The sequence below is a fragment of the Pseudomonas delhiensis genome, from assembly GCF_900187975.1.
GTDB classification, from domain to species: Bacteria; Pseudomonadota; Gammaproteobacteria; order Pseudomonadales; family Pseudomonadaceae; genus Pseudomonas; species Pseudomonas delhiensis.
Genome location: NZ_FZPC01000036.1, coordinates 1 through 57,671, shown reverse-complemented (window position 1 = coordinate 57,671; position 57,671 = coordinate 1). Strand labels below are relative to the sequence as shown.

At 63.4% G+C, this 57,671-nt stretch carries 37 protein-coding genes and 1 pseudogene (1 of these 38 running past the window's edge); 16 read left to right on the top strand and 22 right to left on the bottom strand.

All coding sequences use genetic code 11. The features are described 5' to 3' along the window. From CHC02_RS25945 to CHC02_RS25865, 17 genes are all read right to left on the bottom strand, one after another. Positions 1 to 723 carry the start of a DEAD/DEAH box helicase family protein gene (locus CHC02_RS25945; RefSeq protein ID WP_089394270.1) on the bottom strand. The gene continues 2,610 nt to the left of window position 1, outside the view, so the window shows 723 of its 3,333 coding nt (coding positions 1-723); it begins with the start codon at positions 721 to 723; its stop codon lies beyond the left edge, outside the window. Then, positions 723 to 3,686 carry a DNA methyltransferase gene (locus CHC02_RS25940; protein WP_089394269.1) on the bottom strand — a complete coding sequence of 988 codons (2,964 nt, stop codon included), beginning with the start codon at positions 3,684 to 3,686 and terminating at the stop codon, positions 723 to 725. Before CHC02_RS25940 ends, CHC02_RS25945 begins: the two co-directional genes overlap by 1 nt. 428 nt (positions 3,687 to 4,114) lie before the next feature. Then, the gene (gene tssA / locus CHC02_RS25935; protein WP_089394268.1) at positions 4,115 to 5,188 is read right to left on the bottom strand and encodes a type VI secretion system protein TssA; all 1,074 of its coding nucleotides are present in this window, start codon (positions 5,186 to 5,188) and stop codon (positions 4,115 to 4,117) included. A gap of 145 nt (positions 5,189 to 5,333) precedes the next feature. Beyond that, positions 5,334 to 5,840 carry an Hcp family type VI secretion system effector gene (locus tag CHC02_RS25930; protein WP_089394267.1) on the bottom strand — a complete coding sequence of 169 codons (507 nt, stop codon included), beginning with the start codon at positions 5,838 to 5,840 and terminating at the stop codon, positions 5,334 to 5,336. A 161-nt stretch (positions 5,841 to 6,001) separates the two neighbouring features. Next, complete coding sequence (tssM, locus tag CHC02_RS25925; RefSeq protein WP_089394266.1) at positions 6,002 to 8,476, bottom strand: type VI secretion system membrane subunit TssM; 2,475 nt, start codon at positions 8,474 to 8,476, stop codon at positions 6,002 to 6,004. Then, positions 8,473 to 9,396, bottom strand: a complete 924-nt coding sequence (gene tagF / locus CHC02_RS25920; RefSeq protein WP_089394265.1) for a type VI secretion system-associated protein TagF — start codon at positions 9,394 to 9,396, stop codon at positions 8,473 to 8,475. The genes tssM and tagF overlap by 4 nt, the downstream gene beginning before the upstream one ends. A gap of 34 nt (positions 9,397 to 9,430) precedes the next feature. Then, positions 9,431 to 13,324, bottom strand: a complete 3,894-nt coding sequence (locus CHC02_RS25915; RefSeq protein ID WP_089394264.1) for a type VI secretion protein IcmF/TssM N-terminal domain-containing protein — start codon at positions 13,322 to 13,324, stop codon at positions 9,431 to 9,433. 31 nt (positions 13,325 to 13,355) lie between these two features. After that, positions 13,356 to 14,069: a type IVB secretion system protein IcmH/DotU gene (gene icmH / locus CHC02_RS25910; RefSeq protein ID WP_425262423.1), complete on the bottom strand. Its 714-nt coding sequence runs from the start codon at positions 14,067 to 14,069 to the stop codon at positions 13,356 to 13,358. Further along, a complete protein-coding gene (tssK, locus tag CHC02_RS25905; protein ID WP_089394263.1) occupies positions 14,066 to 15,409 on the bottom strand; it encodes a type VI secretion system baseplate subunit TssK in 1,344 nt (447 codons plus the stop codon). Before tssK ends, icmH begins: the two co-directional genes overlap by 4 nt. Beyond that, positions 15,406 to 16,140 (bottom strand): type VI secretion system lipoprotein TssJ, encoded by a 735-nt coding sequence (gene tssJ, locus CHC02_RS25900; RefSeq protein WP_089394262.1) that lies wholly within the window; start codon positions 16,138 to 16,140, stop codon positions 15,406 to 15,408. Before tssJ ends, tssK begins: the two co-directional genes overlap by 4 nt. 11 nt (positions 16,141 to 16,151) lie before the next feature. Continuing rightward, positions 16,152 to 18,764, bottom strand: a complete 2,613-nt coding sequence (gene tssH / locus CHC02_RS25895) for a type VI secretion system ATPase TssH (protein WP_089394261.1) — start codon at positions 18,762 to 18,764, stop codon at positions 16,152 to 16,154. Next, positions 18,761 to 19,828 carry a type VI secretion system baseplate subunit TssG gene (gene tssG / locus CHC02_RS25890; protein WP_089394260.1) on the bottom strand — a complete coding sequence of 356 codons (1,068 nt, stop codon included), beginning with the start codon at positions 19,826 to 19,828 and terminating at the stop codon, positions 18,761 to 18,763. Before tssG ends, tssH begins: the two co-directional genes overlap by 4 nt. Then, the gene (tssF, locus tag CHC02_RS25885; RefSeq protein ID WP_089394259.1) at positions 19,792 to 21,624 is read right to left on the bottom strand and encodes a type VI secretion system baseplate subunit TssF; all 1,833 of its coding nucleotides are present in this window, start codon (positions 21,622 to 21,624) and stop codon (positions 19,792 to 19,794) included. The genes tssG and tssF overlap by 37 nt, the downstream gene beginning before the upstream one ends. Then, positions 21,624 to 22,106, bottom strand: coding sequence for a type VI secretion system baseplate subunit TssE (tssE, locus tag CHC02_RS25880; RefSeq protein WP_089394258.1), 483 nt, complete (start codon positions 22,104 to 22,106; stop codon positions 21,624 to 21,626). Before tssE ends, tssF begins: the two co-directional genes overlap by 1 nt. Before the next feature lie 28 nt (positions 22,107 to 22,134). Further along, positions 22,135 to 23,637 (bottom strand): type VI secretion system contractile sheath large subunit, encoded by a 1,503-nt coding sequence (tssC, locus tag CHC02_RS25875; protein WP_089394257.1) that lies wholly within the window; start codon positions 23,635 to 23,637, stop codon positions 22,135 to 22,137. Positions 23,638 to 23,651: 14 nt separating this feature from the next. Next, on the bottom strand, positions 23,652 to 24,188 hold the full coding sequence (gene tssB, locus CHC02_RS25870) for a type VI secretion system contractile sheath small subunit (protein ID WP_089394256.1): 537 nt from the start codon (positions 24,186 to 24,188) through the stop codon (positions 23,652 to 23,654). A 65-nt stretch (positions 24,189 to 24,253) separates the two neighbouring features. Continuing rightward, the gene (locus CHC02_RS25865; protein ID WP_089394255.1) at positions 24,254 to 24,997 is read right to left on the bottom strand and encodes a hypothetical protein; all 744 of its coding nucleotides are present in this window, start codon (positions 24,995 to 24,997) and stop codon (positions 24,254 to 24,256) included. Between the two features lie 751 nt (positions 24,998 to 25,748). Here CHC02_RS25865 and CHC02_RS25860 point away from each other — a divergent pair. The 13 genes from CHC02_RS25860 (at position 25,749) to CHC02_RS25810 (ending at position 39,475) form a co-directional block, all read left to right on the top strand. Then, complete coding sequence (locus CHC02_RS25860) at positions 25,749 to 26,765, top strand: hypothetical protein (RefSeq protein WP_244161024.1); 1,017 nt, start codon at positions 25,749 to 25,751, stop codon at positions 26,763 to 26,765. Then, positions 26,766 to 27,497, top strand: coding sequence for a hypothetical protein (locus CHC02_RS25855; protein WP_089394253.1), 732 nt, complete (start codon positions 26,766 to 26,768; stop codon positions 27,495 to 27,497). It begins immediately after the preceding gene. 317 nt (positions 27,498 to 27,814) lie between these two features. After that, on the top strand, positions 27,815 to 28,681 hold the full coding sequence (locus tag CHC02_RS25850; protein WP_139210261.1) for a hypothetical protein: 867 nt from the start codon (positions 27,815 to 27,817) through the stop codon (positions 28,679 to 28,681). Beyond that, entirely contained in the window at positions 28,682 to 29,386 is a 705-nt protein-coding gene (locus CHC02_RS25845; RefSeq protein ID WP_089394251.1) for a hypothetical protein, read from the top strand. Between the two features lie 55 nt (positions 29,387 to 29,441). After that, on the top strand, positions 29,442 to 31,295 hold the full coding sequence (locus CHC02_RS25840; RefSeq protein WP_089394250.1) for a type VI secretion system Vgr family protein: 1,854 nt from the start codon (positions 29,442 to 29,444) through the stop codon (positions 31,293 to 31,295). Positions 31,296 to 31,305: 10 nt separating this feature from the next. Then, positions 31,306 to 31,875, top strand: a complete 570-nt coding sequence (locus CHC02_RS25835; protein ID WP_089394249.1) for a DcrB-related protein — start codon at positions 31,306 to 31,308, stop codon at positions 31,873 to 31,875. A 31-nt stretch (positions 31,876 to 31,906) separates the two neighbouring features. After that, positions 31,907 to 32,374 (top strand): DcrB-related protein, encoded by a 468-nt coding sequence (locus tag CHC02_RS25830; protein ID WP_089394248.1) that lies wholly within the window; start codon positions 31,907 to 31,909, stop codon positions 32,372 to 32,374. Positions 32,375 to 32,380: 6 nt separating this feature from the next. Beyond that, positions 32,381 to 36,613 (top strand): RHS repeat-associated core domain-containing protein, encoded by a 4,233-nt coding sequence (locus CHC02_RS25825; RefSeq protein ID WP_089394247.1) that lies wholly within the window; start codon positions 32,381 to 32,383, stop codon positions 36,611 to 36,613. Continuing rightward, positions 36,610 to 37,239, top strand: a complete 630-nt coding sequence (locus CHC02_RS30075) for an Imm43 family immunity protein (protein WP_139210284.1) — start codon at positions 36,610 to 36,612, stop codon at positions 37,237 to 37,239. The genes CHC02_RS25825 and CHC02_RS30075 overlap by 4 nt, the downstream gene beginning before the upstream one ends. Before the next feature lie 47 nt (positions 37,240 to 37,286). After that, positions 37,287 to 37,556 (top strand): hypothetical protein, encoded by a 270-nt coding sequence (locus CHC02_RS30070; RefSeq protein ID WP_141137700.1) that lies wholly within the window; start codon positions 37,287 to 37,289, stop codon positions 37,554 to 37,556. A gap of 39 nt (positions 37,557 to 37,595) precedes the next feature. Then, positions 37,596 to 38,027, top strand: coding sequence for a DUF2628 domain-containing protein (locus CHC02_RS25815; RefSeq protein ID WP_089394245.1), 432 nt, complete (start codon positions 37,596 to 37,598; stop codon positions 38,025 to 38,027). Between the two features lie 174 nt (positions 38,028 to 38,201). Then, complete coding sequence (locus CHC02_RS30065; protein WP_139210271.1) at positions 38,202 to 38,663, top strand: YrhA family protein; 462 nt, start codon at positions 38,202 to 38,204, stop codon at positions 38,661 to 38,663. A gap of 71 nt (positions 38,664 to 38,734) precedes the next feature. Further along, positions 38,735 to 39,475: a hypothetical protein gene (locus tag CHC02_RS25810; RefSeq protein ID WP_089394244.1), complete on the top strand. Its 741-nt coding sequence runs from the start codon at positions 38,735 to 38,737 to the stop codon at positions 39,473 to 39,475. Positions 39,476 to 39,532: 57 nt separating this feature from the next. On the opposite strand, the gene CHC02_RS25805 is transcribed toward CHC02_RS25810, so the two are convergent. After that, positions 39,533 to 40,075: a flavin reductase family protein gene (locus tag CHC02_RS25805; protein WP_089394243.1), complete on the bottom strand. Its 543-nt coding sequence runs from the start codon at positions 40,073 to 40,075 to the stop codon at positions 39,533 to 39,535. A gap of 177 nt (positions 40,076 to 40,252) precedes the next feature. Between CHC02_RS25805 and CHC02_RS25800 the strand changes: the two genes are divergently transcribed. Next, the gene (locus CHC02_RS25800) at positions 40,253 to 41,584 is read left to right on the top strand and encodes an NAD(P)/FAD-dependent oxidoreductase (RefSeq protein WP_244161040.1); all 1,332 of its coding nucleotides are present in this window, start codon (positions 40,253 to 40,255) and stop codon (positions 41,582 to 41,584) included. A gap of 328 nt (positions 41,585 to 41,912) precedes the next feature. Here the strand turns inward: CHC02_RS25800 and ltrA are convergent, their stop codons facing one another. Beyond that, entirely contained in the window at positions 41,913 to 43,160 is a 1,248-nt protein-coding gene (gene ltrA, locus CHC02_RS25795) for a group II intron reverse transcriptase/maturase (protein ID WP_089394242.1), read from the bottom strand. Positions 43,161 to 44,501: 1,341 nt separating this feature from the next. Here ltrA and CHC02_RS25790 point away from each other — a divergent pair. Continuing rightward, a complete protein-coding gene (locus CHC02_RS25790) occupies positions 44,502 to 45,905 on the top strand; it encodes a tyrosine-type recombinase/integrase (RefSeq protein ID WP_089394241.1) in 1,404 nt (467 codons plus the stop codon). A gap of 102 nt (positions 45,906 to 46,007) precedes the next feature. Here CHC02_RS25790 and CHC02_RS25785 read toward each other — a convergent pair whose 3' ends face one another. Continuing rightward, complete coding sequence (locus CHC02_RS25785) at positions 46,008 to 49,601, bottom strand: AAA domain-containing protein (protein WP_089394240.1); 3,594 nt, start codon at positions 49,599 to 49,601, stop codon at positions 46,008 to 46,010. Between the two features lie 226 nt (positions 49,602 to 49,827). Between CHC02_RS25785 and CHC02_RS30060 the strand changes: the two genes are divergently transcribed. After that, complete coding sequence (locus tag CHC02_RS30060; RefSeq protein WP_139210270.1) at positions 49,828 to 53,619, top strand: hypothetical protein; 3,792 nt, start codon at positions 49,828 to 49,830, stop codon at positions 53,617 to 53,619. A 552-nt stretch (positions 53,620 to 54,171) separates the two neighbouring features. On the opposite strand, the gene CHC02_RS30055 is transcribed toward CHC02_RS30060, so the two are convergent. Both CHC02_RS30055 and CHC02_RS25770 read right to left on the bottom strand, forming a co-directional pair. Beyond that, positions 54,172 to 55,800, bottom strand: a complete 1,629-nt coding sequence (locus CHC02_RS30055) for a hypothetical protein (protein WP_139210269.1) — start codon at positions 55,798 to 55,800, stop codon at positions 54,172 to 54,174. Between the two features lie 611 nt (positions 55,801 to 56,411). Further along, positions 56,412 to 57,587 (bottom strand): annotated as a pseudogene (locus CHC02_RS25770) (IS1182 family transposase); the annotation flags it as partial. Positions 57,588 to 57,671: the final 84 nt, after the last annotated feature.

The window sequence follows — 57,671 nt, the reverse complement described above, 5'->3', positions numbered from 1 at the left end:
GTTGATGTCGATGATCTCGATGGTGCCGCGCGGCGGCGTCTGGCTCTTGTTGAAGTACTGGGCGAAGCCGAAGCCGGACAGGTGCAGCTCTTCCAGGTGCTGGCGCGACAGGCCCTCGTTGGGCGTGAGCAGGATGACCTTGCTCGGGTAGCGGTCGGCGTTGCCGGCCTGGAAGTAATGCAGGTACTGCAGGATGTTGACGTGCAGCAGCAGGGTCTTGCCGCTGCCGGTGGCGTTCCAGAAGGCGATCTTGTTCAGGTCGTCGGCGTCGAAGTCGCGGAACGGATCGGCGCCGGCCTCCCCGCGGTAGGCCGCCAGGGTCTGGTTCAGGCCATCGAGCAGCGCCTCGCGGCGGTTGAAGTACCAGTCCAGGTAGATCTCGGTGAACAGCAGCGACAGGTACTGGAAGTACTTCATCTGCAGTTCGTGGCCTTCGCGCTTGTTGCGCTGGGCGGTGATGCGCTGCCAGTGTGCGACTATGTTCAGGTCGTAGCGGCGCAGCTCCGCCTCGCCGATGCGCTGCGGCTCGAAGAGGTTGCCGGCGAGCTCGTGGAAGAACAGCGTCTGGCCGTCGTCGTCGATGCCCTCGTGGCGGTCGTCGCCCAGGCGCAGCTTCAGCGCCCCCAGGCTGCCGCCCTTGAAGAAGCCCAGCATCCAGCGGTTGAGCACCAGCTCCTGGTGGAAGCTGCGCTTGCCGGCCGCGCCCCGTGGTGCACGCGCCATCAGAGCGCCTCCACGGCGAACATGCGTTCGAGGAATTCCGGTTCGATCTGGCGCAGCCTGAGCTCGCGGGTGGCGCCGCCCTCCGCAGCGGTCTGGGTGAGCACCGCGGGGATGTTGTGGTCGCCGTTGAGGTAGATGACGTCGAAGCGGCTGTCCGCCGGGTCGATCGCCAATTCCTCGCAGAGCCGGCTGACGCCTTCGTAGTCCAGGACCTCGCAGTCACGCCAGAGCACCAGGCAGCGCTCCCCGCCCGGCAGCGTGCCGGTGACCTTGACGAAGCCGCGCTCCAGCTGCGCATCGACCTGGCCGACGCGCAGGCCGAGTAGGTAGTTGAAGGTCTCGACCAGGTCCACCGGGCGCCGCTCGAAGGCGCCGGCGGAGTCCACCGCGATGTCCATGGCGTAGTCGAACGGCTTGCGGAAGTCGCCGATCGACAGCAACGAGGCGCGGCTCTCGACGTTCAGCATGTAGCGCAGCAGGTAGTCGTCCCGCGCGTGGTCCGGGAGGAAGCCGAACAGGTCGCCCACCGCCGGCGGCCGGGCGAGCTGGATGTTGTTCAGGGCGTCCTCGTAGCTCTCCAGCTTGAGCACCTTGAAGCAGCCGGACAGCCCGGTCTGCGGCGCCGTGGGCTCGCCGTCCTTCCATTGCGCGGAATAGATGGCCTTGATCGCCCGCGGCTTGGTCACGCTTTCGAAGTACTCGCCCTGCTCCACCAGAATGAAGCCGAGCCTGGGCTCCAGGCCGGCGGCCCGGGCCTCGCGCCGCAGCTCGATCACTGCGTGGGCGGTGGTGCCGCTGCCGCCGAAGTAGTCGAGCACCAGGGCCTGCTCGTCGGCCTGGACCGCCAGGGAGATGCACTTCTTCACCAGGTGGATCGACTTCGGGAAATCGAAGCGCTTCTCGCCGAGCATGTCGATGAGCAGGCTGTTGCCGTACTTGCCGGCATCGAATTCGCCGCCGCTCCAGACGGTCTTGGGCACGGTCTGCTCGTGGGTGACGAACAGGTCCCAGTCGTCGCCGACCTTGCGCGCGGCGATGCGCTCGAGGTTCTGGCGGATGGAGTCGAGGCCGAAGTTCCAGCGCCGCTCGACGCCGTCCTGGTCGATCGGCCACACCTCGACGCGCCCGTCCGCCAGCAGGACGTTCCTGCCGGCCGGGTGGAAGTCGTCGTCCGGCACCGTGCCGACGTCGACGACGCGGCCGTCCAGGACGTAGATCGGGTAGAACGACGGCCGCCGGTCGATGCGCCGGGAGTTCTCGCCCCAGCGCCGCATCTTGCGCGGGGTGTCGTTCTCTTCCAGGGTCCTGGCGATGCTCGACAGCCCGTCGCGGGTGAGGAACAGGGCGTACTCGTGGGTGCGGTTGAAGTTGCGGGTGATCGAGCCCTTGGGGTTGTGCACCACGGTGACGCGGGACAGCGTGTGCTCCGGCGCCACCTGCTCCATCACCTTGGACAGGTTGACCATCTCGGAGTCGTCGATCGCCACCGTCTTCACGCCGTCGTAGCGCAGCAGGCCCATGCCCTTGACCAGGCGGTCCTGCATCAGGCTCATCCAGGACGAGTGCTTGTACTCGTTCTTGTAGAGGATGGGCGTGGAGTTGGTGTTGTAGGGCGGGTCTATATAGATGTACTTGACCTGCTCGCGGTAGCGCTCCTGCAGGAAGCTCAGGGCCTGGAAGTTGTCGCTGTGGACGAAGATGCCGTCGACGCTGCCGTCCAGGTCGGAAAGGGAAGCCAGCAGCCGCGCCTTGAAGGCGGCGTCGTAGAGACTGGTGTCGAGCATCCGGAAGGGGGCGTTGCGCAGGTCCTGCTCGGTGCCGTTCGCCGCGCCCGTCCAGAGCCCCAGCTGGCGCCACTGCTCCCACTGCCGGGGGTTGGCGGCTATCGCCGGGTACAGCGCTTCCGGCACCCGGTCCAGGGTGATGCAGTAGTGGCTGGAGACCACGAACTTCTTCTTCAGCCACAGTTTCTTCTGGAATTCCTCCAGCTGTGCCAGGAAGTCGATCAGCTCCTGGGCGATGGCCCGAAGGCACTGCGTCATGCGCAGGCTCTTCTCGATGTCGGCGATGGCGGTGGCGTTCTGCAGGTCGTCCAGGTGCAGGACTTCGTTCTTGATGTAGAAGTCCAGCTCGCCGCGCAGGAAGCGGGCCAGGTCCTTGTGAATGAAATAGTCGGCGGTGTTCTTGCTGGTGTAGTCGGTGAGGTTCTTCTCCAGCAGCGTGCGCTGCGGGTTCTTCTCGGTCGGCTCGCGCCTGGCCAGCTCGGCCCAGCGCGCCTGGACCGCCGCGTCGCCCAGCACGGTCTCCACGGCCTTGCCGATCAGCGTCTCCTGCCTGGTGCCCTTGGCCACCGGCCGGTACTCGAAGCGCAGCGTCAGCAGCGGCTGGCCGTCGGCCCCGTCGCTTTCCTCGATGGGGCGCAGCGCTTCGTCGTACTCATGGCCATGCTCGTCGGTGCGGCTCACCGTCATGGGCTCGATCAACGCGAAGCGGCGCTCCTTGTCGTTGTCCTTGCGATTGTCCTTGGCGGTGTCGGCGGCCACCAGGCGGAAATGCACGGTACGGCCGTCTTCCAGGCGGAAGCTGTAGTTGGCGAAGTTCTCGCCGCTCTTGGTGTAGTACTGGTCCTTGTTGGCCCAGTGCAGCATGACTTCCTCGCCGGCGTAGGGGATGGCGTAGGTGTCCCCCTTGTAGCGGCGCTGGCTGACGAAGTCGCCGTTGTTGTAGTAGCGGCCGAAGAAGGTCAGCAGGTGGCTGAAGACGGCGTTCTCGTGCTCGCCGTCCCCCGCCAGGTGTTCCCGGATCTTCCGCGGCAGGCGCCTGTCCAGGTAATCGTTGATCTCGCCGGCACGGGCATTGAGGATGCGGTAGACGCCGAAGTCCAGCTCCGGGCGGTCGATCTGGAAGATCTCGCGCAGCTTGGCGACCAGGGCCTGGTGCTTGGGGTTACGGATGTCGCTCATGACTTGGCCTTTTTCAATACCGCTGTATCTGTCCGGGTTCACCGCCGGGGCAATGCACACCACGCCCGCTGCCGGGTTCGGCAGTGCGGGCGCTGACTATGCTCGGGAGGCACGCACCCGCAGGCCCGCGCCGCGGTGGCGAGGCATTTCGGCGGCATGACGACCGGGGTGGCAGGCGGAAATCGGGATTCAGCTCCCTCTGCGATCCGGCAGGCAGTGAATCTCAACTGACTTGCGATTGGCAACCTGGGCAGCGCCCTGCCAATCCAAACCGTTGATCTTACAAGAGAAGCGCAGCGTTCGCGACCGCTGGCGGGCGGCTGCCGCAGCGGGTACGGGCGCGGGCCCCGCCGTACCGGCATTGCGCCGGCCATGCCGGCGGACGAGCGGTCGGGGCGCCCGCCGGCCTGGCCATGCGGGGCCGAGGTTCAGGACTCCTGGGTACCCAGGGTGTCGCGGATGCTGTCGATCACGCCGCCGTCCTTGATCACGTCGCACAGCCAGGCGTCCAGGGGCATGCCGCCCCACTTGATGGCGCGCTCCACCAGGTAGGGGATCGGGCTGTGCGGCTCGTGCTGGCGGAAGTACTGGGCGACGTTGCCCAGCAGCGCCAGGGCCTCCTCGCGGCTGCGCGGCATGCCGTTGACGGCAGGGGCGGCGGCCGGCGTTTCGGCGGATGCGGGCCGGGCGGCCGGCGCGGCTTCGGGCTCGGCAGCCGGGGCGGGATTGGCGCTGATGTCCACGTTGCGCTCCTTGAGCAAGCGCTCCAGCAGTTGCTGGCAGCGGTGCAGCACGTCGTCGAGGTTGCGGAAGGAAGGCGCTTCCTGGCCGAACAGGCTGTCGGCCCTGGCGCCGAGGCCCTGCAAGGCGACGAGGCAGGCGCCGATCCGGGCATGCTGGGCCTGCAGGTGCGCGGTGTCGGTCAGCACCACGGCGCGCTGGAAGATCTCTGCATTGATCTTGCCGTCGGCCAGCGCGGCGCTGGCGGCATCGGCGTTCTGCCGGGCCAGGTTCTCCACCTGGCGCGACTCCTCGTAGGCCAGCAGGCTGTACGCCTGGCCCTGGGTCAGCGGCAGCTGGCTGGCCACCTCGGCCAGGGTGCTGTCGAGCCAGCCCAGGCGCGTGGCACGCTGCTCGATGCCCTCTTCCAGCTCGGGGAAGAGGCTGTCCCAGTACGTCTCCAGCAGCCGCGTGGCCAGCGCCAGGCCGTGCTCCACGCCGGCGAAGCCATGGCGCCGGGCCAGGCCCTCGGCCAGCCAGGCGACCAGCATCAGGTCCTTGCTGCGGCGGGCGATGCCCTCCCCGGCCAGTTCGATGACCTGCTCCCAGTCCGCCTGCTTGAGGTCGGTCTGCCAGTCGCCCTGGGACAGGTACTGCGGGTCGGCGCGGCGCGCTTCCTTGATCTGGTCGAACAGCTCGGAAAAGCTCAGGTCCTCGCCGGCGCCACCGTCGATGGGGGCGGCCAGGACGTCGAGGGACAATGAGGGAGGTAGCTGCATCATGGGCCTCGGTATCTCGATGCGATGAGGCTCGCCGCCGGCCGGGGCACGGCTTCAGGCCGGAAGGCCATGGCGACCCCGGCGGCGGCGCGAATAAAGACCTCCCGGCGGCCGAAACCGCCGGGAGGCACATTGCAGGCCTGTCCTATCAGGAATAGACCTTGTTCATCGAGCGGTCCCAGCCGCCGGCGACGTTGCCGCCGCCCGCGCCGTCGGCGCGCTTCTGCTGGGTGTAGGTGGTCTTGATGCGAGCGAAGTTGAAGGTCACCACTTCGGTCGGCAGGTCGCCGGACTCGGCGTCGTTGGCGGCGCCGGTGTGGTTGATCGAGGACACCACCACTTCTTCCAGGGTGATCTGGTAGTAGGTGACCTTGTCACCGCCGGCGCGGTTGACGTTCAGCACCACCTGCTTGAGGTGCTGGCCCTTGCAGCAGGCTTCGAAGAGCTTGGCCGAGGCCTTGTCGACGAACTTGCGCACGGTGAAGTCGCTCAGGTTGACGCGCTCGGAGGAGGCGCCGCCGGCGGAGCTGGCGGTGGCCGAGGTGGCCTGGGTGGCGCCGTAGTTGTAGCCGAGCACCTCGATCCAGTCCTTGTGCTTGTCGTCCAGGGCCTCGCCCGGAATGCCGTCGATCTTCAGGAAAGCATCAAATGCCATGTCGCATATCTCCATATCTAAGTGAATCGGGCTTCCATCGAACTGCTCAGATCGTCGCCCTACGTTGAAACCCCTATCCGTAGAGAGGCTCCGTCGGCACCGCGGCCATGCCCCGGGGCACGGCCATCGGCATTTCTTCCCGCCCGCCGTGGCGGCCCGGCTCAGTTGAGCGCACGGACCTCGATCTCCACGCGGCGGTTGGGTTCAAGACACTCGATCAGCCGCGCCCGCGGCATCTGCATGTCGCACTTCACCAGCGGCTTGGCGCTGCCCTCGCCCACCGCTTCCATGAGTTCCCCGGGCACGCCCTTGCCGGCCAGGTAGGTCTTGATGGTCTGGGCGCGCTGCAGCGAGACCTTCTGGTTGGAGTCCGGGTCGCCCAGCTGGTCGGCATGCCCGGCGATCACGATCTTGCCCACGCAGGGCGTGCTCAGGAGCTTGCCGGCGATGGCGTTGAGCTGCCGCTGGCCGCCGGCCTTGAGGCTCTGGAAGTCGGCGCGGGCGAAGGCGAACAGGGTGTCGGACTCCAGGGTGATGGTCTCGATGGCGCGCAGCGACTGCGAGCGCAGGCTGTTGATGTAGTTGCGCGAGCTGGACACCAGGAAGGCGTTGTCGAGGATCCGCGGCACGTCCGGCTGGCGGATCTGCTCGGCGTAGAAGTCGATCTGCCGGCTGGCGTACTGGTAGTCGGGCGCCTCGCGGTCGCTGCCGCCGACCTGCGCGGCGATGGCCGGGTACCAGTAGTCCGGCAGGTGCGCCTTGAGGAAGGCCGGCTCGGCCTTCTCGCGCTGGGAGCGCGAGAGCATCACGTAGGTGTCCAGCGCGGCCTCGCCGAAGTCGGCGATGGACTGGGCGCGGTTGTCCGCCGGCAGCGCGCGCGGCTCGACGCTGTCGACGCCGCTGACCGGCGCCAGCTCGCGGGCGTTGCGCTGGTAGACCTTGATGCCGGTGAGCAGGTACAGGGTGCGCGTCAGGTTCTGCGCGGTGGGCTCGAGCATCACGCTTTCCAGGCGGGCGAAGTAGCGCTCGCGCAGCAGCGGCTCCACGGCATGGCCCTGGTACAGTCCCAGGCGCATGGACAGCGGCACGCCGTCGTCGTGGTGCCGGTTGAAGTAGTGCGCGGTCCACTGGCGCAGGCCGTCCAGGCTGTGCCACTGGGTGAAGCGCCCGGCGTCGTTGCGGTCGGCCTCGGCGGCGCTGGCCAGCTCGCTGCCGATGGCGCGCAGCTGGGCGTGGTTGTTCCAGTACGACCAGCCCCAGGCGCCGCACAGCAATGCCGCCAGCGAGGCGGCCACGCCGACGCCGATGGCCTTGCGCCGGCGCTCGCGGCGGTTGCTGGTGTACAGCGCCACCAGGTGCTGGTCGGGAATGATCACCTTCTGGAACAGGCTCGGGATGAACAACGCCTGCGGCCGCGCCGTGGCGCCGCCGGGCTCGCCGTCGGCCTGCAGGGCGAAGCGCGCGGTGACCGCGCCGGCATGCACGCCATGGCGCAGCTCGCGGCTGTCCAGCGCCGAGGTGAAGTAGAAGCCGCGCAGCAGCTCGGCGCTCTGGTAGGGGTTGGCGCGCAGCAGGGTGGCGACGAAGGCCTGCAGGCGCGGGCGCAGCGCTTCCAGTTCCAGCGGCAGGCGGTACACCGACGGGTCCTCGCGGGTGAGGCGGATGTCCTGCTCCACCAGTTGCTGGTGCGCCACCTGCTTCCAGTACTGCACCAGGGTCGCCATGGCGTCGTCGAAGCGCCGGCCCCAGTCGGACTGCTCGAAACCCTGGTGGGCGAAGGTCTTGCCCATCACTTCCTCGCGCCGCGCCGGGTCCAGGCGCTGGTGGAACTCGCTGAAGCCCGGCAGCAGGTCGCACTTGGTGAACACCAGGTAGATCGGCAGGCGCGCCTCCAGCAGCTGGTGCGCTTCCTGGATGCGTTCGCGCAGGCGCTTGGCCAGTTGCTCGCGGTCGTCGTCGCCGCCCTGCAGCAGGTCCTCGATGCTCACGGTCACGATCAGGCCGTTCAGCGGCCGGCGCTGGCGGTACTTGCGCAGCAGGGCCAGGAAGCCGCGCCACTTGCCGGCCTCCTCGGGGTTGTGCATGTAGCGCCCGGCGGTATCCAGCAGCACCGCCTCGGAGGCGAAGAACCAGTCGCAGTTGCGCGTGCCGCCCAGGCCGGCGACGCGCACGCCCTCGCGGTCGGCATAGGGGAAGTTCAGCCCGGACTGCGCCAGCATGCTGCTCTTGCCCGCCGCCGGCTGGCCGATCACCAGGTACCAGGGCAGCGCGTAGAGCGCGTCGCGGCTGCGCCGGCCGCGGCCCTTGGCGCCGAGGCGCTCCAGGCTCTGCAGCAGGCGCTCGCGCAGCAGGCCGATCTCCTCGCGGTCCTGCGGGCTGGCCGCCAGCACGGCCTGGTCGGCGTCGTCGCGCAGCAAGGCCTCCAGGTCATGGGACGGCGCCGCCGCGCCGCGGTACAGCAGCAGCACGTAGAGCGCCGAGAGCACCAGGAACAGGGCAATGCCGGCGAGCAGGCTGGGCAGCGAGGCGAAGCCCAGCAGCAGGCCCAGGCGCCAGACCAGGAAGATGGCCAGGAAGAAGGCCACGCCAAGGACATAGGGTTGGTACTTGAGGAAGTAGTAGCGGATCTTGTTCATACCGGTTGCGCCTCCTCGGCCGGGGCGAAGCGCGCCAGGTAGTCGCGCAGCGCCAGGCCTTCGTCGGGCAGCTCCAGGGCTCGGTGGTGTTCGTTGAAGTCGGCGAAGCTCTCGAGCAGGTCGTAGCGCTCTTCGCGCCCGGCCACGCCGGTGAGCAGGCGGTACAGGGCGTCTTCGCCGCGGCCGGTGAAACACAGCAGCTCCGGGCGCATGAAGTCGTCGACCAGCAGGCTGGCCACGGGGATGGCGCCGCCGGCGAAGCGCGCCAGCCAGGTGCACCAGAGGTCGGCCACCGGGCGCTTGAGCCAGCGTTCGGCCGGCAGCGGCAGGCGCAGCACCAGCGCCCGGCCCTCGGCCAGGGGTGCGCGCAGGGCATGCAGGCGGTGCAGCAGCGCGCTGGCGACGAATTCCGGGTAGGTGTTGGCCAGCGCGGCGGCGATGTCGCGCAGGTTGAAGTCGGCGAGGAATTTCTCGTGCACCCGGCGGTACAGCGCCAGGTCCTGCTCGCCCCAGGGCCGCAGCGCCTCGATGCGGGCGAACAGCTGCTGCGCCTCCACGCCCTGGCGCGCCTGGTTGAGAAGGGGCGTGACCTGCCCGGCGAACAGTTCGCCCAGGGTGTGCGGGGCGACGAAGCCCTGGGCATGGCTGCCGCGGATGCCCTGGAAGACCAGGAACGGGTAGCGCCGGCCGCTGGCGTCGCGCGAGCTGGCCAGGCCGCCGAACAGCCAGTTGCCCGAGCGGGCGCGGAAGCAGAAATGGCACAGCGGCAGGCGGTCGAAGCGCTCGCGCCAGTCTTCCACGCCCTGCAGGCGACCCAGGCCGGCCTGCAGCCAGGCGTCGAACTCGCGCACCTCTTCCGCCGCGCCGTGCAGGCTGACGAAATCGGCCGCCGCCGGCAGCTTGCCGAAACAGCCGATCATGGGCGCGCCCCCTCGCCCACCATGGCCGGGCCCCTCACAGACGCCCCGCCTGGCCCAGCGAGCCGAGGCTCTTGACGTTGGCCAGGTCGGTCATCTTCACCCCGCCGTAGTTGCGCACCAGCAGGCTGACATTGCCGGCGCCGGTGTTCCAGGTGAAACGCTGCTGCACCTCGTCGACGTTGCTCACGCGGGCGCTCTCGCTCATCTTCAGCAGGCCCCAGCGGCCCGGGTAGTCGAACACCGTCAGGCGCTGCCCGGAGAGGGTCACCACGTCCAGGCGCGCGCCCGGGGTGCTGGTGCTGCCCGGCCAGGCGAAGCGGCTCCAGCTGCTGCGGCCGTTGCGGTAGTGCTGCTCCTGGCCGTCCAGGGTGAAGACGATGTCGGTGAAGGCGCCGGAGGGTTCGAGCATCACCTCGAAGCCGTTGTCGCGGTCGGACAGGCTGGCGATCACCTCGCCCAGCGAACTGGCGCGGTCGATGCCGCTGACCAGGCGCGGGTCCACCAGCGGCGCCTGCTGGCCGTTGCCCATGCCCAGGCCTTCGCCGCCGGAGAGGTTGCCGATCTCGTTGCGCTTGAAGGCCGGCAGCAGGCCGCTCTGCGGGTCGACGAAGCGCTGCAGGTCCTTGACCGAGGCCTCGTTTGCGCTGCCCGGGGCGATCGGGTAGCGGTGCGCCAGCACCTGGTTCCAGGGCCGCGCGATCTGCTGCGTCCAGGCCTGGGCGATCTGTTCGCCGGCCGGCTCGCGCAGGCTGTCCCAGCTGTACTGCAGCGGCGCGATGAAGAGCTTCTGCAGCGAGGCGGACAGGCCGCCCTGGCTGGTGTCGATGCTGGTCTCCACGTAGTTGCGCGCACCGGCGAACTCCGAGGGCCCGCCCTCGAGGGTCTCGCTGATCAGCGCCTTGCTGCTCTTGCCCACGTCCTGGGAGCGCTGGACGTTGGCCAGGCGCACCTTGAGCCGGCGCAGGGAGGCCAGGTAGCGGTCCATGACGGTGCTGTCGGCGCCTTCGGGGTTCTCCCGGGCGAACAGCCGCGCCACCGGCTCGAAGCGCTTGGCCAGGCTGCCGTCGTCGACCTTGGGCAGCGGCGTGCTCATCTGCTTGGCGGCGGCCTCGGCGTCATCGCCGAACACGCCCCTCACCCGCGTCCAGAAGCTGTCCTCGACGGCGCTGGCGACCTTCTGCGCCGGCTTCTCCGGCTGGTCCCAGGCGGTGTTGCGGTCCACCGCCGCGAGCAGCAGCTTGAGCGGCGAGTTCTGTACGTCGCTGTACAGCGACAACTGGCGGGTGGCGCCCTGCATGTCGCCGAACTGGCGCACCCCGGTGCCGGCCAGGAAGCGCATCCAGACCTCGGCGTAGTCGGCCTTGTAGCGGGCCATCAGCTCGCGCATGAAGTTGGCCTTCTGCACTAGGCCGTCGCTGCCCTCGCCGTCGAGCACCCAGTCGGATTCGTTGCGCAGGTCGCCGGAAAGCAGCTTGATCAGCTCCGGACGCAGGAACTGCTCCCAGCCCTGGCGGCTGTAGAGCGCCGGGATCGCCTCGCCGGAATACAGCAGGTTGCGCCCGGGCAGCGGCACCAGGTCGTTGAGGGTCAGCGCGGGGAACTGGCGGTCGGCTTCCAGTTGCAGGCGCAGGTATTCGCGGTCCACCAGCGAGCTGGCGCGCATGAAGGACTTGAGGTTCTGCCGCGCCTCGGCCACCAGCTCCTCGTTGCGGCGCAGCGCCGGCGCCTCGCCGGCACGCAGGTAGCGCACGTACATGGCGCTGTTGGCGCGCACCACCGCGGCGTCGAGCTTGTCGCCGCCCTCCCCGGCCTGGGCGCGCTCCCAGGCCCGCGGCAGCGCGGCGGCGACGAAGTCGGCGTCGGCGTGCTGTTCCGGGCGGGTGAGGATGAGGTAGAGCTTGAGCGCGTCGTAGGCCTCGATCAGCGAAGCCACCTGGTGTTCGTCGAGACGGTCGAGGACTTCCTCGGACAGGCTCAGGCCCGCTGCGGCGGCGCGCTCGCCGGAGGCGTCCGCGGCCTTGCCGGCGGCCAGCCCGGCCAGGGCGCCGCGGCGCGCATCGCGGGCGGCTTCGCGCAGGCGGCTGCCCGCTTCGCCACGCAGGCGCGAGCCCAGGTCGCCGACGCTGCGCGGCACACCGCCCAGGTTCGGGGCGGCAGCGGCATTGCCCTGGCGCGCCTGGCGCAGCGCCGCGGCGGCGGCATCGCTGCCACGGCCCTGGTCCTTCCCGGCCCTGCCGGCTTCGGCCGGCGCGCTGGCGGTGGCGCCCAGGCTCTGGGCGAAGTCGTCGAGGTTGCGCAGGCGCCGTTGCAGTTCCCGGCCCACCGGTTCCAGGGCCTGGCGCTGCAGTTGCTCCAGGTAGGCCCGTTGCAGCGGCGCGCGCAGGTCGTCGCCGGCATACAGGCCCGCACCCTGGCGCAGGGGCACGCCGTTCTGCCGCTGGTTGTCGACCTCGGCCAGGCGGGTGCGCAGCAGCTCCAGGTCCTGGGCCGGGTCCTGGCCGGCGCCGCCCAGCTGGGCGCGCAGGCCGTCGAGCCAGGCGCGGTTGTTGGCGAACGACCAGCCCTGCCAGGCGGCCAATGCCACCCCTGCCAGCACGGCGACGGCCAGCAGGCTCGGCGCCAGCGCCTTGCGCTTGCCCAGGCGCGAGTAATAGAGGCTGAGGTCGCGGTCGGGGAAGATCACCCGGCGGAAGGTGTCGGTGATGAAGTAGCTGCGCTCGCCGATGCGCCGCGCCAGGCTCTCGTCCGGGCGCTCGGCGGCGTCGGCGTCCAGGGCGAAGTGCTCGGCCAGCACTTCCTCCAGCAGCGGCGGCAGCACCTGGTCGGTCTGCAGGGCGCTGGTGAAGTACAGGCCGCGCAGCACCGCCGGGGTGCGCTGGCGCGCGGCGCTTTCGAAGCTCTCGAGGAAGTCGCCGAGCAGCCCGGACAGTTCGCCCAGGTAGCGCGGGAACTGCAGCAGGCTGGCATCGGCGCGCCCGCCCAGGCCGTCGATCTGCGCGCCGACGTGTCGTTCCAGGCTGGCCAGCAGCGCGCCGAACTTGTCCTGCAGGGCGCCGCGCAGGCCGCGCTGGCGCAGTTCGCCGAGGCCGAAGGTGATGCCCAGCGGCTGCTGGCGGGCGGTGGCGTCCAGGGCGTCGAAGGCCTGGGAGAAACCGGGCAGCAGGTCGACCTTGCTGAGCATCAGGTAAATCGGCGGGTTCACCCCCAGGCACTGGCTGTAGGTCTGGATGCGCTGAGCCAGGCGCTCGGCCAGCTCGCCGCGCTCGTCATGGGAGGCGGCCAGCAGGCCCGGCAGGCTGACCACCAGCACCAGGCCGTTGATCGCCGGCTTGCGGCGCTGGCGGCGCAGCAGCTTGAGGAAGTCGGCGAACTCCTGGGCCGACTGGTCGTCGGTGAGGTAGCGGCCGGCGGTGTCGATCAGCACCGCTTCCGGGCTGAAGTACCAGTCGCAATGCTGGGTGCCGCTTTGCGCCGCGCTCTGCCCGGCGATGCTGGCCGACAGGCCGGAGCGCGTCAGCAGCGAGGTCTTGCCCGAGGCGGACATGCCCACCACCAGGTACCAGGGCAGGTCGTACAGCGCCGCCTTGCCGCCGCCCCCGGCCGCGCGGGAGGCGCGCAGCAGGGCGATGGTGTGCTTCAGGCGCTGCTGCAGCACCTGGGAGTCGCGGAACTCGCCGCCGGCGCCGGCGCTGCGGTCCACCTCGAGCTGCACCAGGTTCTCGATGTTGCGCTCGGCGCGGATGCGCCGGTACTGGCGCAGCACCACCAGCAGCAGGCAGAAGGCGCTGAACAGCGCCATGGCCGCCAGCACGCTCTCGCGCTGCGGCAACCAGCGCGGCAGCACGAACCAGCACAGCAGCATGCCGACGAGCCACAGCAGCGGCAGGGCGAACCAGAAACTCTTGAGTGCGCGGAATATGACTTTCATGTCTTCCTGACCTGATCGATGAAGGCGGCGCTCACTGGCCGAACAGCGCGTCCAGTTGCCCGGCGAGCGTCGCCACGTCCTTGCCCAGCAGCCAGTCGAGGGTGAAGTAGAGGGCCGCGCAGAACAGCGCGATCAACCCGACGTACACCCACAGCGGCACCTCGTAGCGGATCATCTGCGAGACCTGGTCCGGCAGCGCCCAGTCCGGCGCCAGGGCGCGCGGGGCCTTGCGGTAGCGGGCGATGTCCTGGCCCAGGGTGTTGGCGATGTAGCGCAGCTGGTCCTTCTGCTCGAGGCTGAACTTGCCCTCGAAGCCCAGCGCCAGGCACAGGTGGTAGATCTCCAGCACGTCGAGGTTGGCCTTGACGTCGGCACGCAGCGCCTCGAGCTTGTCGAAGAAGCCCTCCCCGGCCAGGTGCACGCCGAAGTACTTGAACTGCAGCGGGTGCAGTTCGACGTGGCTGCGGATGTTGCTCTGGCCGGCGTTGAGCACGCTTTCGTCGAGGAAGGCGCACAGCGCGTACTGGGTGTCGCGCACCTGCTCGACGCTGTAGCCGGCGGCGCGGGCATTGCGCTCAAGGCCGGCGAAGAAGTCGTCGACGCTGGCCAGGAAGCGCTCGACGCTCTGCGCCTGGCGGCCGCGGCGAATCATCAGGGCCATGGACAGGAAGTCCCTGGCCAGGTCCTTGAGCGTGGGTTTCTCGCCCTGCTGCAGCAGGGTCGCGGGCATCACGGCTTCGTTCATTTGAGCACCGCCATCAGTTCGAGCTTGAGGTTGGCGAACGCGCTGGGCACGTAGAAGGCGATGGCCTGGGCGTCCATCATGCGCTGGTAGACGCGGCCGTGCGGTTCGATGGAGAAGTAGTGGTTGTCCAGGCGCACCGGAATGGCGTTGGGCAGGCGCGTGGCGTGGTTGAGGGTGGCGCCGGGCATGGCGGTGTTGACCACCACCTCGATGTCTTCCGGCGAGCCCACCTTGAAGGCCCGCGGCACCAGTTCCAGCAGGCTGGCGCCGGGCATGTCGGCGTGCACCGAGATGTAGAAGTCGGCCTCGGCCAGGCGCGCGTCGTGCAGGCGGCCGACGTAGTAGGACGGCTTGGTCTGCTCTACGGCGATGGGCACGTACTGGTTGGGCACCACGTTGTCCAGCAGCTCGCGCAGCAGGGCGTCCAGGCGCAGCAGCGAGGCCGCCGGGTCGTCGTGGTCGTAGGGCGGGATGTCCTTGAGCTGGATGCTCAGCGAGAAGGTCAGCAGGCTGCCGGCCAGCTCGGCGAGGAAGCGGTAGAGCTGCTCGGGGTGCAGCCGCGGGTGCTGCAGCAGGTGCGCCAGCGCCGGGTAGGCGCGGTTGACCGTGAACAGCAGCCAGAACAGGGTGACGTCGCTGGAGCCGAACTCGGCGATCTGGTCGGCGCGTTCGCGGCGCCGCCCCGACAGCGCCTCGCTCTTGGCCTGGAGCACGCCGAGCAGGCGCCGGGCGATGCCCAGCAGGGTGTCGTGGGCGCCCAGGTGCAGGCTGGGGTGGACGAAGTGGCTGTCGAGGTTGAAGCCGCCGGCATTGTTGCGCACCAGTCTGGCCAGCGGGCAATAGCTGAAGCCGTCGAGGTCGTCGCCCTCGATCAGCAGCACCACGTTCAGGCGCAGGCTGGTGATCTCGTTCTCCAGGTCGCCCTCGTTGAGGTCCGGCAGGGTGTCGAACTGCTTGCGGAAGCGCCGCGCCCCCTGTTCGGTGGCGCCGTCCTCGACGTAGTTCAGACCATAGGGCTCGGGCCGGCGCAGCGCCGCGTAGACCTTCAGATCGCTTTCGCGCAGCAGGCCCTTGAGGTCGCGGGCGGCCGGCAGCGGGTCCTGCTGCGGGGCGTCGTAGAGGGTGCCGTCGGGGAACACCAGCTTCAGCCGCGACAGTTGCAGCACGCCGCCGGCCAGCGCTTCCTCGTCCAGTTCCAGCAGCTGCACGCCCCAGTGGAAGGGCGTGCCGCGCAGGGTGGCCTGGGCCAGCTGGTGCTGGTGGAACTCGTCCTGGTACTGGAAATGCTGCGGCAGGAGGAACATGCCCTCCGACCACATCACCCGACTGCTCTTGCTCATAGACTGCCTTCCAGGGCTGAGTTGACCTTGCTTTCCAGCGCGTCGCGCGCGCCGTTCTCGACACTTTCGCCGGCGGCGCGCAGGGCGCTGTCGCCGGCCTTCTGCAGCAGTTGCGCGGTGGCGCCCTGCGGCTCCACCGGGGCGCCGGCGGCCAGCTGGCGCGCCGCCGGGTCGTCGAGCACGTCGGTGCCCCGGGCCACGGCCACGCGGCTGCCGTCGAGGTAGATGCGCGCCCCGTCGCCGGAGGAGAACAGCACGCTCTCCTTGCGCATGGAGTCGGCGGCCACGGCCACCTTCCAGCGCGTCTGGCGGGTCTCCCGGAAGAAGGCGGCGACGCCGATGTAGCGGGCCTCCAGGGCCATGGGCCACTGCTCCACCTGGCCCATGCCGGGCAGCAGCGTCAGCTCGCGGGCGTCCAGCAGGGTGTTGCCCAGCGCCACCTTGGGCTGGTCCCACAGGGCATCGGCATCGGCGCTGAGGAAGCGCTCCAGGGCGTTCAGCTGGTACACCCGCACCACCACCGACAGCGGCTTGCCGTCCGGGCCGGGGTTGAGGTCGTTGCCGCCGTCGACGGTGAGGGTCACCTTGTCGCGGTCGCTGAACAGCATGTCGCCGGCCCAGGTGTCGTCCATGCGCTTGCCCACGCGGTCCATCACCCCGCAGGCGGAGAGGCTGGCGGCGAGCAGCAGCAGGCCGGCGAGGCGCAGGTTTCGGGAAGCGTTAAAAGTCATGGTGGCGGCCCTCAGCGGATGCGGTAGGCGAAATCGCCATCCTTGCCCAGGCGCACGGACAGGCTCTGCAGGGGCTTGCCCTGGGCCATCCGCTCGAGGACGCGCTGGGCCAGTTCCGGCATCAGCGTCCCGGACAGGATGTTGTCGATGTTGCGCGCGCCGCTGTCGACCTCGGTGCAGCGGGCGGCGATGGCCGGGACCAGCTCGGCGTCGAAGCTCAGGGTGGCCTGGTGGTTGCGCTCGAAGCGCTGGCGCAGGCGTTCCAGCTTGAGCGCGACGATGCGCTGCAGCACGGCGTCCTGCACCGGGTAGTAGGGCACGATGTTCAGGCGGCCGAGGAAGGCCGGCTTGAACACCTGGTTGAGCGTGTCGCGCAGGCCCTCGACGATCTCCGCCGGCGCGGGGGCGGCCTCGGCGCCCAGGCACCATTGCATGATGCGATCGGTGCCGACGTTGGAGGTGAGGATGATCACCGTGTTGCGGAAGTTGATCTCGCGGCCCTCGCCGTCGTCCAGCACGCCCTTGTCGAAGACCTGGAAGAACAGCTCCAGCACGTCCGGGTGGGCCTTCTCCACCTCGTCCAGCAGCACCACGCTGTAGGGCTTGCGGCGCACCGCCTCGGTCAGCACGCCGCCCTCGCCGTAGCCGACGTAGCCCGGCGGCGAGCCCTTGAGGCTGGAGACGGTGTGCGCCTCCTGGTACTCGGACATGTTGATGGTGATCAGGTTGCGCTCGCCGCCGTAGAGGATGTCCGCCAGGGCCAGGGCGCTCTCGGTCTTGCCGACGCCGCTGGGGCCGAGCAGGAGGAATACGCCGATGGGCTTGTTCGGGTCCTCCAGGCGTGCGCGGGAGATGCGGATGCGCTTGCCGATCTCTTCCAGGGCGTGGTCCTGGCCCAGCACGCGTTCGCCGAGCAGGGCCGGCAGGCGCTGCACGGTGTCGATCTCGTCGCGCAGCATCTTGCCCAGGGGGATGCCGGTCCAGGCGGAGATCACCTCGCCGATGGTGCCGCCGTCGACGCGGGCGTGGACCAGCGGCGCCTCGCCCTGCACCTCGGCCAGCTCGGCGCGCAGTGCCGCCAGGTCCGCCCGCAGCGCCTCGCCCTCCCCCGCCTCGGCGCGGGTTTCCAGTTCGTGCAGGCGCTTGACCAGCTCCAGCTCGCGCTGCCACTGCGCCTTCAGCACTTCCTCGCGCTGGCGCGCCTGCTCCAGCGCGGCCTTCAGTTCGGCCAGGCGCGCGGCATGGTCGGCGCCGCTGGCGCTCTCCTTCTCCAGCACGGCGATCTCGGCGCGCAGGTTGTCGCCTTCGCGCAGGCAGTCTTCCAGCGCGCCGGGCTGCGCCGCCTGCGCCAGGGCCACGCGGGCGCAGGCGGTATCGAGCACGCTCACCGCCTTGTCCGGCAGCTGGCGGCCGCTGAGGTAGCGGCTGGACAGGCGCACGGCCTGGACGATGGCGTCGTCCAGCACGGCCACGCGGTGGTGCGCCTGCATCTTCTCCAGCAGGCCGCGGAGCATGTGGATGGCGCTGTCCTCGTCCGGCTCCTCCACCTTGACCACCTGGAAGCGGCGGGCCAGGGCGGCGTCCTTCTCGAAGTACTTCTTGTACTCGGCCCAGGTGGTGGCGGCGATGGTGCGCAGCTCGCCGCGGGCCAGCGCCGGCTTGAGCAGGTTGGCCGCGTCGTTCTGCCCGGCCTGGCCGCCGGAGCCGATCAGGGTGTGGGCCTCGTCGATGAACAGGATGATCGGGTGCAGGCTGCGCTTGACCTCTTCGATCACCTGCTTGAGGCGGTTCTCGAACTCGCCCTTGACCCCGGCGCCGGCCTGCAGCAGGCCCAGGTCGAGGGTGTGGATGGCCACGCCCTGCAGCGGCGGCGGCACCTCGCCCTGGGCGATGCGCAGGGCCAGGCCCTCCACCACCGCGGTCTTGCCGACGCCGGCCTCGCCGGTGAGGATCGGGTTGTTCTGCCGGCGGCGGGTGAGGATGTCGACCATCTGCCGCACTTCCGCCTCGCGGCCCAGCACCGGGTCGATGCGGCCTTCGCGGGCGTTGCGGGTCAGGTCGATGGTGTACTGGTCCAGCGCCGGCGTCTTGCCGCGCGACGCGCCCGGGGCGGCGCCGGCCGCGCCCTGCTGCGGCGCCGCCTGGGCCTGCAGCGCCTCGCCGCTGGCCTCGGTCAGCGCCACCAGGTTCAGGCGCAGGTCGTCGGGGTTGATCTTCTCCAGCTCGGGCGCGGAGCCCAGCGCCACCCGGCGCAGTTCGGCGTCGTCGAGCAGCGCCTGGAACAGGTGGCCGCTGCGGATCTGCGCCTCGCCGTACTCGATGGACGCCAGCACCCAGGCGCGCTCGATCAGCCGGGTGATGTGCGGCGACAGCGCCGGGGTACGGGCGTTGCCGGTCTTGAACCCGGCCAGCGCCTGTTGCAGCTGGGCCTGCAGGCGGTCGGGGCGCACCTCGTAGTGGCGCAGGATGGCCTGCAGGTCGTTGCCCTCGGCGTCCAGCAGTTGCAGCAGCAGGTGCTCGATGTCGACGTCGTAGTGACGCTCGGCGAGGCAGAGCGCGGCCGCCCCTTCGGTGGCGCTGCGGCAGCTGTCGTTGAGCTTGGCGAACAGGGATTTCAGGTTCACAGGCGGACCCCATCGTAAGGAATGCGGAACAGTGCGCAGCGCGAGGGCTCGGCGTGCGCGCCGGGACGTTTCAGCCAGCCGAGCCGGCCCAGGGACAGCTCCCCGCCACGCCCCAGGGTGGCCAGGGGCACCGCCTCGCGGCGCAGGCGCGGGGCGATCTCGAAATCCAGCTCGGCGCCCAGGTAGAAGCGCACCAGGTCCACCAGGCGCTGGTGGTCGGCGTGGCCGGGCAGGAAGCGCCGGTAGTCCTCCAGCGCCAGCGGGCCCAGCTCGATGCGCACGCAGGACTGGTAGTCCCAGGTGCGCCGGCCGGTCACCGCGCTCTGCCCGAGCACGGCGTTGGCGCGGCCCAGGCGCGTGCGCTGCGCCGGCTCGATGTCCAGCCAGCGGCCGTTGAAGGGGCGCACGCGGATCGGCAGGGCGAAGTAGAAGCCGAGCATGGCCTCCAGGTTCAGCGGGTTGCGCGGGCGCTGGGCGAACAGGCCGGAGAAGTAGCTGAACAGCGACTGGCGCAGCGGCTGCCCCTCGCTGAACCTGCGCGCCCGGGCCCGCGGGCCGAAGCCCACCAGCGCCAGCAGGTAGCGTTCGAAGTCGGCGGCGCCCTTGCGCTCGTACTCGATGTGGAAGCGGTACTTCTGCCAGGCCTCGTAGAACAGCGCGGTCATGCGGTGCGAGAAGATGTCGAGGAAGGCGTGGGCGGCATCGTCGCGGTGCTGCACGTGGCGCTCGATGAGCAGCTCGGTGTAGGGCTGCGGCAGCACGCCCGACGGCCCCACCAGGCCCATGAAGGTGACCTGCACGTCGGTCAGCGGCTGGTCGTTGGCCGAGCGCCGGCCTTCGCGCTCGAACTGCAGGTCGCTGACCTCGCTGGCGGGGAAGCACAGCGACAGCTGCGAGCGGAAGCGCAACGGGTCGTCGTGCGGCCGCGCCTCCGGGTCGATGCGCCCGGCGCGGCTGTAGTGCAGGCGCAGCAACCGCACGAGCTGGAAGAACTCGAAACGGTACGGCTCGGCCCGCGCCTGGTCGATCAGACCAGGGCTTGCGCGCCAGTTCTGGGAGGCCATTGCACGACTCGCTTCTCGCGCTGGCGGCTGCGCAGCGTGAGTTGAGTGAAGCTGTTGATGGAGCAGTACTGGCCGAAGAAATGGTCCAGCACCATGCCGAACAGGAAGATGCCGCTGCCGATGAACTGCTGTTCGTCCAGTTCCAGGGTGATGCCCACGCCACGCACGAAGCTCGGGCGGGGGTGGCCGATGCGTGCCACCACCGGCTCGCTGCGGACGGCGGCGATGCCGTTGATCTGCTTGCGCACCGCCGAGGCGTTGCTGTAGTCGTACAGCGCCAGCATCTCCAGCAGCGCCTCGCGGCCCTGGGACACCAGCGACATGTGGTTCAGCCCCAGGTGCGCCACCAGGCGCCAGATCAGCCCGTTGCCCAGGGGCGGCCGCGCGCTGGCGGTGGGCTTGCGCAGGCAGCGGATGCTCTGCACCACCGGGTTGCGGTCGAGGCTGAAATCGCCCTGGGCGCCGCCGTAGGGCAGCAGCATCGGCAGGTCGCGGTTGCTGCAGGTGAGGGTCATGCTCAGGGTGTCGGCGCTGGCGTCGATCAGCTCCAGCTCGCGGTCCACCAGGCGGATGAACATGTCGCTGCCGGCGTCCTGGCTGCGCTGCGACGGCCGGCGCCGGCCGATCCAGTAGGTGGCGCGGCTGTCCAGCTCGCCGCGCGGCTCGAAGAACGGGTGGCAGGTGCTCACCTGGTCCAGGTTGCCGACCTTGCGCACCCGCCGCACGCGGTCGATGGACACCACTTCCACCGCGGTCTGCTGGCGCACGTCCGGCACCACCGGGTACTCGTGGCGGGCGTGGGTCAGCTTGATCGGCTCGGCCTGCTGGCGGAACAGGTTGATCACCGGTGTGCAGCCGAGCTTGAAGTGGTTGCGGTTGATGGTCTGCGCCAGCCGCGCCAGGCGCTCGCCGAGGTCGTAGTCGGCGAAGTAGAAGTTGACCTCCACCGCGTGCAGCGGCTTGCCGGCCAGCACCCGGCCCAGCCCTTCGAGGTCGAAGAACATGAACTTGTCGGGGAAGGTGAAGTACTCGTGCAGCAGGCGGTAGCCGAGGAAGGAGCGCTCGGAGTAGTCCACCAGCCCCTCGTCCAGGGCATAGCCCACCGGCTTGAGCGCCCCCGTCGGCAGCGCCACCTCGCGACGGCGGCCGTCTTCCTCGAAGGCCAGGGTGACCTTCGCCAGGTTGTTGAACAGCAGTTCGTAGAGCGGCAGCATCAGGGTGCTTTCGCCGTCCAGGAAGAAGCGCAGGCGCTCGATGGCCAGCTTGCCGAAGGGCACTTCGGTGGTGCACTGCAGTCCGATGCGCAGGCGCGCCACCAGGTCGGCGCTGTGGCCGTTGAAGGCCGAGCGCTCCAGCTCGGCGAAAGTGGCCTCGCGCACCGCGATGGGCCACAGGTCCACCGGGTAGCAGGTCCTGAACTTGCAGGTCTGCCCGTCCACCACCCGCGAGTTGAGCTGGCTGTGCCGCTCGATGCGGTAGTGGCCGGTGATGGGGCTGCGTTCGCCGGCGCTGAACTCGACGATCGACAGCGAAGGCGTGGGCCGCAGGTAGTGCGGGTACAGCACCTCGAGGAAGGCCTCGACTATCTCGGGGAACTCGTCGTCCAGCTTCTTGTGCACCCGCGCAGCGAGGAACGCGAACGCCTCGATCAGGCGCTCGGTGTGCGGATCCTCGCAGTTGTCCCCCTCGATCAGCAGGCGCGAGGCGATCTTCGGATACTGCCGCGCGAACTCCTGGCCGAGGAAACGCAGATGCGACAGTTCCTTCTCGTAGTAGGGAAGCAGGTCGTCGAGCATCAGTTGAGGTTCTGCACTTTGTATTCCTGGGTATTCACCTGCAGCACCGCGTCGAACGAGACCTGCCGCGTGGCGTCGTGCAGGCGCAGCAGGGCGTCGACGCGGAAGGTCAGCATGCGCTGGCTGAGCTGCTGGTTGAGCAGTTGCACGCGGACGTTGCGGAAACGCCGGTCGCCGATCTCGATGGCCCGTTCCAGCTGGCGCTGGATCTGCAGGCGGTCCTCGGGGTTGAGCACGCCCTTGCTGGTGAAGTCCGGCATGCCGTACTCGAGGATCGAGCCGCGCAGTTGCGGGAACGCCTCCAGGCCGCCGGCCAGCAGGCATTGCCGGGTGTTCACCAGGATCTCCAGGTCGCGCACCACCCGCGCCTTGTACTCGGCGAGCGAGTAGAGGCGCTGGTCGAGGGCTTCCCGCGGTTGCTGGGGCTGGTCGTCGAGCAACCGGTCCAGCAGGGTCGGTATCAGCTTGTGCGAGCTGCTCATGCTGCCACTCCTTGGCAAGGGCTCGCGGTCAGCCGCGGGTGGACTGCGGCAGTTCGGCGACCAGGCGCAGCGACGCGGTCAGTTCGTCGAGCTGGTAGTGCGGGCGCAGGAAGGTCACCGCCTTGTACACCCCCGGCTTGCCCGGCACCTCGGCCACCTCGGCCTGGGCCTCGCGCAGCGGGAACTTGGCCTTGGCCTCCTGGCTGGCGGTGTCGTCCAGCAGCACGTAGCTGGCCAGCCAGTTGTTGAGGAAGGTTTCCACGTCCTTGCGCGAGGCGAAGCTGCCGATCTTGTCGCGCATGATCGCCTTCATGTAGTGGGCGATGCGCGAGGTGGCGAAGATGTACTGCAGTTGTGCCGACAGCCGCGCGTTGGCGTTGGCGATGTCGGTGTTGTACTGCTTCTGCTTCTGCGCCGACTGGGTGCCGAAGAAGGCCGCGTAGTCGGTGCCCTTGCAGTGCACCAGCGGGATGAAGCCGAGGTCCGACAGCTCCTTCTCGCGGCGGTCGGTGATGGCGATCTCGGTCGGGCACTTCAGGGCGATCTCGCCGTCGTCGGTGCGGAAGGTATGGGTCGGCAGGCCTTCCACCAGGCCACCGCCCTCTACGCCACGGATGGCCACGCACCAGCCGTAGCGGGCGAAGGCGTCGGTGATGCGGGTGCCCAGGGCGTAGGCGGCGTTCATCCACAGGTACTTGTTGTGGTCGCGGCCGTCGACGTTCTCGACGAAGTTGAACTCCTCCACCGGCGCGGTATCCGGGCCATAGGGCAGGCGCCCGAGCACGTGGGGCACGGTCAGGCCGACGTAGCGGGAATCCTCGGAGCTGCGGAAGGACTTCCACTTGGCGTACTCGACGGTGTCGAAGATCTTCGCCAGGTCGCGCGGGCCGGCCATGTCGGTGAAGGCGTCCCAGCCGAACAGCTCCGGCGAGGCCGCCGAGATGAAGGGCGCGTGGGCCGCGGCGGCGACGTGGGAAGCCTCCTCCAGCAGGTACATGTCCTCGGGGCTGCGGGTGAACTCGTAGTCGCCCAGCAGCATGCCGAAGGGAGCGCCGCCGAAGGTGCCGTACTCTTCCTCGTAGACCTTCTTGAACAGCGCGCTCTGGTCGAACTCCGAGGCCGACTTGAAGTCGCGCACCAGGTCCTTCTTGGTGGCGTTGAGCATCTGGATCTTCAGGTGGGTGCCGGTCTCGGTCTGGTCCACCAGGTACTTCAGGCCGCGCCAGGAGGCTTCCAGCTGCTGGAACTCGCGGGCATGCATGATCTCGTTCATCTGCTCGGAGAGCATCGAGTCGATCTCGGCGATGCGCGCGTCGAGCACCGCGATCAGGTCCTTGCTGGGGGTCATCTCCCCTTCCAGCACCTGGGAGACCAGCTCGCCGATCAGGTCGCGGGTACGCGAGCGCTCGGACTCCGAGCGAGCCACGCGGCTTTCCGAGATAATGCTGTCGAGCAGCGAGGCCTGCGGTGCGAAGGCCTCGACGTCCTCGACGGCGGTGGTGCGCTGGGCCGCGGTTTGTTGGTCGGTCATGTTCGAACTCCTGGTCAGGCCTGTTTGCCGTCGTCGCTGGGCAGCGCGGCCTCGCGGCCGAATTCCTTGCCGAGGGTCTTGAGCTTCTCGGTGTTCTGCAGCACGTCCATGAGCAGTTCCTCGAGCTTGTCGTTGCCGCCCATCTTGTTGCGCAGGTCGGCCAGCTTGTTGCGCACTTCCAGCAGCTTGCGCAGCGGCTCCACCTGCTTGACCACGTTCTGCGGCTCGAAGTCTTCCAGGGCGTTGAAGTTCAGCTCGACGCCGAGCTGGGTGCCGTCCTTGGCCAGGGTGTTGTCCACCCGGTAGGTCAGGCGCGGGCGCACGCCCTTGAGCACGCTGTTGAAGTTGTCGCGGTCGATGAACACGAACTTGCGGTCCTTCAGCCGCGGCAGCGGTTCCAGCGGGTTGCCGGAGTAGTCGCCGAGCACGCCGACGACGAAGGGCAGTTCCTTCTTCTCGATGGCGTCGCCGATGTCCACGTCGTAGGTGATGTGCACACGCGGCGCGCGGACGCGGTCGAGCTTGTGCTGGGTGCTTTCCTTCTTCGCCATGGCTGATTCCTCTCCGAATCCTGTCGCTGTCACTACGGCCGGGCGGCGGTCGCCGGGCCTTGTCCTCACAAGCCTTCGACGGTCTGCAGCAGTCGTTGGCGGATGTCGTCCTGCATGCCGAGGATGTCTTCCCGGCTCACCAGCTCCTCGAAGGTGGCGTTGCCGGAAATCTCGGTGGCGCTGCGGATCACCGACTCGTCCGGCAGGCTCGAGCGCACCGGCGAGCTGATCACGCAGAACGGCAGGTCGCCGAACTCCTTCAGGCGCTCGAAGCTCACCGGGAAACGCAGCCCCAGCAGCAGGCGGCCCAGGCCGCCGGACTTGCTGAAGCAGTAGAAGAGCACCAGGTAGTGGATGACGAACCGGTAGAGCTCGGCGTTGCTGCGGTTCGGGTCCTTGATGACCTTGCGGAAGCGCTCCAGTTCGAACGACTGGAAGCCCACCACCCAGCGCGTCGGACTGGTCACCCGTACCGTGCGCCCGGCCAGCGGCAGGTCGTATTCCAGGGCGTACAGCTCGGGGGTGGTGTTGAGCAGGTTGAGGGGCACCTCCAGCTCGTGGATCAGGCTGAAGGGCGCGGCGGAACCGATACGGTCGTACAGTTCCTTGAATTCCTTGAAGTGGTGCTGGGTCTCGCGGCCGCTGCTGCGCGGCGCGCCCTGCAGGTATTCGCCGAACAGGTGCTGCGGCCGCACCAGCATGGCGAGGGTGGCCAGGTAGTCGGCGGCCTGCGAACGCAAGGCATCGGAAATCGCCCGGGTCTGCTTGCGCAGGCGGATCAACGCCTCGATGTCGAGTCCCTGGCTCATGCGAATGCCTTCCCGTCCCTGTTTCGCGGCGCCCTTGGCGGGCTGCCCGCTGATGCTCGTCTACGCAAAGCAGCCGCTCGAGAGCGGCTGTATCGATGGTGTGAAACCCGCCGGGGCTGCCCCGGGTGCCGTCACTGAGGGTGACGTTCCTGGGTGGAACCGGGCGAATGACTACATGCGAATTATTCTTCGCAGCATCCCGGGAAGGCGGCAATGATGGCCACAAGACTCCTTTTTGATATCAATCATCCTGCCGCGACCAACGCCGCCAATGGCCAGAACCCTTGGAGAATGCGGGCTGCGCTGCAATAGTAATTTTCATGATAGTGATCCACTCCGCACTTTCCCGCCATTGGAATGGATCATCGCTGATACACCGAATAGCGAATTTCCTACACGCATTTGAGAGATAAGCGGTGGAAGCGGAAGGAACTAACCGCTGTGCGGCCCGTCTTAGGCCATACCGCCAAACCCTTTCAGGACGGGCCTTACAGCCGAAAAGAAAGGGAAGCCGGCAAAGCAAAATGCCACTACCCACGGTTATCAGCTGCCGCTTGACAGTTCGTTTCGATCGGTTTTTCCTTCGCACCCCATGAGTGGGGAAAGCTTTCTGCAGGATGCGCAACATGAATTCATTTCATGAATACGAAACGGAGTCCGGAACATCGCCAGGCATGGTCCTGCCCTGCTCTCGCACCATGCCCCGCCGCAATTACAGCGGCGCCATCTACCTCCCCTCGGGTAGCCGTCCATGAGCGGCCCGTTCTATCCCTGCACCAGAGAAGACCCCATGGGCCGGGGGCCGCAAGGCCTGCTCGGCGAGGGCGAACTGCCCTGGCCGGAAGTGGTGGCGGCACGGGCTTTCCCTTCGCAAATCAACATCGGCGGGGAATACGCCACTGATGACCTGAGCGGTGCCGCCTTCCTCATTTCCGAATTGGAAAATCCGGACAATGAGATGAGCGCAGAGGAAACCGAGGACTCCATAGCCCTACTCATCCTGTTGTTTGCCAGGCTGAAGCAATCTGCCAAGGTCAGTGCAAGCGAACTGGAGTCGCTTCGTAAACGCGCAGAGGCTATCCCTTACATCGGCTCTCCGCTGTTCGGACATGCCAATCTTCCAGGCACCCTTGCAGGCGTGGCTGGGGTCTTGCACGCCCGCCTTCTCAGCAAACGACTCATAGACTTGCTGGATATCCCCGACAAGCTCAAGAAGGAACTTCTCAACTGGGCGAAGAACCGCGGACAGTCAGGCAGCCGCTCAGCACGCAAGACTTTTCATCGACGTATCAAGCTGGTCTACAAGAAAGGTCACCTGCTATTCGAAATTCCAGCTACGGAGACAGCCAAACTATATCGAATCGCTGGAAAAACCGGCGCCGAGTTTGTCCATGTTCCCGCCTATAACTCCATGCAAGCGCTACGTAGCCGGACACCTATCGACGGGACGGCCTATGGCAGTCGTGGAGTCGGCAAGCTCCTGACCGGTACAGCTAGCAATGGTCTTCTTGCCTTCGGTCCGCAGGCCATCATCGATGCGTATGGGTCATCCAGTTGGGATGACTTCATGCACCGCTCGGCCTATTCGCAGCCGACAAACGCCGCCGCCTTCGTAGTAGGAACACTGGCTGCTACCGCCATAGGCGGAACGGCAATAGTGGGAATACTGATCGGACTCTCTATTGGCGTGGCGGTGCAGATCATCATGAGCGATGACATGACCGGTTGGGGGCGTGACATCGGTGACTCCTTGACGGGAAAGAATTAAATGCTCGCGCCTCATCCAGACCGTTTTTTCAAGCAATTGCTTTCCGGCATGCTCTGCTGGATCCTGATAGGAGGAGCAGCCGTCGGCCTGATGCCGCTTCTTCTGGCACCCTACCTATTGATTTGCGTGTGGGCCGTGGTGCGATTTCTGCGAGTATCCTGTATCAGCGAGCGCTTTCTCGACTTCGCCAATACCGCAATCATCAACTGGCTCGCTATCACCTCGATGCTAAGTCTGGTGATGGGAATCGCGGCGTTTCAGCGCTTGGGTGGACTCTCACAGTTACAGGCACTCGGTCTAGCCCTCGTCCCCTGTGGGCTGACAGCGGCGGCCTATTGGCTGACAAGCCATCGCAGCAGTTTCACTTCACCCTTTCAGGTTCGCTGCGATCAGGTCAGCTATTCCGAAGATAGCGGCAAAAGCATTGGCGCTCTGGCCGGCGGTGTCTTGGCCGCGCTTTCCGCCACGGCGATGACAATGCTGGGCGAAACCGTAAACAAGGTCCGTATGGCACTCTGGCTCTATGGATTCTTCGCCGTCGCCTCCCTGTATTACGTGTACTACCTGCGCAACGCGATTCCTGCGCTCAAGTCGCTGGCCAATCAGGAGCGCAGTAGCGGAAAGCCATTCACCTTCGACAACCTGCAGCAGATTCGTGAATGGCGCCAGCGTTCCTGGTTGGCCAGGTTACTTGCCTGGCTGTCCCATACCTTCGCTGGAAGGAGGCGCTGATAATGCTTCCCTCAAGCCTGCACTCCTTTACCAAGGTGACCAGAGACCGGCTATTTGTCCATATTGCTGGCATTGCTTTAACTGACACTGCCCGGCCATGGCTGGCCCTTCTTTCACTGCCTTCATCCTGGCGGTCTGGTAGCGCACCCGCGACCGCTATCCGAGCGACAGCTACAGCTCCTACTGCGGGTGCCGGAGCGGAAGAATGCTGCGCCCCACTTTTCGGGAATATCGAAGAATTCCATCCCTGTCGATTCCGGGTCGCGAGATTTTTCGCCGGCCTCGACGCCACACCGAACAGGAGCAAGGAGCGTTGAATGGCCCCCCTTGCTCACCGAAGCACCATGACGATTTGCAGAGACCAGCCCCAACGGCATACGGCATCGTCCTCCAATCATCATGGCTGGGCAGACTATTCGCTCAACTATCGCTTCTGCTCGACAGGGAAAGGCATTGAGATGATTTCCTCCGAGCCTCGTTTCGTCTTCAACACGACACGCAACTGGCTGCTCGTACTGGCCATGCTCTTAAGCATTCCCTGCCTGGCCTTCCCCTGGGTGACGACTCCCGCCATCGCACTGCTTGCTCTTTTCGCCTGGCAACGTGGGCAATGCGTATACGTCAGCGACAGTTACAGCCGCTACTGTGGAGTGGTTCTATTCCAATTGCTGTTCCTGATGCCCTACCTGGCAGCCCTGCTCATCTTCATCCTTGGCACCAGAAAGCTGGGCTGGCCTATGGGCTTGAGCCTGACAGCAGCTTTTTTTCCTGCAGCTCTAACACTTGTCGCCCACCACTTGGTACGCCGCTGCAAGATAGCGTCATTGCCCTATGAAATACGAAATGGGCGGGTATACCCGGTCGTCGAGCGAGAGAGAAGGGCCGGCAGTCTGCTCTGGACCGGCCTTGGGGTTGGCAGCATGAGCCTAATAACCCCTGCCCTTCGCGACAATGTCGCAGCCGGAACCGTCATGACCCTGGGCGCAAGTACATTGTCGGCAGTCATCGTCCTAGGTCTCTGGCGCAACATTGCCAGTCTGAGACAACTGCAAGAGGAAGAGCGGCGCAAAGGGGTTCGCTACACCTTCGCCAACCTCGAAGAGATCCATGCCTGGCGCTCCCGCTCCTACACCGCCCGGCTGTTCGCCCGGCTCGACAATGCCCTGGGCAAGAGGAGGGGCTGAATGGTCGACACCTCCCTCTGGAGAATCCGCCGCAGCGGGCTGGCATTCTTTCTGTACGTCGCCATGATGCCGGGGTTCATGACCCTGGCATTGCCGTTCCTGCTGGTGCCCTATCTGCTCAGCCTCGTCGCCGCCCTGGCCATGGCCCTGTACCAGACCTACGTCAACGAGAGCTTCACCCGCTATGCCCGCTGGTATCTTTTCCTCAACCTGTCCGTCGCCCCCATCTTGGGCATCACGTTGCTCTGCACCTACGGCGACAAGGATGCGCACTGGAGCGACGCGAAAACCTTCCTGCTCAGCGTCGCCGTCGCCCTTTTTTGCGTGCTGTTGTACGCAGCGATGAAGCGCATCGACTACCGGCAGCTCCCATTCGATTCGCGCCGGGAACGGGTGATCTGCTTCAACTCGCCCAACAGGCACGACCGGCTGGCCATGCTGGGTGCAGGGCTTTCCTGCACGCTCTACCCGTTGCTTCGCGACAAGGCGGAATTGCCGCTCTGGCTGATGGCCCTGAGTGCATCCTTCGGCCTGTACCAGTTCCTCCACTACCGGAAGGTCATCGCCGGGCTGCCACGCCTGCATGCCGAAGAGCGCCGGCTCAAGACCACCTACACCTTCGAGAACATCGAGGAAATCCGCCAGTGGCGCGCCCGTTCGCCACTGGCCCGGCTGTTCGCCCGACTGGCGCCGCCACCCCATTGAAAGGATGCCGCCGCACCGTTCCCGGCGCGGCCCCAGTGTTACGCAGGAGAACGACATGCTGATGGATCTCGCCGCCCTCTTCATCCCGCAGAACCGGCGCCTGGTGAAACTGACCACGCCGCTGCAGTCCGCCCAGGAACTGCTGCTCGATCACTTCACAGGCGGCGAAGGGTTGTCCCGGCTGTTCAGCTTCAACATGGGGCTGATCAGCCAGGACGCCCATATCGAGCTGAAGTCGCTGATCGGCAAGCCGGCGCTGCTGGAGATCGAACTGGCCGACGGCGGCACGCGACCGATCCACGGCTATATCACGCGCTTCGCCAGCAACGGCAGCGACGGTGGCCTGGCCCATTATTCGGCGACCCTCAGCCCCTGGCTGTGGATGCTCGGCCGGCGCTTCGACTCGCGCATCTTCCAGGACCAGACCGTGGAGCAGGTGATCACCCAGGTGTTCTCCCCCTACGGCGCGCTGCCCAAGTTCGAGTTCCGCCTGAGCAAGGCGCTCAAGCCGCACAGCTACATCACCCAGTACCGCGAGAGCGACCTCAACTTCGTCCAGCGCCTGCTGGATAACGAAGGCCTGTTCTACTACTTCGAGCACACCAACGAGCAGCACACCCTGGTGGTGATGGACGACTCCACCCTGCTCAAACCGCTGCCGGCGCAGCCGCGGATCCGCTACCACAGCGCCGCGGTCACCGAGAGCGCCGACTCCATCACCGGCTGGAGCGGTCAGCGCCAGTTGCAGTCCGGCCGCGTGGCGATGCAGACCTTCGACTACAAGCAGCCGGGCAACCTGCTGCAGGTGGGCCTGGACAGCGTCAACCAGCAGGGCGACGTCGAGGCCTTCGAGATCTTCGACTTCCCCGGCCAGTACACCCACGGCACCCACGACGACGGCGAGGCGCTGGTGCGCAACCGCCTGGAGGCGCTGGAGGTGCAGGCCAAGCTGTTCTACGGCGCGAGCAACTGCCGCGGCATGGGTCCCGGATACACCTTCGAGCTGCTGCAGCACTACGACCATGACAACGATAGTGCCGACGACCGCCAGTTCCTCCTGCTCGGCGTGCAGCACGGCGGCAGCAACAACTACCTCACCGGCGACGAGGCGCACTACACCAACGAGTTCACCTGCATCCGCCGCAAGATCCCCTATCGCCCGCAGCCAGCTGTCGAACGTCCGCGCATCTCCGGCCCGCAGACCGCCATCGTCGTCGGCCCGCCCGGCGAGGAGATCTTCACCGACAGCCTCGGCCGGGTGAAGCTGCAGTTCCACTGGGACCGCTACGGCCAGCGCGACGACAAGAGCTCCTGCTGGGTGCGGGTGGCCCAGGCCTGGGCCAGCGGCGGCTTCGGCAGCATCCAGATCCCGCGGGTGGGCGACGAGGTGGTGGTCTCCTTCCTCGACGGCAACCCGGACCGCCCGCTGGTCACCGGCAGCCTCTACAACAGCCAGAACATGCCGCCCTGGTCGCTGCCGGAAAACAAGACGCAGAGCGGCTTCCTCACCCGCTCGACCAAGAGCGGCGCGGCCGCGGCCAACTTCATCCGCTTCGAGGACAAGCAGGGCGCCGAGCAGGTGATCATCCACGCCGAGCGCTTCATGGACACCGAGGTGGAGCTGGACGAGACCCACAGCGTCGGCAACAACCGCAGCATCACCGTGGGCGGCACCCATACCGAGACCATCAAGAAGGACACCCTGGTCAACGTCCAGGAAGGCGCCTACACCCTGGTGGTCGGCCAGCAGCACATCCAGATCGAGGCCAAGACCCACATTATCCTACGCGTGGGCAACAGCAGCATCACCCTCACACCCGAGGCCATCGAGATCCAGGCCGACGCCATCCACACCCTAAGCAAGGGCGAGACCTTTGTCGAAGGCCAGCCGGTACGGATCAACAAGTGAGGGCACGCCCATGAGAAGCAGCAGCATCTACGACCGCCTGGCGCAGCGCCGGCAAACGCCTGAGCCCGCGCCGGAACAGCCGCCCCAGGCTCCCGAGGCCGCACCGCCCTGCCCTGCTCCGGCCGCCGGGCTGCTGCGTGAAGGCGCCAACGGCGTGACCCTCGCCGGCTTGCTGGTGGCCTTGCCCGAGGCCTATGGGGTGCGCGGCATCGAGGTGACCCTGGAGCGCAACGGCCGACCACTGGCCCTGGGCCTGAAGAAGCGCCCCGCCCCGGAACAGCTCGGCCTCGACCAGGCCATGGACAGCCTGTTGGCCAGCCTGGAGAAGCGCCATGCCGACCTGCGCATCGTGCGCCGCGCTCCCCGCCAGCTCGCCGGCCACCCTGCGCAGCAGGTCGACTACCTCTACCGCGACGGCCAGCAGGCGCGCCATGGCCGCGTGGTCGGTGCGCTGCTGCCGCTGGCCGGCGGCCCGCGCCAGTGGCTGAGTCTGTCCACCGTGCTCGATCCGAACCCGGCCGAACTGGCCGAGTGGCTGATCGACTTCGACGCCATGCTCGACGAACTGCGCCTGGCCTGACCTCCCCACCGCTTCACGACAGGAACACCCCATGGATTACCAACTCCAGGAAGGACAGATCACCCTCCCCGAAGGCTACCAGGACCGCAGCGTGAACATGTTCGTGCTCGGCAACAGCGTGCCGGCGCCATTGAGCATCACCGTCTCGCGCGACAACCTGCTGCCCGGCGAAACCCTCAAGCCCTACGTCGAACGCCAGGTCAAGCTGATCGGCGCCAAGCTGCGCGGCTACACCCTGCTCGGCAAGAAACCGGCCAGCCTGGGCGAGCCGGCGCTCGAAGGCATCCAGGTGGACGCCTACTACCTCAACGACGGCCGCCCGCTGTACCAGCGCCAGGCCGCCTTCGAGATCGAGCCGGGCCGTGCCCTGGTGTTCTCCACCACCAGCCAGGGCGACTTCAGCGCCTCGCAGAGCCAGGCCTGGCTCGACCTGCTGGCCAGCTTCCGCCTACGCCAGGCGCCCACCCTCCCGGAAGACGCCGCCGGCGACACGGAGTGAGCCGCCATGTACGAAGCCGCTCGCCTGCATGACGAGATCGCCCATACCAGCGCGCTGGCGGGCTTTCTCATCGGCGCCGCGCTGGGGATAGCGCTGGTCGCCACGGTGGCCATCGCCACCTTCACCTGTGGATTCGGCGTGGCCCTCCTGGCCGGTATTCTCGCAGGCGTCGGAGGTAGCCTGCTCACCGCCGCCGGCGAAGCCATAGGGCGGATGTTCACCTCGCCAGCGGGGATGATCGACAAGGGCTCGCCCAACGTCTACATCAACCAGCGCAACGCCGCCCACGTCGAACGCAGCACAGCCATCTGCGACAAGCACCCGCCGCTGATCCAGGTGGCCGAAGGCTCCAGCAACGTCTTCATCAACGACGTCGCCGCCGCGCGCAAGGGCGACAAGCTCACCTGCGGCGCCAAGATCGATGGCGGTTCCTCCGACGTCTTCATCGGCGGCGGCACCGTGCAGTACCTGCCGGTGGACGACGAAGTCCCCGGCTGGCTGCGCACCACCGTGGACATCCTCATGGCCGTGGCCGGCGCCGCCGGCGGCATCGCCCAGCTGATCAAGGCCGGCACCCAGGCCGGGATGAAGGCGATCATGCCCTGCGTGCTGAAATTCACCGCCGGCTTCGTCGCCGGCGAGGTGGCCAGCCGCTACGTTCTCGGTCCGGCGATCAACCGCGCGGTGGGCGGCCTGTTCGGCAACCCGGTGGACGCCACCACGGGGCGCAAGCTGCTCACCGAGGCAGGCGAAACCGACTTCAGCCTGCCCGGGCTGATGCCCATCCAGTGGTCGCGCTTCTACGCCAGCGACCTGGACCTGGACAGCGTGCTCGGCCGCGGCTGGGTGCTGCCCTGGGACCAGAGCCTGCGCCAGGCCGGCGAGTTCGTCTACCTGAGCGACAACCAGGGCCGCAGCGTGCCCTTCGTCGCCCTGGAACCGGGCGAGCGGGTGTTCGCCGCCAACGAGCAGGTCTACCTGGTGCGCAGCCAGGGTGGCCACTACCTGCTGCAGAGCCTCGACAACCAGTTCTTCTACTTCGGCGAACTGCCCGCGGACGGCAGCCCCGCCCCGCTGCAACGCCTCGAGAACGCCCTGGGCCACTACCTGCACTTCAACCGCGGCGCCGACGGCCGCCTGCTGGACATCACCGCCAGCGGCGGGCTGCGCCTGCACCTGCACTACGACCACCCGCTGCAGCGCCTCACCGAGGTGGTGCGGGTGGTCGGCGACCAGGCAGTGGAAAGCCTGGTGCGCTACCGCTACGACGCGCAGGGCCAGCTCAGCGAAGTGCACAACCGCAACGGCGACACCAGCCGCCGCTTCGCCTACCAGGACGGCCTGATGGTGCGCCACGAGAACGCCCTGGGGCTGCGCTGCGAATACCGCTGGGCGAACATTGGCGGGCGGCCGCGGGTGGTCGAGCACTGGACCAGCGACGGCGAGCACTACCACTTCCACTACGACCTCCAGGCCCGCGTCACCACGGTCAGCGACGCCCTGCAGCGCGAGGCGCGCATCCACTACAACGCCGACCACCGGGTGGTGGCCAGCCGCGACTTCGGCGGCGAGGAATACCGCATCGAGCTGGACGACGCCGGCAACATGACCGGCCTGCAGCTGCCCGACGGCAACCGCGTGCAGCTCAAGTACGACGAGTACTCGCGCCTGGTCGAGGAAATCGACCCGCTGGGCCGCAGCATCCGCTACCGGCACCACCTCGCCACAAACCTCGTGAGCGAAGTGGCCTACCCCGACGGCAGCACCTGGAAGGCCCGCTACGACGCCCGGGGCAGCCTCATCGAGGAAACCGACGCCGAAGGCCGCAGCACCGAATACTTCAACGGCGAGGACGGCCTGCCGCACACCATCGTCGACGCCCTGCGCAAGCGCAAGCACCTGTGGTGGAACGGCCTGGCCCAGGTGGAGCGCTACCAGGACTGCTCCGGCCAGCAGACCCGCTACGCATACGACGACCGCCAGCACCTGGTGGCCATCACCGATGCCCTCGGCCAGACCACCCGCCTGCAGCGCAAGCCCAACGGCGAAGTGCTGGCCATCGAGCACGCCGACGGCAGCCGCGAGGCCTTCAGCTACAACGCCCTCGGCCAACTGCTCGGGCACACCGACGGCAAGGGCCAGAGCACCCGCCTGATCCGCACCGCCCGCGGCCTGCCGCAGAGCCGCCAGGACGCCAAGGGGCAGATCGTCCGCTACGAATACGACCGCGCCCTGCGCCTGGCCGCGCTGGTCAACGAGAACGGCGCGGCCTACCGCTTCGCCTACGACGCCAGCGACCGCCTGGTGGAAGAGCAGCGCATCGACAATCTCACCCGGCGGTTCCGCTACAACGCCGGCGGCCACCTGGTGGAAGTCGAGGAAACCGGCTACGGCCAGCAGGGCGAACGCCCCACGCGATGCACCCGGTTCGAACGCGACGCCATTGGCCGGCTGCTGGCCAAGCTCACCGACGACGCCCGCTACGACTACCAGTACGACGCCGGCGACCGCCTGCAAGGCATCGACCGCCTGCCCAGCGAACGGGGCAAACGCCAGGGCCTGCAGGCCGAACGCCTGGCCTTCGCCTACGACGCCAACGGCCGCCTGCTCGGCGAAAGCACCCCGCTGGGCGAACTGGGCTACCAGTACGACGCCCTGGGCAACCTGCTCAGCCTGCAACTGCCGGACGGCCGCCACCTCAACCACCTGTACTACGGCAGCGGCCACCTGCACCAACTCAACCTCGACGGCCGCGTCATCAGCGACTTCGAGCGCGACGACCTGCACCGCGAAGTGCTGCGCACCCAGGGCCGCCTGACCAGCCGCTTCGGCTACGACGCCCTGGGCCGCAAGGCCTGGCAGTTCGCCTCGGGGCTGCCGGCGGAGAAACTCTCCAGCCTGCACAACCCGGGCATCGTCCCCGCCGACCTGCTGCTGCACCGCGACAACCCGATCCAGCGCCGCTACCAGTACGACGCCGCCGGCGAGCTGGTGCGCACCCAGGACAAGCTGCGCGGCGACACCCAGTACGCCTACGAGGCCAACGGCCAACTGCTCGGCCGCAGCGCCCCGGACCTGGCCAGCCGCGAACGCTTCGTCTACGACGCCGCCGCCAACCTGGTCAACCCCGAGGGCGACAGCCACCACGGCCAGATCCGCGACAACCGCCTGCGCACCTGGCAAGACCAGCGCTACGACTACGACCCCTGGGGCAACATGGTGGTGCGCAAGCGCGGCGCCCACCTGGAACAGCACTTCGAATACGACTGCGAAAACCGCCTGATCCGCGCCCGCACCTACCGCGACGGCAACCTGCTCAGCGAAGGCCGCTACCACTACGACAGCCTGGGCCGCCGGGTGGCCAAGGCCGTGGAGCGCGACGGCACGACGAAAAGCACCGGGTTCCTCTGGCAGGGCCTGCGCCTGCTCCAGGAACGCCGGGCCAACGGCGACAGCCTGTACCTCTACGAACCCGACAGCTACGCCCCCCTGGCCCGCGTCGACCGGGAAGGCGACGAAGAGCGCACCTACTACTTCCACACCGACCAGATCGGCACGCCGCTGGACGTCACCGACGAGGACGGCAAGCCGGTATGGCAGGCCACCTACAAGGCCTGGGGGGAAGTGGAACGCCATGCGGCAGAAGAGATCGAGCAGAACCTGAGGTTCCAGGGGCAGTACTTCGACGCGGAGACGGGGCTGCACTACAACACCTTCCGCTACTACGATCCGGTGGTGGGGCGGTTTGTGGGGCAGGATCCGATTGGGTTGGGCGGAGGAATAAACATATACCTATATGGACCAAATCCCTTTCAGTGGATAGACCCGCTGGGGTGGTGCTCTACTAAGCTTGGCAACAATATGGGGGCACGACCAGGGGATGGGATGGCCAATCACCATCTTATCCCTGAAGAGTTAATGAAACATGCAGACTATGCCCCTATGTTTAACCGTCTAAAAAGTATGGGCTTCGATGGAGACGGGGCATCCAATGGTATCTTCTTGCCGGGAAGCTCTGATTTAGCTAAAAAAACTGGACTTCCCGGCCACTGGTCAAATCACTCAAACTACACTGGCACAATAAAAACCGAACTGGACAAGCTAAATAGACTCTTTAGCACCGGGAATCTAAGTGACACTCAGCTAGCTTTGGGAGTAGGCAGAATTCAGAGCATGGCAAAAGAAGGGCTAGAGAGTGGAAAATTTGTCATCGACAAGATAACTGGAAGACTTCTATGAATAACCCCACTTACTACTTCATAACTTACGCTGCCAACAAAGGAACCTCTGAACACATCCCAATGGAGATAAACCATCCGGAATGGGAGTGGAACACGTACGAACCCCATCCAGACTCAATTACAATCCAAAAAGACTACAAAATAAAAATTACTGACAGACATATAAAAGAATTTAATGCAGACTTCTACGGAACCAATACTTATTTCGTATCAGAAAAATTCATAGAAGCCTGTAATGAACTGAACGTCAAGTACAGAAAAATCCCGATTGAAATAAAATTCTCCAACGGAGAGCGCCCTCCAAAGAATTATTACGTATTTCTTCCCGCCCAGAACCTCTCTCTTCTTGACACAGAGAGATCCATTTTCCAAGAAGAGAAGGACATAGAGACTGGAAGGCCGATGATAAACAATCTCTTCCCCCCAACACCGGTTTACAGCTGGATAAAGAAATTCTCTCCACTAAGCACAGAACTAGATCTATTTCGCTGCACAGAAACAATGAGCCTCGCCTGCAGCGAAAGATTTAAAAACAAACTAGAACAGCAACAAGCCTCAAACATAACATTCCAACCAATAGATGAAAAATATCGCTATGACCCATGGGGGGAAATCACTGACTAGAAACTGCCAACTCAGTTCAAAGCTATTTTTAAGAAAAGGATTTCATAATGAAATGCCCTCACTGCTCCACCTCAATCAGCCCCTTCTCCCCCGCCATCATGGGCCCGTCCAAGCCCGGCGGGGCAAGGGAATGCAAACAGTGCAACAACAAGTTCAGCATCACCGCTGACAAGAAAATCGCCGTGATTGCCGCCGTAGCCACGGCAGTAGTTGGTTTCTTCGTGCTGCGCCCCATTCCAACCGTAGGACCAGCCCTCTGGGGTTTCGCCACGGTACTGGTGACCTTCCTCGCCGCAGCGCGGCTGAAGAAGGCCTGAGCCACAGCCCCCACACGGATAACCACGACAGGAGGTCCCATGGAAAGCATCCCGCAAACCCAACCCAGCCAAGGCAACCTCAAGCCGAAATGGCAGGAACGCTTCGCCTTCTATGACCAGCACGGCGGCCCGCGCAGCGAAACCTACAAGCAGGCCCTGCGCGCCCTGCCCTTCGGCAAGCGCATCCTGATCAACGCCAGCATCCTGGCCTTCTTCTTCGGCCCCATCTACTGGTTCGTCCTCGGCCTATGGAAAAAGAACCTGGTGATGCTCGGCATCATCTTCGCGGTGGGCATCCTGGAGGCTCTGTTCGAGATACTGACCGGCATCGAGATTCCCCGCGCGCTGGATAACGGCATCGGCATGGGCTTCGCCGCCTGCTACGCCGTCATCACCAACTACGCCTACTACCTCAAGCAGGTCAAAGGCCAGCAAGGCTGGAATCCCTTCGAAGGCCAGCGGATGCTATAGCAAGGGCTTCTGAGTGATATCGGCGCTTTTAGCTCCAAACTCCGATCTGCCCCTCGGGGCAATCGTTTCTGCAGCCAATGAACCCAGCCCAATGCTTGATGAAGATCAGGATGCTTGTAGAAAGAGGAGTTTTTCCAATTTTTCAACCAACAGTTACTTATACAGCCAGCCATCATGAACAACAGAGATGAACTACTCTCCAAAATTGAGATTCTGCAAAAGCAGGTCAGGCTTCCACTGTTCCCTGGCGCTACACCATTAGAGATCGAACGCCTTCTGCTCATCTCAAAAAGACGGTTAGGCATTTATCCGCCGATAGATTATCTGGAGTTCCTGAAGATCCATGATGGGCTTACTGTCGAAGGTATATTCTTTTACTCCACTAGCCTCCTGGCAGACGCACCTGAAGAAAAAGGTCTATCTTTTATCTTGATGAACGTCGCACATCGAGAACTAGAGTGGAAATCTGATTATATTTTCCTAGGCGATGATGACCTGGATGTCTTCATATTCAACACAAAATCTTTGAAATATGAAGTCAGAGACAAGCAGTCACTCGACAATCTGTTTGAGGAGTTCGATAGCTTCTCCAAACTGTTGGATCATATCCTACGGAGAATAGAAGATCGAATCTAACCTGAGTCGACGAAGTTCATTATTACCAGTCAAGAGGAATTTCCACCCCAGCGACACAGCAGGGGTGCTTTATGGATATCCGATTGAAAGACAGGATGCTCACACCCGACCCGAACCGATTCTTCAGGCAATTGCTTTCCGGCTTGCTCTGCTGGGTGCTGATAGGTGGCGCAGCCGTCGGCCTGATGCCGATGCTTCTGCTGCCCTACCTGCTGATTTGCATGTGGGCCTTCGTGCGTTTTCTGCGAGTATCTTGCGTCAGCGAACGTTTCCTCGATTTTGCCAGTACCGCACTCATCAACTGGCTCGCAGTCTGCCCGATGCTGGGCCTGGTAATGGGGATCGCGGCTTTTCAGCGCCTGGGTGGACAACCGCAGTTGCAGGCACTCGGTATGGCCCTCGTCCCCAGTGGGCTGACGATAGCGGCCTACTGGCTGGTAGGGCTCCGCCGCAAGTTCACTTCACCGTTTCAGGTCCGTCACGAACAGGTCAGCTACTCCGAAGACGACAAAAGCCTTGGTGCTTGGACCGGCGGTATCGTAGCCGCGCTTTCCGCCACGGTGATGGCAATGCTAGGCGAACCCGCTGACAAGGCCCATGTCGCGCTCTGGCTCTATGGATTCTTCGCAGTCACCTCCCTGTACTACGTGTACTACCTGCGCAATGCCATTCCTGCGCTCAAATCACTTGCCAGCCAGGAACGCAGCCGCGCCAAACCATTCATCTTCGAGAACCTGCCGCAGATTCGCGCGTGGCGCCAGCGCTTCTGGCTGGCCAGGTTGATCGCCTGGCTGTCACGGACACTCGGCTAGGAAAGATTCGGACTCAATGCCAAGCCCCACGGCTCTGCCGTAACCACCCCCAACCACCTAGACACCAGGCGGCAACTTCGAGCGCATCGCCTTGCGCCGGTCCAGCATCTCGCCATCCACCACGAAGGTGCCATCACCGACCGCATGCAGGGTACGACGCTCCTCGCGCCTGGAATCGACATAGGCGGCGATGCCGTCGAGCACCACTATGTTGTGCCGCTCGACCACGTCGACCACCCGGCACTCGATGTTCGCCAGGCACTCGCCAATCAGCGGGGCGCCGACATGCCTAGCTGGCAGGGCGGTCAGCCCGAAGCGGGCGAACTTGTCGGTGTCGGCGCCGGAGCAGGTGCCTATGCCGACCACGGTGTCGAGCAGGTCCACGGTGGGAATGGCGATGACGCACTCGCGGGTCTTCTCCAGGGCGGTGTAGGAGTAGTTCCAGGGCCCGGTGGTAAGGGCGAAGCGTGGGGTGAAGTCGACCACCATGGTCCAGGACAGGGTCATGATGTTGCGCTGACCGTCGTCGCAAGTGGTGACCAATACCACCGGGCCGGGCTCCAGGAGGGTGAAGGCCTTCTCCAGCGTCAGCGCTTTCATGACGAGGGTTCCTCGTTGCGTGCTACGGCGAGGGATGGAGACCACTGGTGGTGTGGCCTTTCTTCCCCCCTCCCCAGGGGCGTGGGAAGTAATAGCGTAGGCGTTTTCCCCAAGCCACGTCACTGGACTCGCACTCAGCTTGCGGATACCTGCCTGGCACCCTGTCCGGGCCTGGAAGTGGAACCTTCATGCTTCAGGAAAAAACCTTCCGCGCAGGCACGCATTTCCGAATGTCGGCCGGCCAGCGCCAGCCGAATCATTGGCACCAGCTACACCGGCCTGAATACCGCCTGGCAGTTCAAGCGGGACAACCCCAACGCCCGAGTGGTGGTGCTCGAAGCCGCCGTCGTCGGCTTCGGCGCCAGCGGCCGCAACGCCGGCTTCAGCACCAGGATGTTCGGCCTGGAGCCCGAAATGGTGCTGCTGCGCTGGGGAAAGCAAAAGATGATCGAGGCGCACCGGTACCTGGAGAAGGCGGTGGCCCATACCAGGAGCCTGATCGAGGAAAACGGCCTCGACTGCGATTACCGCCACAACGGCCTGGTTCGCATGAGCTACTCGGAGCAGCAGGCCAATCGCCTGAAAAAGAGCTATCAGTTGTTCCAGGAACTGGGCCTCGACGGCGACATGCGCTGGCGGGAGAAGTCACAGGTTCAGCAGGACTTCCATTCCGAACGCTTCAACAGCGGCATCTATGAATCCGGCACCGCCTATCTCAACCCCTACAAGCAGGTGCACGCACTCAAGAGGCTGCCCGAGTCGGCGGGCGTCACGATCTACGAAACGACGCCCGTGACGAACATCGAAAGAACGGCCTCCGCCATCGGCCTCACAACACCACAGGGCAAGGTCACAGCCGACAAGCTAGTGGTGGCGACCAACGCCTACTCACGGCAGGTGCCGGATACCCGCGCGCTCAAGACCCGGCAGTTCCCGCTCTGGACCTACCAGATCGTGACCGAGCCACTCAGCGACCGACAATGGCAAAACATCGGCTGGAAGGACCGGCAGTCGTTCGGCGACAACCGACAGATGCTGCCTTACTTCCGCCCCACCGTGGACGGCCGGATCCTCATGGGCGGCGGCGACGCGATCGTCTACAGAACGCCGCCGATGGACGAGGTCCCCTCGCCCATGAGCTGGCAACACTGCGAAGCCCACCTGAAGTGGATCTACCCCCAGCTGAAGGACGTACGCATCGCCTACCGCTGGGGCGGCCCGGTCTCGGTGAACGTGGACATGGTCCCTGAAATCAGCTTCGTCGGCGACGAACGCATCATCTACTCGGGCGGCTGCTTCGGCCACGGCGTCGCACTGACCCACCTCAACGGCAGAACCATCGCGGACCTGCTCAACGGCGAGAAGACCGAACTGACGGACTTCTGGATCATGAACAGGAAATCCATCCCGATGGCCGGCGATACGTTCTTCTTCCTGGGCGGCCGGGTGGCTCGGCAGGCGCTCAAGACGCGGGATTGGTGGGAGGAGCGAAACCTGAAGGGGATGTGAGCTGGTAGCAATCCGCATCGCCGGTCTGAATACCAGACCGGCGATGCGATGCCAGCATCCTTTGAATTGAGCCGATAGCAGTCCTGTTGCTGACCATCAGTAAGGTTCGTCCTTAGCATGCGAACCATGGTCACCGGATCAGAAGCAACCTGTCGAAAGGGGCCGAAATCGGCCAGAAGCGGACGCTTAGAGTAGAGAAAGTCGGGTGGACCGGCCAGTTACCTGAGCCGGCCTCCCACAGATCCGGACGTGCGCAATTCACGCATCCGGCTCCTCAGTAACAGGGTTTGCTAATCCGTGGTGCTGGCACGGGAAGCAACTTTAATAGCTACGCTGCTTTCTCCCAATTCAACCTCCCGCGCTGCGACCTACGCGACAACCACTTGATCCAAATGCGCTCGACGCGAAAACGTAGAACACCCAGCGACCGATAGTTACCGCGAATCCCAAAGTAGGCGAAGTGCCCTCTCAGCTTGCGAACCAGTTGCACGTGTTGGTCTCGCACGAATTGATGCCGATTCGCACGGCACCATCGGCTGATCTGCCTGAGCATTCGCCGAAAGCGATCCTTGGCCGTTTTCCGATAAATCGTCCAACAGACTGACTTGGATCGCCCCCAGTAGTGAGTGAATCCCAGCAGATCGAAGCTTCTGCCTCGACCTGGGATTCCGGGCTTGAAACCCACCAACCGCGTCTTCTCCGGATGCAACTCCAGACCAAACCGGCCGAAACGCTTGGGCAGTACCTCCATTACCCGCCGGGCGTCCCGCTCGTTGGCGAAAACCAGCACCGCGTCATCGGCATATCGCAGCATAAAACTGCTGCCAACCAACCGCGGCTTCACTTCGCGTTCGAACCAGACATCCAACACATGGTGGAGATAGAGATTCGCCAGCAATGGCGAGATCACACCGCCTTGAGGTGAACCGGCCTCCATGCGTTGCCATTGCCCGTGTTCCATCACGCCCGCCTTCAGCCATTTGCCGATCAAGCGGTTGAGCACACCATCCTTTACCCGTCGCTGCACGAACTCCCGCAGCAGAGCGTGGTCGATCGTGTCGAAATACGACCGTATGTCCAACTCCAGCACCCAGCCACCGCCCATGGTCCTCAGACGCTGGTACAACACTTCCAAGGCCTGATGAGCCGAACGGCCTGGCCGAAACCCATAAGAGTCAGGATGGAAATCCTGCTCGTAGAGTGGCTCCAGCACCATAGCCACCGCCCGTTGGAGCAGTTTGTCCTCGAACGTCGAAATGCCGATGGGCCGCGTGCTTTTGCCATCGCCTTTCGGGATATGCACCCGACGTACCGCCGGGGCCTGGTACGTACCGCTCTTGGCACGCTCCAGCAGCCCTTGCAGGTTCGCCTCCAGATGACGGGCATAGTCTTTCGCGCTTTGCCCGTCGATACCGGTCGCCCCCTGCTTGCGGGTACGTCGATACGCCTCGTGCAACCAGGCAAGGTCGATATGTTGAGCCAGTGACGTGAATGCCCTGTCCGGGTGATTTCGTGCCTGCCGTGCTAGTCGCAGGTGTTTCGTGTACACATCCTCAGGTTCCTGGGCACCTGTCATGTTTCCCCCCTGCGATTCCTGTTACCGACGCCGCCTTCCCTCCACCGGCTCCAGTCGGGTCTGTTCCCCGGCTTCAGCGGTACTACGCAGCGTTCCGACTCCCGTTGCCTCTTCCGACCATGCTCCTTTCTCGTCGCACTGCCGTACCCCCACCATGTCGATTGTGTCGCTCCTGCGGCGGATCGACACCACCACCGCAGGCCTGGAAAGTTCGGTTCCGGTCTTTCCGGTACCGGTACTGGATGGAGGAACGCAACGGGCCTCCCAGGTTCCTGGGAAACCCCCATGCGCACATGCCCTGCTCTCTGACCCCGGTGGAACTTCAATGCCAAGCCATTGCAGCATCTCCATGCAGCCTTCCGCCATTTATAGGGCGTCGGCTTCCACGCTGCGGACATTTCGAGGCTCAATCACACGGCCTATACGCTCGCTGTCTACGCTTCGCAGCGCCGGTTACCCGGCCACCACGCAAGACTCGCTTCCGGTCGGTGGCTAACCTTTACCGGGCGGGGTTGGTACCCGCTGGGTTTCTTACGCCATTTCATGACGGCTTACGCCGTCAATCCCAAGGCGACCAAGCTTTGCCTGGCGCACATAAATCTATCTCCTTTCCGTGTACCTTTCTGGCTCCTGCCCTTGCGGCTTGAGCGGATGCGTACGCGGATCTGGACGATGGTCAAGACTGGGACGTGAGGGGGTTGGGATGTTGGGGGCCGATTTCTGCTGGGTGGGGGCTGGTGGGGGTCGGCTGGTTTTGCTGGGTAGTGGTTGCAATTCCATACCAGAGGCAAGGGTTAAGCTATCAGCGGGTATGGAGCAGACAGCGTGATAGGTCAACCAGATGGGCAGCCACAGCTGCCCTATTCCCAGCCTGGAAGTTCGCCTCCTTCGCAGCATCGGCCAGAGCCTTGGTCCCAGCGGCTTGCATGACCACGTCACCGACTTCTGCAGCGACACCGCCTGAATTCGCTTCTGGGTTACGTCCGAGCTTATCGAAGAGCACTGCCTGCCAGGCGGTCAAGCTGGGTGATCTGGACGGACGTGGTTCCAGACTTGGATATCAGCGTGTTCACTCGATGGTTTTGTGCGCGATTTGCGTCAACCAGAAACCCAAACAGAACGCTTCAAACACCCTACCCCTTGCACCCCATGCGCTTATTTGGTGGATTTCCATGGATGCCCATGGACGCTGCCGGAACGCCTACAGCCTAGTAAATACGGGGCATACAGGCTAAATTAGCGTCCATTACGATCCATGAGCATCCACCGACAGCCAAGCGATTCGGTGGGGCAAAAGTGGGGCAAAATTCCAAGGCAACCGAATCGGGCAAGGGGTAGAAGGTGGCAAAACTGACGGCGAAGCAACTGGAGGCACTCACCGCGGCCGACGACGGCAAGACACTGCGTGAAGACGGCGGGCTGGTCGCCAAGGTTCGCGCCGGGGTACGAGGCGTCACTGTCCTGTTTCGCTATGAGTTCAAACTGGACGGAGCCAAACGCGATCACCGCCTGGGCAGTTGGCCCAAGAAGTCGTTGGCTCAGATTCGCGCCGAGCGCGACGAAGTGAAAGCGATAGTCACCAAGGGGATTGATCCCACTGCCGCCCGCAAGGCTGCCAAGATCGAAGCCCAAGCTGCTATCGCGGCCACCATTGCCGAAGCTGAGCGCCAGGCAGCGGAGAACAAGACAGTCGCCGACCTCTTCGAGGAGTGGATGCGCGACGGCGTATCGCGCCAGGACGGCAACGCCGAACTGCGCCGAAGCTTCACCAAGGACGTGCTCCCACTCATTGGCAAGAAGCCGCTGCGCACCCTGACCGAGAAAGACCTGCTCAACGTACTCCGCTCGGTCAAAGCCCGCGGCCTGAACCGTACCGTGGTAATCCGCAGCAAGGACATCGGCCAGATGCTGCGCTGGGCCGAGAAACGCAAGCCGTGGCGGACCCTGATGGCCGACGGCAATCCAGCCGACCTGATAGACGTCAACAAACTGCTCGACCACGACTACCAGGAACAACGCGACCGACTGCTTTCCCCTGACGAAATCCGCGAGTTGCGCGACATCTTCGCCCGTTTGGAGCGCGACTACGACGCCCTCCCCGCCGGCCAGAAATACTCCGGCATCCGCCCAGTCAATCCACGTGTGCAATGCGCCGTCTGGATCTGCCTGAGCACTCTCTGCCGTATCGGCGAGCTGCTCAAATCAGAATGGCGGCATGTGGATCTGGAGAAAGGCACCTGGTTTATCCCCGCCGAGGCCACCAAAGGGCATAAGGGCAAGCGCCAGGACCATCATGTGTTTCTGTCGTCATTCGCGCTGAAGCAGTTCAAGCGCCTGAAAGAAGAAACTGGACACACGCCCTTCTGCTTCCCCAGCAAGGACGAAAAAAGCCATGTCGACACCAAGACAGTCAGCAAATTGATCGGTGACCGGCAGTGCCGCTTTAAGAACCGCAGCAAGCCCTTAGCTGGCCGCCACCACGACGACTCACTCGTGCTGAGCAGAGGCGCTAAAGGTGAATGGACGCCTCACGACCTGCGTCGCACAGGCGCTACCATGATGCAGGAGCTCGGTGTGACGCTGGAGATCATCGACCGCTGCCAGAATCACTTGCTAGGTGGCTCAAAGGTCCGTCGACATTATCTGCATCATGACTACGCCAAAGAAAAAACCCAGGCATGGTGCCTTCTGGGAGAGAGGCTAGAAACTATCCAGGCAGCATCCTCGATGAGGATGCTGCCTTAGTTAGACCAGCCAATAGCTAACGCTTGCAGTGGAAGACGTATGATCTAGAGCTGATGCCTTGGGACCGCCGACAAAACTAAGGGTAACTCAGCCCTCACTCAACTATCGAGCAATACGTGCTTTCAACTGCGCAATCAAATAAGGATCTCGCAGCTCTACACTAGTCTCCCGCCGTAACGATAAGCTCTGCCAATCAGGCATGGCGCAGTAGCGATAGTAACTGTGCGAAAGCCAATTCCAGCTTCCCACCGTTGCTACTTGTTCGTCGACTAGAAGGATCTTCTCGTGAGTTCCTCCGGGCAAACGAATGACATTCTCCTCCCCCAACTGACGGCGATAAGCCAGGATAAGGCCCGGGTCTCCATCATCTGCATCTGCCTTGTGAGCCCAGTCGTGACCGTAATAAACGGTGACCGCAACACCACGCTCCTGGGCTGCGCGAAGTATCTTCAATGGAGGATGATTGGAGCTAGATCCTTGACGAATCCAGGGGACGACTACCGTAAATGAATGCTGGCTTGAGGAGGCGAGCGATTCAAACGCCGTAATGTGCTCGCAGTCAAAATAGTGCTTCACACCGCGGGGACTGGCGCTCTCGAAGGAAGGGCTCTGATGCTCCATGTTGACGATGAACGATTCTGCACAGATCTCAGCCATTCGGGCCAGAGACTTGCCTGCAGCCAGAAGGCGCTGCTGGTTACCGACCACAATAAACTGTTGCTTGGCACGTGACACCGCAACGTTCAGAAGATTGGGCTTGCTGTTCTGGAAGGCATCACGGTCGGTGCGCTGGAAGATCACAGGTGAGTAGATGATCACCTCAAACCCAACGCCCTGGAACTGATGCACCGAACCGATCTTGAGTGTCTGGCGGTGCTTGAGGCGTTCACCATAGGCCTTGATGAGCAGATTCTTCTGGTTGGAGTACGGCGTGATGATCCCAACATCTCGGGTCAGGTCGTACCCGGCCGCCTCAAGTTTGTCCAACAACAAACCAATGGCGTCCACTTCATCCTGGTTGGTATTGGGCATAAGACCTCGACGCCCTTGAACCCCGTAGAACATCAGGTTGAAGCCACCCATGTTGGTACAGGCAGCCTGAATTCTGGGGTCAGCTGTTGCGGTGTGCACCTGCACCCCACTGTACTCGGCAATGCTCATAAACAGCGCGGCGATTGGCGACTGACAACGTCGGTGCTCGTCTAGAACTATGCCATTTCCAATATCGGCGACGCTGCCGGTCAAGGTACCAGCCGCTCGGTGATAGGCCGTGACTAGCATTGGCGAGACCGCTTCATAGAGAGTGTTGTTTTCGAAGTACCGGGCTCTCAGCTTTTCTGCCGCCACCTTATCCAACGAGCGTATGGGCTCGATCTGCAAGGGGTCACCTACAACGATTGCCCTTTGACTGCGGGCCAGCAGCGGAACCAGCGATTCCACCGAAATCATGCCCGCCTCATCCACAAGGCTTAGTTGGTACGGTGTGACCCCATTCAAGTCAGAGAGTTTGTAGCCGGCTAATTTATGCACCGACGCCAAGGTCGATGCCATCACCGGGTAGGCCAGGCTGATAAAGCGATAGAACTCCTCCAGCTTGTCCTTCCACCGGTAGTACCCACTGTCTTGCTTGCCACTGAGCATGCTGCTCCAAAGCGACAGTACCTGACGTACTGAGGCCTTCTGTCGCAGCAACTCCTGCCAGAGGTAGTCAATCGCACACTCGAACAGTACGCGCTGCTCCGCGATAAAGCGCATACGCAGCACTTCGAACCAATCGCCCTCAGGAAACTCGTCTTGCAGGGCACGTTTTGCCTCTTTATAGCGATGCAAATTAGCGATGCGAGATGCGAGCCCAGATAAGTCAGTTGAAAGCTGCTTTAAAGCCCGCTCTCTCTCCTTCTCTGCGTCGGTCTCCTCCCACCTCGCGGCTTTCAATAGCTGATCAATGTCAGCTGTTGCGAGTAGCTCCTTGCGGTTGCGTGCAAGCTTCGCCAACTGCACCTGATCGAGGCCGCTCAAACCGTAATTCGAGAAATCCTCAGGGTAGGCCTTGTGTAGATGCTTCCGTGCCGCTCGGTACTTGCCGCCGAACCACCTGGCCAGTAGTAGCCCCAATCCACTCGTTGGGTGCTCAGCAAAATGGTGCTGAAGGTTTTCGCTCAGTGAGCTGCTCAACCAGTCACGGTAATTCTCCAGAGGGAAAGGAGCACCAACCAATTTGCCATAGCCGCCAGACAGCCACCTTTGGGCGTGTGCATACTCAACCTTTTGGGCGTCGAGGCCGGAGAGAGCATCGGCACATTGCTGAGCAATGTCTACCCCCCGCTCAACGGAGAAACCCAACTCCGAGCACCGTCGAGATACATCACTTCCGAGCAGTCTTAATTGCGCCTCATAGGCTTCAGGCGACGCCCCCTTCAAGGGCGCAGTCGCCACGTCGAGCTGTTTTTTCAGCGCCTCGAATCGATTCAGACAGACATCAATCAAGCGCTGATTCTCGGTGATCCTCGCTGCCAACACCTTCTGCTTGCCCTGATCGTGGAGTTCAGTATCAAGCTGCCGTAGCAACGCACTTACACGCTGGAGCTCATTAGTCACCTGGCCACTATCTCCTCCTTGGAAATACAGCCAGTTGATGTTCTCCAGGTAAGCATCGCCGCGAAGATCATCGATAACATTTTCTACGGCCTTTTTGGCCGTGGAGGTAACAACCAACCCCAGATTACGATCATTGCCACCAATGCATGCTAGTGCCCGCTCCACGATCTGACTGGCAATGAGTGACTTGAACAGGGTTGTCTTGCCCGTACCCGGAGCCCCCTGCACAGCCGACAATGACGCTCCACTCGAAATCTGAGCAAGCGCCATCATCTGTCCACGCCCCAAGGGATACTGGTGCTCGAACAGGCCATAGGGAGGACGCAAGGGCGAGGAAGGCGTTGAAGCTGTTTCGGCAAAGCGGTGCTCAATGTACTGCCGAAGTAAAGGCAATCCCTGCAGGTTGGAGCGCTGTAGGAGCACCTCGTAATCCTTCAACTGCTCCCTGGTGTTGAAGTCAGAATTCGCTTCCGGACAGATGATCGCGGTGAAAGCCAGCTCCAGGGAGGCCATCGCGCTTTTGGCTGAGCTTTCGCTTAAGTCGTCCAAACGCTGTTTGATCCAACGCAGAAATGCACTGAAAAGCTCACTAAAACTCGCCTGCGTATCCTCCATGCAGGCGGCAGCGATGCTCATCATGTGCCGCTCGGCCCCCAGCTCCTGAACATCAATATCCAGGTACAGGCGGAAAGCATCAATGTTCGGCGCGACTTCGGAGCCTTGCTTCACCGGCACAGTGAACAACTGTGACTCCTCGCTATGCCAGGTATCGGGCAACGAATAGCGAAAAAGCGGAATGAAAAAGGCTTTCGAGCCTTCGGTGACACGCAGCAACGGAAAGCCGAGCTGTAGTGGGTCGGATTGCACTCGCCCCTGCTTATCCGGCTTGGTGAAACGACCCTTTAGGGTAGACGCTTGAGCGCCGGATAGAGAAAAGCAGAACCCCAGGTCGTCCTCCTGGAGGCTTTTCCTGTTGAGCTTGATCTGCTGATGCTCATGGACATCAGCTTCCTTGATTCGGCTCTTGGCTATTCCGGTCGCTTCAACGAACGCACGCCAACCATCCAAAACCTCCATGTCTTGCTGCTTGCCTTGCATAACCTCATCCGAGCCTGAGCGAATGTAGCTTAGGATTCTACGTCAACGCTCAACTAGTAGCATACAGCCATACCCTCTCCATCACTGCCTGGAGCCTTGTAGGCATGGCTGGCCAAATCGGTATGCACAATGGAATGCATGCCTGGAACTGCGCTGCAGTTGGTCATTGTAGAAAAAAACGCCATAGCGAGAGACTAAGGGCGATTCAAAGCGAGGATAGAGTTGTATGAATGGTTCGAAGTATGGTGCATCGCGTGCAGGATCGCATGCTGGGCGTGGCTTCCGCTATCAGGATGCTGTCGGCGTTTGGCTGGCGACACAGTGCTGGAGCGGAGCACTACCATACGGCGAAGTGATACCCGAGGGCCAAGACGATTATGAGCTTCGCGGAGCGACGCGCTCCGCCCTCGTACAGGTGAAATCACGGCGCGACCATCTGGGGCCTTTCTCGATTAGTGAGGCGGCAAACTTTGTCCGTGAGCTTTGGCATAGAAACGAGGGGGCCTCCTATCCCCTTGCCGATGATTTGATCCTAGTCATAGAACAGCCGATTACAGAAGGACCTCCCATTGACCACAGGCTGGCCGATCATCTGGGCCTGGCCAAGGCCATGGCGAGCGACCCACGTTGGAACTCGCTCGCGCCTCGCACCCTTGTTTGGATTACCCCCGCCCCCTTTGAAGTCGCGCTGAGATCCATCAGCCGAATTACGTCTTGCGCCCCCTTGGCTGCACAGGTCCATTACGCTGAGCTACTCAGCAGCATCGGCGGCTTGGCCGATGCCAATGGAGTGGTCAAAGACACCCGCTATGCAGGCCTGGCCGTATCTGACATGGAGGCGTGTGTGCGCAGGATCGCGCCGATCCTCGACCTAAGCGGCATGGAGACAGCATTGCGCGACGGACTCTGCGAGGCGCTCGATTTCCTAACACCCACGGATGACCCCAGCTTTTATCAAGGCATCAATACACGCCCGGGCCACCTCGCGGCCGGTCTGGTCGCCGAACGACCGGAGACGCGCAGCATAGTTCTCGACGCTCTGGAAACCAGTGGCGCCACGTTGATCGTGGGCCAATCGGGTAGCGGCAAATCGGCGCTTATGTGGGAGGCTGCGCGTGCGATCCGGCATACCGTGCGCTGGTTCGAAATCAAGCGCGGCGATGCGGCCGACGCACACCTGTTCATGCGCCTCGCCCAGGCATTGAGGGCATCCCCTGCCGCACCACTCGGTTTCATCCTGGACGATGTCGGTCGCGGGGGCAGCAGTCTATGGGATGGTTTGAGTAAGGAGGTAGGAAGCGGTAGCGGGATTTTGCTGCTCGGCTCGATCCGAGAAGAAGATGTTTTCATGCTGACTGCCCGAGCGAGCGCAAAAGAAGTTCGCCCTCCCGTTGAAGAGGCAGTGGCGGAACGGATTTGGCGCCGGCTGCTCGATCAAGGCCGGACCTCTTGGGTGGGTTGGCGCGAACCTTGGGAGCGAAGCGGCGGACTCCTGCTTGAATACACACATATATTGACGCGAGGGGACCGGATCGAAGCGGTACTCCGCGAGCAAGTGGATCGACGGCTGCGCGAATCTCGCGATACCGAATTGACCATCCTTCGCGTTACCTCGCTCGCCGGCATGGCGGGCGCCACGATTGATGCTGAACGGTTGTCTACGGTGCTGAATATCGCGCACGGTGATCTGGGGCGGGGCCTGCGCCGTCTGATTGATGAGCATCTCGTTGCTGCGAAGGAAGATGGACGCATCGGAGGCCTTCACCAACTGCGTTCGGCAATGCTCTTCGACCTTTGCCATGCTTACCCACCACAGGCGCCATCGCTAACAGTGGCCGAGGCGGTTCATTCCGTGCACAGCGATAGCTTGGAAGCCTTGACCGCCCACGTGTTGGTGAATCATCCCAGCGCGACAAGCGCTTTCGTCGCGGCCCTCGCCTCACGACTGGAACGCGAGCAGGATCCCGTCGCCCTGGTCACAGCACTGTCCGGCATGGGCCAGGCTCATATCGAGGCAACACTGCGAACTTGGGTGCAGGAAGCTCTATCGGACGGACTGGAACCGTCCCAAATCACCCTAGCCGCCATGTTCGCAGTGGCGAACATGGATACTTCCTTGATGCCACTACCGGATCGCCTGAGTAATGCCGTAAGTGTATTGCGCACCCGATCAGCCGTGGACCCACGAATGAATCTATTATCCGCCCTTTCTCGAACCTCCTTGCATCAGATGGTCACCACCTCTGATATCCACCGCCTTCGAGCACTCATCGGGGCACTGGTCGGCATGGAGCTGCCGGAAACTTTGCGATCGTCACTGCTGGCGGTGAAACCCAATTTCGACGCAGTCAATCTCGGCGACCTTGCCGATCTACTGGGCGCTGTTCATCTAATAGACCCGCGCATCACATCGGGCTGGGTGGAGGCACCGATGCGCAACCGCTTACTGGGGCGCGTCCCACACGAATTGCCCTGGGCAGGGCCAGTTACCATAGAAGCAGCACCCGAAGGGCGTCTTCTACGCAGCATCATTTACTACGTTGCACCCTCCGCACAGGCTCGACTCAATGATGAGGTGGCACCACTCTGCGCCACGCTGCTTGGGCTTGACCCAAGCGCAACGGTAGCGGCCGTCGACGCAATTGCGGCCGATGGCCTCCGATCCGAATTACCGGATGCCAGCAAACGCATCCCTCGGAAGAACACACCTTTCACTGCACTACCCGCGTGGAACAAACGCTGGGTCGCTGCGGCAGCACGGTTGGTTGGCAACGATAGCTACACCGACTATCTGCATCGTTCGTATGACATGCTAGAACGCTTGCTACCCGCACTGGAGCGCATAGTGGATACCACCCTGCGCGGCAAACCGCCCCAAGCGAAGATACTCGATCGCTTAGGCAACATTCACGACACCTCTCGCCAACTGACTCCTCCACGAGACGCCTCCCCAAACGGCGGTGCCCCGGCCGAGCACAGCACACCGCTGCAAAATCTGCTTTTCCATTGCTCTGCCGATTTGATTCGACGCTTCATCAAGTTGCCGGATAATTACGGTGCGTTCGTCCTATGGGTCGGCGACTTGCTCAAAAATGTGCGTGACGCACGCGTAGAACCTTGGGAGCTTTTGGGGAGATCGCCTGAAAAACTGTTGGATCGATTGGAGAACCTGATTACTTCGTTGCGCCTGTTGGCCATCGAAACCGGCACTCAAGGCCTCAATCTGATGCAATGGCGCTCCATCGCCCGTAACGCTCTGCCGGACGACGCCTTGCGTAGTGTCAGGATGGCCGTTGAACGTCAGCTGCAGGCAAGCTCAGAGAGCTATCTGCAAAGTATTGAAGCCGAGCTGAAGCGACAATCTATCGAGCTTGAGTTGCATACGCGTCCAGATTGGGAAACTCCCTTACCTTGGCCGAATAGGGACTTCCTTGCCATTGCGGATATTTCATATCCAGGTGATTGGCCGGCGTGGATTGAAGCACATGCCGCCCAGGTTCAGACGATCATTGGCGAAGGCCGCCAAGTCTGGTTCGTGCCACGTATCGGGCATCTCGCACTATCGTGTCTGACTATAAAGGGGAGGTGCTCACTGTTCGCATCCCCGTACTCTGGGGACGACTGGCTAGAAACTCTCCAGCAGCCGCGGCTGAACGATGCTCTAACCCGAGAGGCGCAACGAGGCATTGAGCTGATTACAGAACTCGACGGCATGCGTTGCTTCAGACTGGGAGAAGAGAACCGGTCCACCGCTGAGCAAGCTGTACGACAAGACCATGAACGGCAGCTCGCGGTGGCCCTCAAGGCATTCGAGGCGCAGGCCGAGGGAACGTCGGTACAGATGCAGCTGCGGAAATTCAGCGAGGATGTGGCAGCCGGCCAAATCGCCCTAGCGAAGGGCCTGGCAGCACTGCTGCGCAATCGACTGACCTCCGATTGGATTGCGCTGCTCACACTTCAGAACGCTTTGCTTGAGCAGGATCTTACTGCGGCCGAGTGCAGGCAAAAAGGCATCTGATCCGCATGGAGTCGTATGCCCATCTCGATCATGGTTATAAAGCATACGTGTCAAATCCGGTGTAATCGGTAAGCGTGAGGCGAATACTGGGTTTGCTTTGCAGTTCCTGGCGCACCGACATGGCTTACCCTAAAGCAAGGCAGGCCATGCCGGAACACCCGACGCCTAACGGCTTACCTTTTTCTGAAGGTCCGAGGCAGCAACCTCAATCTCCCACCAAAAATCTACCTGAGAGTCAGTTGAATCCACAACCCAAAGCGGCCCTCCGCAAAGGGCGGCAAACGGCCAAGAGCTGCCGGTGGCTATAATTCGTCTAGTTAGGGCGAACCATGATCACCGACAACTATCGACCCAGCATCACGCATGTCAATGAGATTGATTGATGGCGTAGTTACAGAGTCAAATCGCGGTGAATGCTCTCGTTCTACGAAAAGCGAAAGCCCAGAATTTAATAGATTCCAATTACTGATATTAGAGGTGATTGGAGCTAGGGCTGAACGCGCCAGCAAGTTCGATTTTGGTGATTTTTGAGCTCAGTTACCTAGACTCAAGCTACTTATTAGAGAGCCACAAAGGAACGGAAAGAACCCCTACTACGAGTGATGCAAGTGCGAACGCAGCCAGCCCTGTGAGCCAATCCGACCAGTCGGAATATGTCGCGTGCAATAGCGGTCGAGTGACTAGGTCTGCGAGCCCCGCAACGCCGACGAACCCAAATACAGCTGTCAACCACCTATCCGTACGAGACCGCCGGATTTCGTTCCTAAAGCGCCGCTCATCCAAGCGCCATCTTGCCTGCTCTTTGCCCGATGCAATAAGTCTTGTCGTTCCCGCAGCATCCATTAGGTATTCGAGCGCGTCTGTAATCTCTCCAGATTGACTTGATTGGTGGATCACAGAATCAGCTGCCGCTAGGGTTTCGTAGGCATGTATAAGTTGTTCATCAGACGGAGTAGAGCTCGCGATTGCACATGCTCTCGCAATTCGCATGTTATGGTATTCAAAGTGCTCCGCCCTTGCTTGGTTTTCCAGCCAGTGAGCACTAGTGTTTGCACCTACATCGTCAGACGCATTGAGTGGTCGCATCCAGGTCCAGAGCAATAGCGATCTGTTACCGTGAAAGCAATAATCTTCGAAGGGGCGCAAATCAGGTGGAAGTGAGGGGGGGCTGTCAACTCCAGGAGAGCGAATTAGGATTCTAGATATTGAATGGCTGTATTTTTCGAATAGCTCTTCTTTACATTTCGGTTGGTCCACAAATCTCATCAGCGAAATCGAGGGTCGACCTTGCCATAGTTGGACTCCTACTTCCTTCCTACCCTTCCTGTTGCCCTTTGCAATTATCTGCGAAGTGACTGCGTTTGTGTATATGGACCGGCAAAGATCAATAGTTGCCTCCCATCCAACTTTATCTTCCGAACCGGCGATTTGGTGCAGACTCCATGATTCCCCGTTTAATTCAAATCGCCGCCCTTCCTTTTCGAGGGATCTATCAAGTACTGCTTCCGCTCTTCGACGCATTTCCTTAGCGAACTTTCGGGCCTTTCGTCCAACTATGCCTTGGCCGCCAATTGACATCTCACCCACGAACGCACTGGGCAAGAGCTGCTCACCATCTATTCGTTGGATTTCTGCTTGCACCCAAATACTATCAAAATAACACTGAAACAAATTAACGATCTCTTGAATAAAATTTTCTTCAGTGAGATCGCCGCCTGTGGCGTCAAGTTGGAAAGAAATGGACATGATGCCATCAGCATAAACCTTGAGCCATGGATAAATCGGCAGGCTCAAGTCGTCACGCTCAAGAATTAGGGGCGGTAGGGCTGCCCGAAAATGTGGAGGTACCTGTTTAGCTTCAGCGCTTTCTATACGCTGCTCATTGAAAGACAACCCCAGGCAGAAGAAGAGGTGGCCGGCAGTGTTCTTTGGCAGGTTTTGGCTGAATCTAATTGTCCAGTGACTATCCCACTGTCGCCCCTGCGGTCGAAGCCATTCAAGTTGGAGCTTACCGTGCTCATCAAGGTACAAGGCCTTCAAGTCTGAGAAGCATACGGTCCTGACTATGCCAGACTTAAGAAATTTCGTGGCTGTCTTGAGAAGGTCAACTTCAGTAACATTTAGCCCTATTGTGTAGTTGTAGAAACAGTTAGCCTGTTGCACTTGCAAGTCATTTATCATCCACAATTAACTCCTCTACATACTCTTGGAAGGGGATTTTGTAATCTATCCTTTCGTAGAGATTTTACAATCTGGAAACAGTCGCCCCCAAAGAGGGTAATCGCTTTGCACAAAATTGCGTGCTCCTGACTGTTACCCCCTGATGCGGTTATACGCGGCCGATCCAGTTTGCGCGCCGTATTGGCAGCGCTTCATGGACTGTCCCCCTCTCTACAACTGCCGGTGGTAGGATAGCAGGGACATTGGCTGCGTTTTACACCGTCTGGACTGAAAGCGGAGCACGGTTCGTTGTATGCGCAACAGCGCCTGACCATTGGTCTATCTCGATACAAGTGAGCGGGCGGCTAGGAGTTACTCTTCGCTTAGTGCCGCTCAAGCCTTCGTGAACTGAGATTGCCAAGTACCGGGGGACAGATGCTCTTGAATGTCGGCTTGTGGCCCAGACCGTGTAAAAACGCAGCGGGTGGCGGATAGCTGGTCATTGGATTGCTTTAGCGGCGCTCAGAGGCCCTGCGGACTTGTGGCGTGTCGCTCCGAGTCATTCAACTGACTCTGGCATCTGCGGCTTCCGCGATGCTGTACGACGAGTTCATCAGGCCGCGAAGAGGGTTTCAGGCCCTCATCGCTGCCATCAGCGCACTGCTGCCCAGCAGACTCAGCCCCCGTTTGAAGTTGTAGGCGAGCACATGCAGGCTCATTTCCGTGCTTACCCGGTCGAGCGTTCGGGTGAGGAAATGGGTGGCGCCCATCCAGGCCTTCAGCGTGCCAAATGGATGCTCCACCGTCTGGCGCCGGATGCGCATCATCTCCGGCGCCTGATCCAAGCGGGACTGCATATCCTCGAGCACCGTCTCATGTTCCCAGCGACTCACCCGGCGCTCTGGGCTCGGTGTGCAGCGCTCCTTCAGTGCACAACCTTGGCAATGCGAGCTCCAGTAGCGGTGCAGCTTCAGCCCTTTCTCGACGCTTGAGAAACGCCAAATCAGGCTTTGCCCAGCAGGGCATCGGTACTAGTTCTTGGCTGCGTCATAGATGAAATCACCTTTGCCAAAGCGGCCCGCCGCTGTCGCCCCAGAAGTCAGTGTCTTGGGTACGAAAACAGTGACTCCGGATTCCTGGCACGCCAGGATTTCTTCGCTTTTGAAATACCCTCTATCGGCGACCGCCGAGAGTACCTCGACACCCATGGCTGCTCGCGCTTGCTTGGCCATCGAGCTCAGTTGGTCTCGATCAACGCCGTCGTTTGTGACCTCGTGGGTCACGATCAGGTGGTGCTTCGCGTCGACCGCTGCCTGCACGTTGTAGCCAACCATTCCGCTGCCACGGGTCTTCCTTGAGCGGGCATCGGGATCAGTAAGGGAGAGCTGATTATCCGGTGCTTCGTTGAGCTGAACCTCGATTTCCTTGAGCGCCTGCATCTTGGCTTTCAAGGTCTCGATCTTGTCGCGGAGGCGTTCGACTTTGACCTGAGCAACGGCTGGTTCTTGCCGGTCGGCAGTGTCCAGCGCAGTGAGGTAGCGGCTGAGGCTGGACTCGATCTCTTCCATCCGCCGTTGCAGCTTGGCACTGGTGAAGTTGCGGTCGCGATTGTTGACCGCCTTGAACTTGCTGCCGCCGATAGCCACCAGCGCTTCGGAGAACAAACCGAGCTGTTGGCACAGGACCACGAACTGCCAGCAGACAGCCCGAATGGCTTTGCCATTGTCCTTGCGGAAGTTAGCGATGGTCTTGAAGTCCGGTTTCAGGCGACCAGTCAGCCACATCAGCTCGACGTTACGTAAGCGCTCCACAAACCCCACCTTCATTTGAACTGCCTGCTTCCGGATGCTGGGCTCCCATTTTCCCAGTGGAGCCCCGTCATGATGCGTCCG

Excerpts from the sequence above, each read along its gene's own strand:
- CHC02_RS30075 (WP_139210284.1), top strand. The coding sequence starts at position 36,610 with ATGAATAACCCCACTTACTACTTCATAACTTACGCTGCCAACAAAGGA.
- CHC02_RS25930 (WP_089394267.1), bottom strand. The coding sequence starts at position 5,840 with ATGGCATTTGATGCTTTCCTGAAGATCGACGGCATTCCGGGCGAGGCC.
- tssE (WP_089394258.1), bottom strand. The coding sequence starts at position 22,106 with ATGAGCAGCTCGCACAAGCTGATACCGACCCTGCTGGACCGGTTGCTC.
- icmH (WP_425262423.1), bottom strand. The coding sequence starts at position 14,069 with ATGAACGAAGCCGTGATGCCCGCGACCCTGCTGCAGCAGGGCGAGAAA.
- CHC02_RS30065 (WP_139210271.1), top strand. The coding sequence starts at position 38,202 with ATGAACAACAGAGATGAACTACTCTCCAAAATTGAGATTCTGCAAAAG.
- CHC02_RS25860 (WP_244161024.1), top strand. The coding sequence starts at position 25,749 with ATGAGCGGCCCGTTCTATCCCTGCACCAGAGAAGACCCCATGGGCCGG.
- CHC02_RS25805 (WP_089394243.1), bottom strand. The coding sequence starts at position 40,075 with ATGAAAGCGCTGACGCTGGAGAAGGCCTTCACCCTCCTGGAGCCCGGC.
- CHC02_RS25865 (WP_089394255.1), bottom strand. The coding sequence starts at position 24,997 with ATGAGCCAGGGACTCGACATCGAGGCGTTGATCCGCCTGCGCAAGCAG.
- tssA (WP_089394268.1), bottom strand. The coding sequence starts at position 5,188 with ATGATGCAGCTACCTCCCTCATTGTCCCTCGACGTCCTGGCCGCCCCC.
- tssK (WP_089394263.1), bottom strand. The coding sequence starts at position 15,409 with ATGAGCAAGAGCAGTCGGGTGATGTGGTCGGAGGGCATGTTCCTCCTG.
- CHC02_RS25850 (WP_139210261.1), top strand. The coding sequence starts at position 27,815 with ATGGCCCCCCTTGCTCACCGAAGCACCATGACGATTTGCAGAGACCAG.
- CHC02_RS25830 (WP_089394248.1), top strand. The coding sequence starts at position 31,907 with ATGGATTACCAACTCCAGGAAGGACAGATCACCCTCCCCGAAGGCTAC.
- CHC02_RS30060 (WP_139210270.1), top strand. The coding sequence starts at position 49,828 with ATGAATGGTTCGAAGTATGGTGCATCGCGTGCAGGATCGCATGCTGGG.
- tssM (WP_089394266.1), bottom strand. The coding sequence starts at position 8,476 with ATGAACAAGATCCGCTACTACTTCCTCAAGTACCAACCCTATGTCCTT.
- ltrA (WP_089394242.1), bottom strand. The coding sequence starts at position 43,160 with ATGACAGGTGCCCAGGAACCTGAGGATGTGTACACGAAACACCTGCGA.
- tssJ (WP_089394262.1), bottom strand. The coding sequence starts at position 16,140 with ATGACTTTTAACGCTTCCCGAAACCTGCGCCTCGCCGGCCTGCTGCTG.
- CHC02_RS25835 (WP_089394249.1), top strand. The coding sequence starts at position 31,306 with ATGAGAAGCAGCAGCATCTACGACCGCCTGGCGCAGCGCCGGCAAACG.
- tagF (WP_089394265.1), bottom strand. The coding sequence starts at position 9,396 with ATGATCGGCTGTTTCGGCAAGCTGCCGGCGGCGGCCGATTTCGTCAGC.
- CHC02_RS25855 (WP_089394253.1), top strand. The coding sequence starts at position 26,766 with ATGCTCGCGCCTCATCCAGACCGTTTTTTCAAGCAATTGCTTTCCGGC.
- tssC (WP_089394257.1), bottom strand. The coding sequence starts at position 23,637 with ATGACCGACCAACAAACCGCGGCCCAGCGCACCACCGCCGTCGAGGAC.
- CHC02_RS30055 (WP_139210269.1), bottom strand. The coding sequence starts at position 55,800 with ATGATAAATGACTTGCAAGTGCAACAGGCTAACTGTTTCTACAACTAC.
- tssF (WP_089394259.1), bottom strand. The coding sequence starts at position 21,624 with ATGCTCGACGACCTGCTTCCCTACTACGAGAAGGAACTGTCGCATCTG.
- CHC02_RS25810 (WP_089394244.1), top strand. The coding sequence starts at position 38,735 with ATGGATATCCGATTGAAAGACAGGATGCTCACACCCGACCCGAACCGA.
- CHC02_RS25815 (WP_089394245.1), top strand. The coding sequence starts at position 37,596 with ATGGAAAGCATCCCGCAAACCCAACCCAGCCAAGGCAACCTCAAGCCG.
- CHC02_RS25915 (WP_089394264.1), bottom strand. The coding sequence starts at position 13,324 with ATGAAAGTCATATTCCGCGCACTCAAGAGTTTCTGGTTCGCCCTGCCG.
- CHC02_RS25785 (WP_089394240.1), bottom strand. The coding sequence starts at position 49,601 with ATGCAAGGCAAGCAGCAAGACATGGAGGTTTTGGATGGTTGGCGTGCG.
- CHC02_RS25940 (WP_089394269.1), bottom strand. The coding sequence starts at position 3,686 with ATGAGCGACATCCGTAACCCCAAGCACCAGGCCCTGGTCGCCAAGCTG.
- CHC02_RS25825 (WP_089394247.1), top strand. The coding sequence starts at position 32,381 with ATGTACGAAGCCGCTCGCCTGCATGACGAGATCGCCCATACCAGCGCG.
- CHC02_RS25840 (WP_089394250.1), top strand. The coding sequence starts at position 29,442 with ATGCTGATGGATCTCGCCGCCCTCTTCATCCCGCAGAACCGGCGCCTG.
- CHC02_RS25845 (WP_089394251.1), top strand. The coding sequence starts at position 28,682 with ATGGTCGACACCTCCCTCTGGAGAATCCGCCGCAGCGGGCTGGCATTC.
- tssG (WP_089394260.1), bottom strand. The coding sequence starts at position 19,828 with ATGGCCTCCCAGAACTGGCGCGCAAGCCCTGGTCTGATCGACCAGGCG.
- tssB (WP_089394256.1), bottom strand. The coding sequence starts at position 24,188 with ATGGCGAAGAAGGAAAGCACCCAGCACAAGCTCGACCGCGTCCGCGCG.
- CHC02_RS30070 (WP_141137700.1), top strand. The coding sequence starts at position 37,287 with ATGAAATGCCCTCACTGCTCCACCTCAATCAGCCCCTTCTCCCCCGCC.